This is a genomic window from Micromonospora sp. NBC_01796, from assembly GCF_035917455.1.
GTDB lineage: Bacteria > Actinomycetota > Actinomycetes > Mycobacteriales > Micromonosporaceae > Micromonospora_G.
On record NZ_CP109078.1, the window covers coordinates 2,181,471 to 2,239,141 of the forward strand.

34 protein-coding genes and 3 pseudogenes (2 of these 37 cut by a window edge) are annotated in these 57,671 nt (G+C 66.9%); 20 read left to right on the forward strand and 17 right to left on the reverse strand.

Annotated elements, in window-relative coordinates; genetic code table 11:
• From OIE47_RS10035 to OIE47_RS10045, 3 genes and pseudogenes are all read left to right on the forward strand, one after another.
• On the forward strand, positions 1-1,601 hold the 3' portion of the coding sequence (locus OIE47_RS10035) for a hypothetical protein (protein WP_326561220.1). It extends 1,267 nt beyond the left edge of the window; 1,601 of the gene's 2,868 nt are visible here — the last part of the coding sequence; its start codon lies off the left edge, out of view; the stop codon is at positions 1,599-1,601.
• Positions 1,602-2,687: 1,086 nt separating this feature from the next.
• Positions 2,688-8,246, forward strand: coding sequence for a DEAD/DEAH box helicase (locus OIE47_RS10040; RefSeq protein WP_326561221.1), 5,559 nt, complete (start codon positions 2,688-2,690; stop codon positions 8,244-8,246).
• Positions 8,247-8,834: 588 nt separating this feature from the next.
• Positions 8,835-10,301: pseudogene (locus tag OIE47_RS10045) on the forward strand (ISL3 family transposase); the annotation flags it as partial.
• A 248-nt stretch (positions 10,302-10,549) separates the two neighbouring features.
• Here OIE47_RS10045 and OIE47_RS10050 read toward each other — a convergent pair.
• The 4 genes from OIE47_RS10050 to OIE47_RS10065 all read right to left on the reverse strand — a co-directional run bounded on the left by OIE47_RS10050 (position 10,550) and on the right by OIE47_RS10065 (position 15,760).
• Positions 10,550-10,762, reverse strand: coding sequence for a hypothetical protein (locus OIE47_RS10050; protein ID WP_326561222.1), 213 nt, complete (start codon positions 10,760-10,762; stop codon positions 10,550-10,552).
• Between the two features lie 287 nt (positions 10,763-11,049).
• Complete coding sequence (locus OIE47_RS10055; RefSeq protein WP_326561223.1) at positions 11,050-11,307, reverse strand: hypothetical protein; 258 nt, start codon at positions 11,305-11,307, stop codon at positions 11,050-11,052.
• Between the two features lie 957 nt (positions 11,308-12,264).
• A complete protein-coding gene (locus OIE47_RS10060) occupies positions 12,265-14,232 on the reverse strand; it encodes a Druantia anti-phage system protein DruA (RefSeq protein ID WP_326561224.1) in 1,968 nt (655 codons plus the stop codon).
• A 10-nt stretch (positions 14,233-14,242) separates the two neighbouring features.
• Positions 14,243-15,760, reverse strand: a complete 1,518-nt coding sequence (locus tag OIE47_RS10065; protein WP_326561225.1) for an ATP-binding protein — start codon at positions 15,758-15,760, stop codon at positions 14,243-14,245.
• Positions 15,761-16,296: 536 nt separating this feature from the next.
• Between OIE47_RS10065 and OIE47_RS10070 the strand changes: the two are divergent.
• Positions 16,297-16,535, forward strand: a pseudogene (locus OIE47_RS10070) (integrase core domain-containing protein); the annotation flags it as partial.
• A 72-nt stretch (positions 16,536-16,607) separates the two neighbouring features.
• On the opposite strand, the gene OIE47_RS10075 reads toward OIE47_RS10070, so the two are convergent.
• The 4 genes from OIE47_RS10075 to OIE47_RS37995 form a co-directional block, all read right to left on the reverse strand.
• Positions 16,608-17,225, reverse strand: coding sequence for a site-specific integrase (locus OIE47_RS10075; protein WP_326561226.1), 618 nt, complete (start codon positions 17,223-17,225; stop codon positions 16,608-16,610).
• 217 nt (positions 17,226-17,442) lie between these two features.
• Entirely contained in the window at positions 17,443-18,339 is an 897-nt protein-coding gene (locus OIE47_RS10080; RefSeq protein WP_326556611.1) for an IS3 family transposase, read from the reverse strand.
• Positions 18,336-18,638, reverse strand: coding sequence for a transposase (locus tag OIE47_RS10085; protein WP_185755210.1), 303 nt, complete (start codon positions 18,636-18,638; stop codon positions 18,336-18,338). Before OIE47_RS10085 ends, OIE47_RS10080 begins: the two co-directional genes overlap by 4 nt.
• Positions 18,556-18,975: a hypothetical protein gene (locus OIE47_RS37995; protein ID WP_442792139.1), complete on the reverse strand. Its 420-nt coding sequence runs from the start codon at positions 18,973-18,975 to the stop codon at positions 18,556-18,558. Before OIE47_RS37995 ends, OIE47_RS10085 begins: the two co-directional genes overlap by 83 nt.
• On the opposite strand from OIE47_RS37995, the gene OIE47_RS10090 reads away from it, so the two are divergent.
• On the forward strand, positions 18,889-19,197 hold the full coding sequence (locus tag OIE47_RS10090; protein ID WP_326561227.1) for a hypothetical protein: 309 nt from the start codon (positions 18,889-18,891) through the stop codon (positions 19,195-19,197). The two genes, OIE47_RS37995 and OIE47_RS10090, sit on opposite strands and share 87 nt — an antisense overlap.
• 1,123 nt (positions 19,198-20,320) lie before the next feature.
• Here OIE47_RS10090 and OIE47_RS38000 read toward each other — a convergent pair.
• Together OIE47_RS38000 and OIE47_RS10100 are read right to left on the reverse strand one after the other, a co-directional pair.
• Positions 20,321-20,635 (reverse strand): pentapeptide repeat-containing protein, encoded by a 315-nt coding sequence (locus tag OIE47_RS38000; RefSeq protein ID WP_442792072.1) that lies wholly within the window; start codon positions 20,633-20,635, stop codon positions 20,321-20,323.
• Between the two features lie 25 nt (positions 20,636-20,660).
• Entirely contained in the window at positions 20,661-22,166 is a 1,506-nt protein-coding gene (locus OIE47_RS10100) for an ISL3 family transposase (protein ID WP_326557161.1), read from the reverse strand.
• A 142-nt stretch (positions 22,167-22,308) separates the two neighbouring features.
• Here OIE47_RS10100 and OIE47_RS10105 point away from each other — a divergent pair.
• Positions 22,309-22,990, forward strand: a pseudogene (locus OIE47_RS10105) (IS256 family transposase); the annotation flags it as partial.
• A gap of 109 nt (positions 22,991-23,099) precedes the next feature.
• Here the strand turns inward: OIE47_RS10105 and OIE47_RS10110 are convergent.
• Positions 23,100-24,653 carry a vWA domain-containing protein gene (locus OIE47_RS10110; protein WP_326561229.1) on the reverse strand — a complete coding sequence of 518 codons (1,554 nt, stop codon included), beginning with the start codon at positions 24,651-24,653 and terminating at the stop codon, positions 23,100-23,102.
• Between the two features lie 619 nt (positions 24,654-25,272).
• On the opposite strand from OIE47_RS10110, the gene grpE reads away from it, so the two are divergent.
• From grpE to OIE47_RS10160, 10 genes are all read left to right on the forward strand, one after another.
• Positions 25,273-26,004: a nucleotide exchange factor GrpE gene (gene grpE / locus OIE47_RS10115; RefSeq protein WP_326561230.1), complete on the forward strand. Its 732-nt coding sequence runs from the start codon at positions 25,273-25,275 to the stop codon at positions 26,002-26,004.
• Between the two features lie 10 nt (positions 26,005-26,014).
• Complete coding sequence (locus OIE47_RS10120; protein WP_326561231.1) at positions 26,015-27,697, forward strand: Hsp70 family protein; 1,683 nt, start codon at positions 26,015-26,017, stop codon at positions 27,695-27,697.
• A 3-nt stretch (positions 27,698-27,700) separates the two neighbouring features.
• Complete coding sequence (locus OIE47_RS10125; protein WP_326561232.1) at positions 27,701-30,397, forward strand: hypothetical protein; 2,697 nt, start codon at positions 27,701-27,703, stop codon at positions 30,395-30,397.
• Complete coding sequence (locus OIE47_RS10130; RefSeq protein ID WP_326561233.1) at positions 30,397-31,572, forward strand: hypothetical protein; 1,176 nt, start codon at positions 30,397-30,399, stop codon at positions 31,570-31,572. The genes OIE47_RS10125 and OIE47_RS10130 overlap by 1 nt, the downstream gene beginning before the upstream one ends.
• A complete protein-coding gene (locus OIE47_RS10135; protein ID WP_326561234.1) occupies positions 31,569-33,965 on the forward strand; it encodes a GTPase-associated protein 1-related protein in 2,397 nt (798 codons plus the stop codon). Before OIE47_RS10130 ends, OIE47_RS10135 begins: the two co-directional genes overlap by 4 nt.
• 3 nt (positions 33,966-33,968) lie before the next feature.
• Entirely contained in the window at positions 33,969-35,684 is a 1,716-nt protein-coding gene (locus OIE47_RS10140) for a TRAFAC clade GTPase domain-containing protein (RefSeq protein ID WP_326561235.1), read from the forward strand.
• A complete protein-coding gene (locus tag OIE47_RS10145) occupies positions 35,681-35,848 on the forward strand; it encodes a hypothetical protein (RefSeq protein WP_326561236.1) in 168 nt (55 codons plus the stop codon). The genes OIE47_RS10140 and OIE47_RS10145 overlap by 4 nt, the downstream gene beginning before the upstream one ends.
• Positions 35,849-35,930: 82 nt before the next feature.
• Positions 35,931-37,616, forward strand: a complete 1,686-nt coding sequence (locus OIE47_RS10150; protein ID WP_326561237.1) for an Hsp70 family protein — start codon at positions 35,931-35,933, stop codon at positions 37,614-37,616.
• 24 nt (positions 37,617-37,640) lie between these two features.
• Positions 37,641-38,303 carry a vWA domain-containing protein gene (locus tag OIE47_RS10155; protein ID WP_326561238.1) on the forward strand — a complete coding sequence of 221 codons (663 nt, stop codon included), beginning with the start codon at positions 37,641-37,643 and terminating at the stop codon, positions 38,301-38,303.
• On the forward strand, positions 38,300-42,265 hold the full coding sequence (locus OIE47_RS10160) for a CHAT domain-containing tetratricopeptide repeat protein (protein WP_326561239.1): 3,966 nt from the start codon (positions 38,300-38,302) through the stop codon (positions 42,263-42,265). The genes OIE47_RS10155 and OIE47_RS10160 overlap by 4 nt, the downstream gene beginning before the upstream one ends.
• On the opposite strand, the gene OIE47_RS10165 is transcribed toward OIE47_RS10160, so the two are convergent.
• Complete coding sequence (locus tag OIE47_RS10165) at positions 42,256-44,250, reverse strand: caspase family protein (RefSeq protein WP_326561240.1); 1,995 nt, start codon at positions 44,248-44,250, stop codon at positions 42,256-42,258. The genes OIE47_RS10160 and OIE47_RS10165 overlap by 10 nt on opposite strands.
• A 604-nt stretch (positions 44,251-44,854) precedes the next feature.
• Here OIE47_RS10165 and OIE47_RS10170 point away from each other — a divergent pair.
• From OIE47_RS10170 to OIE47_RS10180, 3 genes are all read left to right on the forward strand, one after another.
• Positions 44,855-48,166, forward strand: coding sequence for a hypothetical protein (locus tag OIE47_RS10170; RefSeq protein WP_326561241.1), 3,312 nt, complete (start codon positions 44,855-44,857; stop codon positions 48,164-48,166).
• 121 nt (positions 48,167-48,287) lie between these two features.
• Positions 48,288-49,139 (forward strand): hypothetical protein, encoded by an 852-nt coding sequence (locus OIE47_RS10175; RefSeq protein ID WP_326561242.1) that lies wholly within the window; start codon positions 48,288-48,290, stop codon positions 49,137-49,139.
• On the forward strand, positions 49,136-50,176 hold the full coding sequence (locus OIE47_RS10180) for a hypothetical protein (protein WP_326561243.1): 1,041 nt from the start codon (positions 49,136-49,138) through the stop codon (positions 50,174-50,176). The genes OIE47_RS10175 and OIE47_RS10180 overlap by 4 nt, the downstream gene beginning before the upstream one ends.
• Positions 50,177-50,248: 72 nt before the next feature.
• Here the strand turns inward: OIE47_RS10180 and OIE47_RS10185 are convergent, their stop codons facing one another.
• Positions 50,249-51,361: a helix-turn-helix domain-containing protein gene (locus OIE47_RS10185; protein ID WP_326561244.1), complete on the reverse strand. Its 1,113-nt coding sequence runs from the start codon at positions 51,359-51,361 to the stop codon at positions 50,249-50,251.
• On the reverse strand, positions 51,358-52,035 hold the full coding sequence (locus OIE47_RS10190) for a hypothetical protein (protein ID WP_326561245.1): 678 nt from the start codon (positions 52,033-52,035) through the stop codon (positions 51,358-51,360). The genes OIE47_RS10185 and OIE47_RS10190 overlap by 4 nt, the downstream gene beginning before the upstream one ends.
• Positions 52,036-52,236: 201 nt before the next feature.
• Here OIE47_RS10190 and OIE47_RS10195 point away from each other — a divergent pair, with 201 nt between their 5' ends.
• Complete coding sequence (locus OIE47_RS10195) at positions 52,237-53,805, forward strand: protein kinase domain-containing protein (protein ID WP_326561246.1); 1,569 nt, start codon at positions 52,237-52,239, stop codon at positions 53,803-53,805.
• A gap of 72 nt (positions 53,806-53,877) precedes the next feature.
• On the opposite strand, the gene OIE47_RS10200 is transcribed toward OIE47_RS10195, so the two are convergent.
• From OIE47_RS10200 to OIE47_RS10210, 3 genes are all read right to left on the reverse strand, one after another.
• The gene (locus tag OIE47_RS10200; RefSeq protein ID WP_326561247.1) at positions 53,878-55,194 is read right to left on the reverse strand and encodes a hypothetical protein; all 1,317 of its coding nucleotides are present in this window, start codon (positions 55,192-55,194) and stop codon (positions 53,878-53,880) included.
• Positions 55,195-55,197: 3 nt separating this feature from the next.
• On the reverse strand, positions 55,198-55,782 hold the full coding sequence (locus OIE47_RS10205) for a SigE family RNA polymerase sigma factor (RefSeq protein ID WP_326561248.1): 585 nt from the start codon (positions 55,780-55,782) through the stop codon (positions 55,198-55,200).
• A gap of 198 nt (positions 55,783-55,980) precedes the next feature.
• Positions 55,981-57,671, reverse strand: the 3' portion of a protein-coding gene (locus OIE47_RS10210) for an adenylyl cyclase (protein ID WP_326561249.1). 133 nt of this gene lie beyond the right edge of the window; 1,691 of the gene's 1,824 nt are visible here — the last part of the coding sequence; the start codon falls outside the window, past its right edge; the stop codon is at positions 55,981-55,983.

The following is a 57,671-nucleotide window of genomic DNA, read 5'->3' on the forward strand; positions in this document are numbered from 1 at the left end:
TTGGCATCGAGACCATAAGCCTCGATACTCCCCCGATACTTGAGACAGTTCACATCAAACAGCTAGAACATCTTGGCTTGACAGTCGTAACAGACGTCGAGGTCCGGCCGGCTGGGATCGTTGCCGCTAGCTGGGACGGAGAGGGCTCGGCACAGTGGTTAGCCGGTGAGGATCCCATCGTCGCGGTGCGCTCCACCAGATCGGTCACAGCGTGCATATTCTCAGTGAACCGCGAGCCGCATCTGGTTACCTGGCCAGCGGGCGCCGAAGAGATATTCGTGACCCTCACCCACCTTGGTATCGGAAGCCACGACGTTCAAGTAACTCTACTTGACGCTGATGTCGAAGGGCCCGTCGCCGAAGGAGCCCTAGCTATCCTAGTTCGGGATCCCCAGTCAGGTCCGTCAAGCGGTACATTCCGGGATGGATTGATGATCGCGGCCAACCCTGCGAACCCGACAATTAGCGAAGTCTGGGATGGCCGTGCAGCACTGCGAGTGATCGGTCCCCCGGGGGTTCAAGTATCAATCGGAGTTGCGTTGCGGGACAAAGCCTCGAAGACTCTAAACAGACATGAATTCCGACTTACGATACCCCACGACGCAACCAATGGGATCCGAATCCCAGTGCCGAAGTTGCGTGAAGACGACATGGCGAGCCACTTCTACGACTACGCCGAATCCTGCATTATCACGGCCGAGCATCGAGCCCTAGGAATCGCGAGCATCCTCTGCGAACGCGAATTCTCGCCCCTGAGGTGGGTAATCAGTAGGGATAGAGTCGGCCCCTTAGCCAAGCTCATCAATAATACGGGTACCCTGCCTGCCCTCGAGCGGTATGACTTCGCAGCGCCAGCTCGCCGAGATAGCATGGATACATGGAAAGGAGAACCGCCTCCGCTTCGCTGGTCATCTGGAGGATTGATCCGAGCAGTAGTCGACGAGTTCACTTGTGCTGCCATACTGCCACCGCTCATACGTGACCATACTGACCTCCGGGCAGCCCGTGTGAACCCTCGTGTCCCCGAAGGAACCCGCACGGTCGAAGGCTTGCTGAGGCTGATCAATCTGGCGCGGATGTGGCAATCAGCAACTCTGCCAGCAGACCCGTTCGCCGTTGTTCTACGACAGACCGTCCTCCGGGCCATGACTGTTCGCCTCATGAACCTTATCGCCGGTCAAAGGTGGGCCCACGTCGAAGAGCTCGTTTCCAGGGGTGACGATTATTTCACCTTCCGGGAGCTAGAGCAGGCAGTGGGGGATGAGGTCCACCAACGTTCCCTCGCACACGCAATTGGGGGAGAACAAGCTTATGCCTGGGTGCGGATAGAAACCGAACGGCGCGGGGAAACGTTTGCCCCCTTACTGGTTCCCTATGTTAGGAATACAGCATTTGGTGCCGAAGGCGAGCATCTGGCACAGATTCTTTTACGTCTCTCAAGCGAACCAGGGACGCTGGACAATACGAACGAATTGCGCTCGGCACTAGAACTAGCGATTGTGTCGCCTGTACTTGTGCGTGCCGCCCGATTTATAGTCCTCGCAGTTCACTCTCTCGCCAAAGACGATGACGGAATCTATCAGGGATGGTCATGGCAGTAACGAGGATTGAACCAGATGAGGTGGCCGAGATTTCGCTCCGTACTCTTGGTCTAGAACACGCTGGCGTTGACCTGTCTTCCCCCGAAGCCCGAGCCACAGCACTGCGAAGGGCTGCCTCATTTCTATGTCCAGCAACGGCCCATCGAATAGTCCAGGCCGTATTTCAGGCCACTCAGGGATTACCTGGTTCATCGGACGAAACCAAGACTGAGTTGGAAGAAGCACTCAACAGATTGATCGGGTGCGGCGATATTCTTGAGCTGCCAACTAACGGCGGCCAGGCATCGGAACGACAGATTTTCCTTGGCCCACCGGCCTTCATTCCCCGGGCCTCAGGCGATTTCATACTAGTAGGCACCCGGCCGGATGGAGGAACACTTCTTGATCACGAATTGTCCGCCCTGATCGAATATGACAATCACCTTCGTCGCCTGATCGGGCAGCCGGACTCCGACGCACTCCAAGAAATACTTCTATTGAACGGGCTCATACATCTAGACCCGAAGCAGTGGCTCAAGGCACCGCGTGTCAAAAGCGCAGACGAGTTTGTGCGTGACCACCTACCATATCTACAAGCAGCCGGGCCGGCGGGCGAGATATTAGGGCTTAAGATAGTCGACTCCTCTACGCCAGTCCACTTCTATCGTGGACGATGGCGGTCACCGACGACGGGCGACGACGGGCTATATGTTGCCCGAAGGCCGCAAGCATACGGCGCTGACTTATGGTGCTTCGCTAGCATATCTAACGGGGTTGTCGATAAACTGATTGACCTTCCGACACACATCGCCGTAACACCGGCCGCGGATGAGGCTTGGCGACTCCAGGCTGCCCTCGATGCCCTCGCTGGACGTCCGCAAATCTACGAGGTCAGGGCTGGGATGCGACCAGGCCTATCAGTAATTGACTTCTTTTCCCCATTGCCAAGTTGGTCCCAGCGACGCCTCGATATTCTTGGTACACCACTACTTCGATCACGGGGAGCTCTACTCTCCTACGCTATACGTGAGGATGAGGTCGACGAGGAACTCCTCTTCCTTCAAGAGATGCTGTGGATGAATCGCCTAACTACCAAAGGACGCGCGGATGACAGATACTAATTTGACCATCTCCCAGACGATCAGTGAAATTCGGGGCGCACTTCAGGACTATATCCAGGCTACCTACCACATTGGTCACCCGGCGCTGATTGCTCAACGACGAGAGTTGCTGGAGCAGGAAGGAGTGCTCTTCCGCGCTCCCTATATCGAGAGCACTCCTCGCTTCAAGACGTCGCGCCGGTTTCGCGACCTTCAAATCCCAGCACCTGCAAGGTCTCTATTCGACACCCTCACGGAGACGACAAACGGTGAGGCACCACTTTTGTACGACCCCCCTTACACCCACCAGGCAACGGCTCTGGAAGCTTCGATCAGAGACGGCAAGAGCCTTGTCGTGACTACCGGCACCGGCTCGGGCAAGACCGAATCGTTTCTCCTTCCGATCCTGGCCAAGCTCGCGACCGAAGCTGAGCGCACCCCGAAGTCCTTCGCCACACCTGCGGTTCGGGCACTGCTTCTCTACCCCATGAACGCGCTCGTCAACGATCAACTAGGGCGGCTACGATCTCTCATCGGTAACCCACGAGTAACGGACCAATTCACCGAGTGGGCCGGCAGGCCGGCCCGTTTTGCCCGTTACACCAGTCGCACGTTGTACCCAGGAGTTCGCACAGCCAAGAAGGATCAAGTTCGACTCCGCCCCATTGAGCGATTTTACGTTTCATTGCTTGAACAAGCTGCTGATCCCATCTCACTTGAGGGAGACCGGGCTCGAGATTTGATCGCCAGCCTACGAGCTCGCGGCAAATGGCCAGCAAAACCTGATTTACGTCGCTGGTTCGGCGAGAGCGGGACGCGGTGGCAACGCCGTGACGGTGAGTTTGTCCGGGCAAACCTGCTTCCTGAGGACCCCGAACTGCTCACCCGACACGAGGTACTGAAGAACCCGCCTGATCTCCTCGTCACTAACTATTCAATGCTTGAGTACATGCTGATGCGTCCCTTAGAAAGGCCAATTTTCGACGCGACTCGCGAATGGCTTACTAATAACCCCAGTGAACGGCTCCTGCTAGTCGTCGATGAGGCGCACCTGTACCGAGGCGCGGCTGGTGCCGAGGTTGGGCTTCTACTGCGGCGGCTACGTGCCCGTTTGGATATCACGGCCGACCGGCTACAGGTGATCTGTACCAGTGCCAGCTTCAGCGATCAGGCGCACGCACGGGTCTTCGCTGCTCAACTTGTTGGTAAGCGCTCCGATGACTTTCAAACCATAAATGGCTCGCTTGCACTCCGCAGTAATCAAACGGAGGGATCGGAGGCCGATGCGCAGTCACTGGCCTCCGTAGACTTGGACCGATTCTATGCATCGGAGGACGACCACGGCCGTCTGGAAGCCGCTCATAGTTTCCTGGCCTACCGTCATGTGGACGACGAAACAGCTGACATCGGACGTGCACTATACGAGGCATTGAATGACTTCCCCCCGATGAGCCTTCTGGTTAACCTCACGATGAACGAGGCCATGCCGCTTGAAGAGCTCGGGTCCAGGATATTCGCCACGTCGGCCGCGGACCTAGCCGACCAAGCCGTCACAGCGCTGATTGCTCTAGGCAGCACCGCACGACGGTCTAGCAACGAATCCGGGCTCCTTCCATGCCGAATCCATGCGTTCTTCCGCGGCCTGCCCGGCCTGTGGGCGTGTGCAGATCAGAACTGTTCTGCCCGAGCAGAGAGACATCGCGGTAGCCCCGTCGGTGCTCTCTACTCCCAACCAAGGGCTGTGTGTTCTTGCGGGGCCTGCGTGTTCGAGCTGTACACATGCCGCAACTGCGGATCGGCTTACGCCCGCGCCTATACGGACGACCTCCAAAGCCCCCGCTTCCTCTGGAACGAGCCGGGCGGAGAATTCGTCTCGGCGGCGAGCCAAGTTAAGGAGCTATTTCCCATAGATCTCCTTTTGGAGGAGCCGACCGGCCTGGTCGAGCCAGCAGAGTTGGACCTCACAACCGGTCGCCTCAATCCAATGACTCTTGGGGACCGAACCCGGCAGGTCTTCATTTCTCGCAGCCGATCCGGAGAAGCCGTGGGAGATAACGACGACGAGCTGATTAGCGCCACAGCGAGCGGCGAGTTCAAACCGTGCGGCGTCTGCGGCACAACCGCCGGCTACGGCCGGTCGTCAGTACAGGACCATCAAACGAAGGGTGACCAGCCCTTCCAAGCTCTCGTCACTCGCCAAATTGAGGTTCAACCGCAGGGAACTCAACCCTATTCCGACTTCGCGCCTCTACGCGGCCGTAAGGTGCTCGCCTTTTCAGACTCGCGCCAAACCGCCGCTCGGCTTGCGCCGAACCTGCAGACCTACTCAATGCGCGGGGTACTCCGGCCGCTGATCCTTAAGGGATGGCACGAGCTTAACAACATTGATATGTTAGCCCCGTCACTAAGTCTCGAACAACTTTACCTCGCGGTGCTCGTCGGTGCCCGCCGATTGAACGTACGGTTGAGGCCGGAGTTGAAAGGAACTGAGTCTCTAGACGTTATACGCGAGGTTGCTGCTGTCCTCGAACGCAATGCACTACATGACCCGTCCGAACTTTTTCAACTGCTCAAGCTCGGTTCTGCACCACCACCTCAATCCTTGCTGCAAGGAATGGTTACTACTCTCACTGATCGTTATTATGGGCTGCAATCCCTCGGTCTCGCGTCGCTTCGCGAACAGCAGACGCTACAAAACCAGATTCAAGGGCTACCAGCCGTCCCTGGATTAGCGACGACCGATTCAGAGAAGTTGGCACTCGCCCGTGCATGGCTGTCTCAATGGGCAAGCCCTACCGCCGGTATCTGGTTCCAGAACATGAATCCTGGCTGGTGGCAGACGGCCAAGGGAGTCAGGCCACACTCCGGCAAGTTCCGCCTTCTAGATAGGTGGGTAGCAGGCCGAGAGGCCAAGAAGGTATTTGAGGCAAAGTGGCTACCAACGCTACTCAACCTCTTTTGCGAGTCTGTCGCCCCCAGGAAGTACCGAATGCGGGCAGGAAGCCTAGCACTCGACTTGTCTCTAGAGTGGGGTTACTGTCAGGCATGTCGGACAACTCAGCGCCCATTTCCCGGGTCACCAAAATGCATCGCGTGTGGACGCGACAGCGTAACCGTGATCGATCCGAATACCGATGCGGCCTTCACCGCACGGAAGGGCTACTATCGTGCTAGTTCCGTGTTGGCACTCGGCGATCGACCACAACCGCCAGTAGCGATCATCGCAGGTGAGCACACAGCCCAATTGAACGCTTCACAGTCCGACGAAGTCTTTTCAAAGGGAGAAGAACACGAACTGCTTTTCCAAGACGTCGATCCTGGCGTACCCAGTCCGGGTGAACAGCCGCGCGCGGCGATTGACGTCCTGTCGTGCACCACGACTATGGAAGTGGGCATCGACATTGGGACGCTCTCCGGGGTCGCCCTACGTAACATGCCGCCATCCCGGGCGAGCTACCAGCAGCGCGCCGGCCGTGCCGGCCGCCGAGGCAACGCTGTTGCAACTGTTATCGCCTTCGGTAGCGCCGACAGCCACGACGAGCATTACTTTGCCGAGCCTGACGCCATGATCCGCGGCGCGGTCGTTGATCCCGTCCTAACCCTCGATAACACCGAGATTACGAGACGACATGTCACGGCCTTCCTGTTTCAGAGGTACCACCAGGCCCGACTTCCCATGATTCAGCCCGAGGATCAACCTCAACTGTTTGAGGTACTCGGCACCGTGGCCGACTTCGCCGACGCCAACTCACTGCTGAATCGCCAAGACTTCGAGGCCTGGCTGCGGCAAAGGGAGCCATTGCTCGTCGATGAGATCGGTCGCTGGTTGCCGATGGAGCTCTCCAGAGATGGGCGCGAGGAGCTACTCGAGAAGCTCGTCGAGGAAACGCTCAGATCAGTGGACGGCGCCATCGGCGATCCCGCCTCTACTCTCAGTGGATCCCGGCCAAGTTCGAATGATGGTCGAGCCGAGGGCGAGCCAGAGGTCGTCGAGGGTCAACCCGAAACAGGTGACGAGCGAGTGGATCCTCGCTCGGCTGTCGAGAATCTCCTTGACCGTCTGCTCTACAAGGGGGTTTTACCACGTTACGCCTTTCCCACTGATGTGGTCTCGTTCCATGTATTTGACCGGGACCGTTCAACGCGATTCCGCGCAGAGTATCGGTACGCCCCGAGCCAAGGCCTGCCGATCGCCCTAACACAATACGCACCTGGCAAGGAGGTATGGATCGACGGAAAGCTGTGGACATCCGGAGCTTTATACTCTCCTCTGTCTAGTGATCGTTTCCGTGCATGGAGGGAACGCCGCCTCTATTTCGAGTGCACCCTTTGCCACTACGCCATGACGGCGAGCTACGATGAGGCAGACCGAAATGAGCGGCGCACGTGCCCAGCATGCGGCTCTGCGGCTACGTTCGAGGCAGCAAAGAACTGGATTCGTCCACCAGGATTCGCGCACTCCCAAGAACTTGAAGAGGGCACCTCGCCGGACGATCAACCGGCCCGCAGCTATGCGACTAGGGCAAAATTGATTGCTCGCGGACCGAGCGATGCTGATAGTTGGGAGCCAATCACTCCACGCATTCGCCAATTTTACGAGCGAAATCACCTACTAGTAACAAACACCGGTCCGAGGCGCGAGGGCTACACCTACTGCACGCTCTGTGGAAGGATCGAACCCACCGCCATTCCAACTGGCAGCGTCACGCGTACTCACCCAAAGCCCTACCCCGACGCCAAAGAGCCAGTCTGTCCAGCTACGGCGTCGACCCGAGGACTGGTTCTTGGCACTGACTTCATATCTGACGTGCTGCTTGTCTCTCTACGAGTTGAAGCTCCACTCACACTGCGTCCCGGTCTGCTCGCGACTGAGGTAGCATTACGAACTGTCTCCGAGGCCATCACGATCGCTGCCACGCAGTGGTTGCAGATTGAATCGGGGGAACTTCAGGCCGAATACAGGCCGGCGCTAAGCCAAGGCGGCCATGCGGGGCTCGAGGCGGAAATCTATCTCTATGACACATTAGCGGGCGGTGCTGGTTTCGCTCGCCGTGTCGGCGGATTAGGAAGGGTGGTCTTCGAAGAAGCGATTCGTCTCCTCGAGGGGTGTCCCGCCAACTGCGAAACGTCCTGCTATCGATGCCTGCGCAGCTTCAAGAACCGTTTCGAACATCGCCTGCTGGATCGGCACCTCGGCGCCATGCTATTGCGGTACGTAGTCCGGGGTCAGGCACCCACACTCGACAAAGCGCGGATAGATTCAGCCGCCGATCGTCTATTCGAAGATCTCTGCCGGCAGGGCCTTGTTGATGTTGATGTCAGGCGTCACGCAACTATCGATCTCACCGGAATCGGTCTGATCGAAGCTCCGATACTCGTCCGGTCGGGCGGGCGTGAGTTGATCGTTGGCATCCATGGTCCACTGACGCCAGGACACGCCGCCGACGATAAGCTACGCAGGCTCAATGAGCACGAAGATCTTTCGAACGTGATCCTGATTGACGAGCTCGTCGTCTATCGCAACCTGCCGCACGCGAGCCGTCAGGTGATGGACGCAATCTCTTGAGAATATTTCGGTTCAGTTGATCTAGCGGCCGGTGCCTCGGCAACGTGGTGGCCGGTGTCCGGCTTGAGTTGGACGATGTAGCCGCGCCCTGAGTGGAGGTAGAGCGGGCATGACCGTTCGGAAGATCATCAAAGTTGTCCCGCCCTGTTGATCTATTCGAAATGAGTTATGCCCGCTCTGCCATCTTCGCTGATTCCATCGTTTTCGAACCCCACCTGCCGGCGTACGGGTCCATTTCCCCAGGTGGGTACCATTACATGGTCAGTTCACGGCCTGCCGGTGAGCTCATCCGCGTCCCATGCATACGGCTTTGCCCGGTATGAACTGGGCGGTGCGTGGCGATGATTCCGCAGCCGGAGCAGTGGTTGGAGTTGCGCTCGTTCCGTGCGCTGCGTGGCGCTGGGCTGAGTCTGTCGCAGAGCGCTAGGGAGACCGGCCTGGACCGGAAGACGGTGCGGGAAATATCTGGCGCATGGTGCGCCGCCCGCCTCCAGGGACTGCAAAAACACGAACACCTCTGTCTCACGTTCCGTGGTGACGAAGCGTGACTGGTGTCGTTGACCTCACGTGTGAGAGGCCAGTGATGTTGTGGCGACGGTGTTCTCGGGTCTGTCGCCGCTGGTGATCGAGGACGTGGTGGACGAGGATGAGTGGATTTTGGCACGGGCCAGGACTCCGATCGCACGGTGTCCTGCCTCGGCTGTGGCGCCGAAACGGGCGGGGTGCACGGCTATCACCACCGTAACCCTCGCTGATGTGCCGATTGACGCACGCCGGGTGGTAGTCCGGGTACGGGCGCGTCGTCTGGTGTGCCCAACCAGAGGCTGCCGCCAGACCTTCCGCGAACAGCTGCCAGGAATCCTCGAGCGTTATCAGCGACGCACGCCTTGGCTTGGCGTGCAGGTCGGTTCGGGTCCAGCAGCTGGCCGGCCGCGCTGGTGTGCGCGTTGTCCGCCCTGGCGGTGGTCGCCTCCCGGCACACCGCGCTGCGTATGTTGCTACGCCTGTCGTTGCCGGTGCGGGAGGTGCCCCGCGTGCTCGGGGTGGACGGGCTTCGCCCGCCGCCGCCACCACCGCAACGCGACCGTGTTCATCGACGCGCGGACCCGCCAGCAGATCGACGTCCTGCCCGACCACAAAGCAGACACCCTCGAGGGATGGCTACGCGCCCACCCCGGCGTCGAGATCGTGTGCAGGGACAGTTCCGGCGCCTACGCCGAGACGGTCCGCCGTGCACTGCCTGGGGCGTTGCAGTTCGCGGACCGGTGGCACATCTGGCACAACCTGGGCGAGCCGTCCTGAAGGAGGTCGCCGGGCGCAGCGCCTGCTGGGCCAAGGCCGCCCGCCGCTTCGACAGGGGAAACGGGCCGCCCACCACTCGCGAGCGGTGGCAGCAAATCCACGACCTGCTCGACAAAAGCATCGGCCTGGTCGAGTGCGCACGCCGTCAACCCTCGGGCTGAACACCGTCAAGCGCTACGCGCGCATCGACGAGCCCGAACGCCTGGTTCGGGCACTGCAGTACCGCGACCCTCTTCGACCGCTACCGCGACCGCCTGCGCCGTCGACGTGAACAGGACCCGCCGGTCCCCGTGACGCGCCTGTTGGAGAAGATTAAACAACTCGGTTACACCGGCACGCTGAATCTGCTCTACCGATACAACCAGCCAGGGCCGCGTCGAAGCCGACCGACCCGCCATCTCAGCTCGCCGCCTCGCCCGATACCTCCTGACCACCCCGACCAGCTCAAAGACCACCAACGGGAACTCCTCGACGCCCTCGTCGCGGCATGTTCGGAAATGACCAGCCTCGCCGAACTCGTGCGTTACTTCGCCATCCTGCTCGCCCCTGGCGACGGCAACGCGCGGCTGGATCGCCGAGGCGCACGCCGTCGACCTGCCCCACCTGCACCTCACCTGCGGACTCGGCCTGGAGCGCGACGCCGTCAACGCCGCTCTGACCTCGCCGTTCCACAACGGCGGCGCGGAAGGAGTCAACACCAAAACCAAGCTCACGAAGCGCCAAATGTATGGACGGGCCGGCTTCCCGCTCCTACCGAATCCTGCTCGTCTGAACGACACCTCCGTCACCACCGAATGTGAGACAGAGCCGTTCGTTTTACAGTCCCACATACGTCTGTTCCCGCGGCAGCGCTCCGTGCGGCTGCTGCTCTTGCGCGTTGAATGGACCTCTCCGGAAGCTGTTGCGGTCCCGCCCGGGCTGTACGACGGCCGCCGCCGCTCGTCGGAGGGCCATGATCGGCAGACTGTTGCAGGCACCTGATCCTGACCAACTCGTCACGGTCATCGGAGTTGGCTCGCCGTGCGGATCCCCGCCGCCTCGTCTGGACCCCGCGGGCGATCGCCGCCTTTCGGGCCATAGATCTTGTCGGCAGGGATGGTGAGCAGGCCAACATTGAGCCACTCAACGTCGATGTCGAGTACACCGATGGCTCGGGCGACGTCGATGTGCGGTTGGACGTTGTGCCGCCAGATGAGCCGGGCCTTGCCGGACACGAACCGGTCCTGATCGGGCCGGCCCGCGATCGGTCTGCGGACACGTTCCTCGGTGGCGCCCAGGGGCGGTGGCCGAGGTGCGCGGCCACGTGAGCGAGAGTGCGTAGCCTGATCCCGCCGCTCACGCGACAGCCGTCCTCCTCATGATCATCGCACCAACCATGATCGAGACAGCCATCATCGATGCTCAAGGACTCGCAACCGTGCACGAGGTCCGCTGGTATGGCGCGCCTCCCGCCGAGAATAGCGGCCTCCTTCTCGCGCCCGCCGGATCCGCCCGAAGGAAGCTATTTCACGCGGACGGAAACCGTGATCCTTTTCGTCTTCGCCGGTTCTCGGAAATCAATACCCGTTCCGTCATCGAAGACAAGCCGGACGGTTGGCATTGCGATGCCATCGGACAGCCGCCAGGGAGCGACATCTTTTCGTAGAGGAATAACCGTCCCTGTCCAGGCAAGGTCAATCTCGATGGTGTGTGCATCCGAAACGATCGTGAGCTGACGCGCATCCGCCTTCACGACTAGGTCAACGATCTGCTCCCCCACCGCGTGGTCCGGTGCAGGCAGGAGTGTTTTCAAGGAGTTTATTCCGCAGATTTGAAAGTGAGCAATCCTCTTTCCTACGACGCTTTCGCGCACCTCTGCGACGTCCCGTGCAATCGGAGCGGGCCGAGTCATGAATCCCCCATCCCGAAACAACGGTCCGCACCAGTCGGGTGCCCCAGTAGCGACGAGGGTAGCGAGATACCGGAGGGCAGGCAGCTACTGGCGGAGGCGAGGTGCGGGCAGGAAAGACCGGGTAGCAGATTCTCGTCAATTCTCACGTTACGATGATCCCAGAAGTAGCCCTCCGGGGGAAGCGAGGAGCCTCCAGGAGGCCTTTACCAGAGCCAAGCGTCTGGAGCCGTCAGCTCACCCACGGTCGGCACTGGCCTTCAGCCGGGCAACGGGCTGCCGGTCGCGAGGCTTTGATACAGCATTCGACCTCCCGACTGCCTAATAGCCGCCATCGACCCTGACTGGCCAACCTTCCAACTGCTGCTCCTACTGACGGCCAGTACACAATCGCGTCGTTGCTGTTGCCAGACTGTCGGCTGCCGATCACCTTCGCGGGGCGAACGCTGGCGTCGATGTAACCTGTGGTTTTCGTCGGATAGCGGTAGTTCGCGAATCAGAGTGACCAGACGTCGTGCGGTGAATGACATCATCCATACGAGCACACTCAGCACCTACGGTAAGTAACAGCAACACCGAAGCCCCGTCGGCACGAGATCGACCCGATGAATTCAGGAGGCCACAGTTGCGATAGCCGAGGCAGGTCGAGCCAGTCGACGGCATGGCTGTTGAGGGCGCTAGCGGAGTTCATCGCTGGCCTTGCATAAGCCCTCGTCAGCGTGGAATCCGGCGTAGATCGTCGCAGGCCACCGAAGTGACTAGAGTCTCAAAGAGGCGCATCGCTATCCTCCGAGAGCCCAAACCCTAATCGGCTGATTCTAGAAAGAATCAATATAGCTCCAATTGCTCATGCTCGCCGGGTACTTGCGGCAGGGTGGGCAGAGTGACGCGCGCACCATGACTGGCTGGTCTATTGCTTCGGTGCACCGCAACCGCCTCCAACACCGCCGGCGACTTGCTGCGCGGGTAGCACCACCGGTGCATCCACCATTCGGAAACGGCGTCCACGTCCCCCGCCCCGGGACGACGGCGGAAGTTGTAGCTTGGCTCCAGGTCAACGCCGAGTAGGTACGGTAACAGGTTGTCCACCAGGCTGATGCCGTAGATGATGCGTTGACGCCCGTGTTGCAACAGAGTGTCCGACGGCCACTCCAAGATGTCGAAGCCGTGACGAACTTTGCGGAACTTTGGGTTCACTCCTTCGCCAAAGATGCTGTTGACACGCGCGCCGCGCGCAGTCTGCTCCGCCAAACGCACCAACGCTCGCACCGATTCCGCCGATAGATGGGACGTACCGAACGACTTCGACCGACCTAGCTGGCGGAACTCGATAGGCGAGGATCCGCCAAGCACCTCTGGCGGGATGCGGATCCGGTTGTACTGGCTGGCGCCCGAGCCGTAGAGCGAGGTCGTGCCAACGAAAACGAGATTTGACCGTCGGCGAATCGGGCGACCAGCCATCGATGATGCGATCTCGCTGGCATATGTCGCATAGCGTTGGCGATATGCCTTCACAATGGTAGGGCTGACCGCGAGCATGCTCACGAGTTTGCCACCCAGCAGCGTATTGTAGGGTGCGACAGCTCCGCAGACCGTGAGATCGGCGATCTCTGTTCCTACTGCGTCAGCTTTGGCCCGCCGCAATACGGACATAATCGCTCGCCGCGCCTTCGGGTCGTCGAGCGCGCGGGACAGCCCCGTGCGTGTCGCCTTCGGATATAGGTAGGGCGCGAGCGCTTGCTGGGCGCTGAGGAGGTCTGCCAGTGCCAGGCAGCGTTTGCTGCGGAAGAGGTCCGACTCGGCACGCCGACGCCATCCTTCGGTATCGTCGGCATCGTGCACCTTCTTGAAGTCCGTCGGTTTGACGAACCGATGATGATCCCGTCGGCGGCTTTCGGCCTCCTTCAGTAGCCGCTGGATCGCTTCCGTAGCAGTGTTCTCCCACAACGAGGGCCAGTACAGGCCGTCCTTGACCAGGTCGTCGACGTACAGCTCGTCAAGCGCGGTCTGCAAGCGGGCCGCAATCCAGCGCGCCATGCGGAGGGTCGGGGCGGCACGCAGCTTCTCTAGGAACACCGTCGGTTGCCAACCAATCCAGTCGTCGCGCTCTGCTAATTGCACGACAGCGCTACCGAGTGCGGCAATACCGATAACTGGGTGAAACGGAGCTGCGCGGTCCCGGATCAGGACCATCATAGTCCGCCCCGGGGTGCTGGTGTATTGATTCGACCAGGTATGACGGAAGTACCGCCAAATGTCCATTAATCTGAACCCGGTCTGCATACAACGCTCGCCTGACGCGATCTGCACGTAAGGGTCGATCATCTTGCGCAGATCTCCAGGGTCCGACGCTTCCCTGTCCATGGCCTGCAGCGCGTTTGCGAGTTCCTTGCCGTCGCGCATAAGGCTGAAGATCGAAACAAACTTCCCGTCGAACTCCCGGGGCTTCTCCATTGTCGCGACAAACCGACGTACCGACGGAGCGGCCAGCTGCTCATCTCGCTTGATAAGCTCCTGCAGCCGTACTCGCTGCTTCTCCTCAACAGGGTCAGCCATCCCTGTCGGCGGGGAGATGGCGACGAGGTCGCCATCAACCTGCACATGCCAGCCCTGGCCGGCAAGATCGAGCAATACGTGTGTAGCGGCTGTCAGGGAGGGGTTCTCGCGAGCAAGGCACCGTTCGCGCGCTATCTGGCGTGCCGAACCGTCACCGCTTGCCAGTGCGCGGCCAAGCTCGGCGAAGGCCCGTCGATCGGCGGCTTGGCACCCTGGCGGAGACGGCAACGGGAACCACACCTGGTTCATGCTAGGCATTCATGAAGGTAGCAAGTACGTCAGACGACGCATGGCGGAGTTTCTGTGCATGCCCGCGCTCAGCACCTCGCTGCAACGCGACCTCAGCGCGGGCAGACGCCAAAACGGTGAGCGCAACTTGGCGCGCAAGATCATGATCTCTACCTGACTCACTCATCGCCAGCGGGCCGTACAGATCCCGATACCACGGATGCTTTGTGTTGAGTAGTACGACTATCTTGCGATCCTGCACCACTACTTCGTATGTCGCCGTTGTGGGCAATTCCGCCGCCGCAATCTGGTACGGGGCCTCATGCCGGCTCAGACCGTCCACCAGATCCTTAAGTTCGTCAGGGATGGGCCGGCGTACGCGCGGCAGGGATGGCAGTGACGGATCGGCGCGAGCTGCCTGCTGTTCCGCCGCGCTCAGTGGTTCCGTGGCCTTCACTAGGAGAAAGCGGTTCCGAACACGACCGTTCAACGCTCGTGCAATCGTCTCAAGATCCGATGAGATGATATCCAACAGTTCGGGCCGCGGCGAGATGGCCTGTTTGGCGTGCGTGATCCCGAACAACTCGTCAAGGGTCGGATCGAACCTGATCTCGCACCGCCACCAGTCATCGTAGTTCTCGCGGCGCTTACCACCCATGAAGAACCACCCACGGTCGACCTCACGCCCAGCACGAACGACGGAGACCGGAGGACCGGCCGTGACGCCCATATCGCGCTTCTCCTCTGTCGACAACGCGTGCCAACGATCGATCGGAAGCTCGCTGAACGTGACGGAGACAGTGCCGGTCACCGAGCCGACTGGGACTTCGTAGAGCAGATTGTTGCCGAACTGGCTTCCACCTGTGATCTTCGATCCGGGTTGAAGGCAAAGCGGGTCGTTTGCCACCACCAGTTGGCCGTTGACCTGCAGGCTCACACCGTTGGCAAGGAAGTGTCGGTAGATCCGTCCTAGATCCTCCCTCAGTCTGCGAGCGAGCGCTGACGGGCGCTTATACTCCACCCTGTCGCAGCGCGTCAGCCGCACCACGGTACCGGACGGAGCGGTGGGCACAAACTCCGGCCGGTCGATCGGTTCAACGGGTGGCAGCGTCACATCGCCCGTGTTGACCAACTCGTCGATGTCTAGCCTCGCCCACAAGACACTGGTACCAGGCCGCCACGTGTAGACCTCGACGCGGCGGCAGCGGCTAAGTGCGCCGTTCGGTAGCCCCATGCCATAGCGCCCCAGCGACGCCCGATCGTTAAACCGGCTTGTCCCACCAAAGGTTAGGGCCTCCGCGAGCAAGCTGGCATCCATACCCTTGCCGTCGTCCAGCACCGTGATCTCAAGCCGCCGATCGGCACCCCGCTCAGCAGAAACCTCCACCGCAACATTCCGCGCCCCGGCCTGTATTGAGTTGTCAATCAGTTCTGCGATCGCAAGTCCGGTCGTCTTGTAGCCAGTGTCACGGGTGGCAAAGAGGAAGTTTGCGGGGTTCACTAGCCTCGGCCGAATGACCGGACCGCTGTGAGTTGCCATCAGTTAACGCCACCTCCTTCCGTCCCGATTGCCGGGACGCGTGATCGTACATCGCCGGATCGGCTTAAGACAGATATGTTTCAAACGCGTGTGTCGGCGTTAGACTACCCCGGTGTCCGGAACAGGTACATGACCACGCGGCGATGAATTGGCACCGCTACGCGCTGCCTCAATGCGCCTCGGTTTGTCCTTGCCCGCCTCATCAGTCAACGCCTCGACGATCTCGTTGCCTCGCCGACAAGCGGGCGAACGAACGAATTGCCAAGAAGTCGTCGCCTCACTTTGTTGGTGCCGCACCGACGGTAGGCGAAGGCATCTCAGTGCTGCTGAACGAGTACCGAGGAGCCAACGCTCGAACTGGACGGCCTGACAGGGACAACGAGGAACCAGCCATCGCGATTCGGTCCCACCGTCCCGAGCATCGCCCGGGCCGCCGTCTCTAACAGCCTTGGAGAGGGCGAGTTGCGCGCGACTTGCGGCTACTCAGCGCGCTCGCGGCCTACGCCGTCAACGATGACCCCAAGGGCAACCGGTGACTCGGCATCACGCCGAAGAAGACCCAACCTTACCGGCCGCAGACCAACGGCAAGCTCGAACGCTTTCCTCGCACCATACCGACGGCTGGGCACTCGCCCGTTTCTACGGATCGGAGAACGCATGTAGGAAGGCCATACCGGCCTTCATACATGACTACAATCGCCACCGACCCCACACCGCCACCGGCGGCCGGCCACCCATTACCAGGTTGACCAGCCTCCCTGGGCAGTACAACTAGCTACCAGTAGCCCCCGGCCGGCCCGCGGCCTAGCGTGTGCCTCGACGCTGGCCCCGCCACGCCGAGTGGCGGCTACACGGATGCCGACATCGTCAGCCGGCGGGGTACAAGCGCGGCTACGGCCTCGGCGGCGGCGTGGCTGAGTTCGGGCAGCACGTTGGTGTACGTATCGGCCGTGAGCGCCAACGTGGAGTGACCGAGGGCCGCCTGGATGACTTTGAGATCGACCCCGGCGGCGAGGGCGAGGGTGGCGGCGCCGTGGCGGAGGTCGTGCAGGCGAACACGTGGTAAGTCAGTCAACGCGACGAGCCTGCGGAATCGGCGACTGACGGCGGCCGGGTGCCAGGCGAACCCATCGGGGCGGGTGAAGAAGAGTCCCTCATTGCGATCACGGGGCCTCCGGCTGCGGTAGGCGCGTAGGACGGCGACGGTCACGGTGTCGAGTCCGATACTCCGATTGCTGGATTCGCTCTTCGGGCGCTTCCGGCGCAGTCTGCGGCCGATGGCGGTGATCTGGTTGGCGATGGTGATCTCGGCGCGATCAAGTGCGGTGTCGAGGTCGCGTAAGCCCACGGCCTCGCCGCGGCGTAGTCCCCGGTACGCGATGAGATGGAACAGCGGGTAGAGGTCCTGGTCGTGCTTGGCGGCGTGGTCGAGAAACGCACCGGTCTGCTGGGGCGTCCACACCATGACCGGACCGGGGACCTGTCCGGTGTCTCGCCAGTAGTCGACCCGCTCGTCGGTCCAGAGCAGTGGTCCGGCCGATCCAGCCCGGCGCATCCGGACGTGTGTGGCCGGGTTCGTTGCGATCAGTCCCTCGGCGATGGCGTCGTTGAGCGCCTTGCGGAGAGTCGCGCGGATTGGGCTTGACCCGTTTCGACGGACAGGGTCGTTGTGTTGATCTTAGTTAGGCGGCTCGGTCGATCGGTAGCGGTTGTGAGCTGGTGGTCTCGAAGGCCGCAGGGCTGAGGTAGCCGAGGGTTGAGTGTCGGCGGCGGGTGTTGTACCAGCCCTCGATGTATTCGAATATGGCCTGGCGGGCGGCTTGGTGGGTGGGCCAGGCCTGGCGGTGCAGGAGTTCGGTTTTGATGGTGGCGAAGAACGACTCGGCGACTGCGTTGTCCCAGCACTGTCCGCGCCGGCCGACGGACAGGCGGATGTCGTGACGGTGTGCCAGGCGGGTGTGCTGGGCGCTGACGTATTGCGTGCCACGGTCGGAATGAAACACCAGCCCGGGCTCGGGTCGGCGGCGTGCGACAGCGTCGGCGAGGGCGGCGTCGACCAGGTCGGTCTTGAGGTTGTCGGCCACGGCCCAGCCGACGACCCGGCGTGATGCGAGATCGATGACAGTGGCCAGGTAGAGCCAGCCCTGCCACGTGTTGATGTAGGTGATGTCGCCGCACCAGCGGGTATCGATTACGCCAGGATCAACACGGAAATCGCGGCCGACCAGGTCAGGTCGGAGCCCGGCGGCCGGATCCGGGATTGTGGTCGTGCGCCAGCGGCGTGGGCTCTTGCCGGCGAGTCCGGCGATGCGCATCAGCCGGGCGACGCGTTTGCGGCCGTGCCGTAGCCCCTGTTCGGTGAGGTCAGCGTGGATCCGCGGCGCCCCGTAGGTGCCCTTGGACCGTTCGTGCAGCACGGTGATCTTGTCGGTGAGCCGGGCATCGACCCGCTCGCGCTGCGACTGGGTGCCGGTTTTCTGCTGGTAGTAGGCGGATCGGGAGACCTCGAGCAGTTCGCAGGCACGTTTAACGTTGTGCTTGCCGGCCTGCTCCGCGGCGATGAACGGGAAGACGTTCACCGGGTCTCCTTCGCGAAGAAAGCCGTTGCCCGTTTGAGCACATCGACGTCTTCGCGCAGCCTGCGGTTCTCTTTGCGCAGCTGTGCGAGTTCGGCCCGTTCGTCGGTGGTCAGCCCATCGGCGCGGACGCCGGTGTCGAGTTCGGCCTGCTTGACCCACTCACGCACTGCCGTCTCGGTCAGGTCGAAGTCCTGGCTGACCTGCCGGAGCGTGCGGTCACCACGCTGACACAACTCGACGATCTCGGCCTTGAACTCCGGCGTGAACGAACGCCGAGGCCGCGGCCGCTTCTTTCCCATGCTCTCCATGATGCTGGACATCCTCCCGGAGACCCCAGGTCCCCTGATCTCGGATGTCCGTCAAAACGGGGCAGGCCCAGATCCGTTGGCAGGTGGAGGGGCCGGCGGGCCTCAGTCCGCGGACCGACGCCCGCACCGCGGCGTCGCGTGAAGCCTGCGACAAACGGATTTTCGCACCGTTGCTCTCGATGGCATCGAACATGATCCTGATGTCGTCGACCCGCAGCTGGTCCAGGGACAACTCGCCCAAATGCGGAATCAGGTGGACCCGGACGTGCCCCTCGTAGGCAAGCAGCGTGTTCGGATCGACCCTGCACCACTGGAGCCAGCGTCGCAGGTAGGTGGCGACCGAGGTGGAACCGTCGAGACTGCGCCGGGCCTCAACTTTGCGGCGTACGGCATCAACGGAGGCGAGCGGCCGCGTCCGACGGCTCGCGACCAGCAGATCCGTGATCTCGCCGAGCAGTGTGGCATCGCCCTGAGCAAGGTCGAGCAGGGCACGGGCATGGTCCCGGGCGGCGAGCGCGTCGCGCTGTATCCGGAACCCACCCCGGCATAGTTGCCGTCGGCGACCACCACTCACCCTGGGTAGTTCCATCTGGTAGTACCAGGTCCCGTGGTCGACGCTCCACGTCCCGCCTACACGGCGCAGTCTCGGGCAGGGGCCCATGGACGATCCCGTCGGGCGGCAGCCGCACCGCTTGAAACAGCCAGTAGTGCCCACCGATGACCTCCATGCTGACAGCAGCGCGACCGCCACGGACTAGGACCGATATCGCCCGCAGTCCATCTGGAGCGGTCCAACCAGCGGGGCGAGCCGTTCAAGCCATTCAACGCAATTCAGCTCAAAAGGTGCGCCACTCGGAGTCAGTAATCTTCAATCGCATGCCCAATGAGCAGGCAATATTGACGACCTGCGATGAGATGTGGATCTTGAGCGACTGAGTCCCGACAACGGCTCCCACGAGGGGCCCACATTTCGCCCCGGACTCACTTGTAATTTGCTAGCCCGCAGGTCAGGGCCTTGATCAAGACTTGACGGAGAGCAAAGCTCTCGGTTTAGGAAACCGATGCTCTATCCCCTGAGCTACGAGGGCGCGAGGCTACAGGGTACCTAGCAGCGGCGGCCGGCGGGCGACAGGGACCCTCAGAATCCATCAGCGCTGGCAGCGCCACCTGCGGATCACGACCCGACCACACATGATCGCCCGTCAGGCCGTCAGGCCGTCAGGCCGTCAGGCCGTCAGGCCGTCAGGCCGTCAGGCCGTCAGGCCGTCAGGCCGTCAGGCCGTCAGGCCGTCAGGCCGTCAGGCCGTCAGGCCGTCAGGCCGTCAGGCCGTCAGGCCGTCAGGCCGTCAGGCCGTCAGGCCGTCAGGCCGTCAGGCCGTCAGGCCGTCAGGCCGTCAACCGTCGCGCGCGATGACTCGGCGCCGCCCACCAACACACAACGAGCGATGAGCACACATCGTGCACACATACGAAGATCATTGATATCTGGACTGAGTGGGTTAATTCGGAGCAGACCAGACGTCGATCGGACTTGCTCCGCGCCCAATCCTCATCTGGTGGGGCCGATGAGTCGGCCAGAGGCGACGCGGCGGTACGAACGGCCCCAGCGCCGTCGTGCGGCAACTCGGCGCGCAATACTGCTGGTTCAGCTGCGTCTTGGGGTAGTAGGCCCATCACGTGGGTGGCGAGGAGACGTGCGGGGACTCTTGGGCGAGCTTTCTGCTCGCCTCGTCAACTCGTACATCCTTGGGCCAGGCATCTCGCGACCGGTCACCCGGCCCCACACCCGCTCCGACGAACCATGTGGCGTTGGCGCTGCTGAACGTCGTCGCGCTGAGTTGGGCGCAGCCGTTGAACGTCGCCTCATGGAACCAGGCGTTGCCGTTGAACGTCGCTCCGGCGAACCCGGCATCGTCGTTGAACGTCACCCCAGGGAACCCGGCGCTGCCGCTGAACGTGGGTCTGTGGATCTGACGGCTCTGTCTCACATTCGGTGGTGACGGAGGGTGCTGGTTAGCCGAGCAGGATTCGATGGCGCAGGAGAGTGAAGCCCGCGCGTCCGTACATCTGTCGCTTGATCAGTTTGGTTTTGGTGTTGACGCCTTCGGTGCCGCCGTTGTGGAAGGGGTATGTCAGGGCGGCGTTGACGGCGTCGCGGTCAAGGCCGAGGCCGCGGGTGAACGTGTGTAGGTGGGGCAGGTCGGTGGCCATGACCTCGGTGATCCACGCGGTGAGACGGTCACCGTTGCCGTCGGCGGGCGTGAGTAGCGCGGCGAACGAGCCGATGAGGCCGGCCAGCGCAGTCATCTGTGGACAGGCCGCGGTGAGAGCGTCAATGAGCGTCCGCTGATGTTCCTTGAGCCGGTCGGGCGCGGTCAGGAGGTAGCGGGTCAGACGCCTGGGAGATAGAGCCGGGCGGTCGGCTTCGACCCGGCCTTGGGTGATATAGCGATAGAGCAGGTTGAGGCTGCCGGTGTAGCCCAGTTCCCTGATCTCCGCCAGGAGTTGGGTGGCGCCGACGGCGGGGTCTTGTTCCCGCCGGCGACGCAGGTGGTCGCGGTAGGGGTCGACGAGGGTGGGCCGGTACTGCGGTGCGCGGACCAGGCGTTCGGGTTCACTGATCCGGGCGTACCGTTTGACGGTGTTGAGGCCGAGGTTGAGCCGGCGGGCACATTCCAGGAGGCCAACGCCCTTGTCGAGCAGGTCGTGGACCTGCTGCCACCGCTGCCGGGTGGTCACAGCCCGCTTGCCCTCCTGTGGCGGCAGCCCGGCTGCGGCCCAGCATGAGCTGTGCGCGGTGACCTCTTTGCGGGCGGCCTCGGCGAGGTTGTGCCACAGATGCCAGCGGTCCGTGACCTGCAACGCCTCGGGCAGGGCGCGGCGGACCGCTTCGGCGTAGGCGCCGGAGGAGTCCCGACACACCACCTCGACACCGGGATGCTCACGCAGCCACGTTTCCAACGTGTTGGCCTTGCGGTCGGGCAGCACATCGATGCGCTCACGCGTGACCGCGTCGATCAGGACGGTGGCGTATCGCTGACGTCGCCGCAACGCGAAGTCGTCCACCCCGAGCACCCGGGGCACAGGCCGCTCGGGCAACGGCAGGCGCAGCAGCGCCCGCAGGGCGGTGTGCCGAGACACGACCACCGCCAACGCCGACAACATCCGCGCGCCAGCGCGGCCGGCCAACTGCCGCACGACCGCACCGACCTGGGAAATCAGCCGAGATGTGCGGCGCTGGTAGCGGTTCAGGACCCCAGGCAGTTGTTCCCGGAACGTACGACGGCAGCCCCGAGTCGGGCACACCAGACGACGTATGCGCACGTGGACCACCACCGGTCGGGCGTCGACCGGCACATCCGCCAGGCTCCGCTGGTGATACCCGTGCACCCGGCCCGTCACGGCCGCGCAACCCGGACAGGCCACCGGTTGCTGCGGAGTCCGAGCCCGCACCAGGATCCGTTCCCCCTCGTCCGTCACGTCGTCGATCACCAGCGGCAGCAGCCCCGAGAAGACCATCTTCGTAAGATCACCGATCTTGCACACATGATCTCAACGACATCGACCACGTTCAGTCACCACCGAATGTGAGACAGAGCCGATCTGACGGTGTTTCCGGCCTGACCCGCCAGGCGTTGTGCCTGGTGAGGAGGGTGCCGTGATGACCGCGACGCTGAATGATCAGACCGGACGGAAGAAGCGGGCGGAGCCGTCGGCGGAGGCGAAGGCCGCCGCTGAGTTGGTCCGGGCGGCCAAGGAAACGATAGGCCCTGTTTGACGGGTCCGGATGGGCTGCTGAAGCAGTTGACCAAGAGGGTCCTGGAGACCGCGTTGAACGAGGAGATGACCGAGCACCTCGGTTACGAGAAACACGAGACCGCTGGGACTGGGTCGGGCAACATCCGCGACGGTAGCCGGCCGAAGACGGTGCTGACCGACGCGTCGGGGCCGGTGCAGATCGACGTGCCGCGGGACCGGGCCGGCAGTTCGAGCCGCGGATCGTCCGTAAGCGGCAGCGCCGCTTGTCGGGGATCGACGAGGTCGTCTTGTCGTTGTGTGCCAAAGGCCTGACGACCGGGGAGATCAGCGCTCACTTCGCGGAGATTTACGGCGCTTCGGTCAGCAGGGAGACCATCTCGCGGATCACCGACAAGGTAATCGAGGAGATGACCGACTGGTCCCACCGCCCGTTGGATGAGGTTTACGCGGCGGTGTTCATCGACGCGATCGTGGTCAAGGTCAGGGATGGGCAGGTCGCGAACCGGCCGTTCTACGCCCCGATCGGGGTCACCCTCGACGGCGACAAGGACATCCTCGGACTGTGGGCCGGGACCGGTGGTCAGCCCTAGAACGCACGCGCCCTGCGCTTCGGCTGGCCGCAGGTAACGCCAAACTCCGCCCGGCACCCGAGCAAGTAATATCGAATGAACTGGATGATTAGTCGATCTGGGGTCAACGATCGGCGGACCGCCATTCGAAGCGCGTCTTGCTGACCGTCGCGGAACCGCCGGGCGGGCAGACTCCGACCTCCCGCGCGTCCACCGAACCATCCCGGCTGTACGCGATTTCCAGCTCGGTAGAGCGGGAGGTGGCTCGGGATCGCAGGCCTCGCACCGTTCCCGCGCCCGGTATCCCGAGGGTCGCCGCACTGATCGTCACCCTTCGGCCGCGCAGCGCAATCGAGTCTCCCGCGATGCCGACCGTCTGCCCCGATTCACCGGATCCACCCACTGACGCGACGCTCAGCACACCATCGAGCATCGGATGCAGACGGTGCCAGCGCACCAGCAGTCCGATCGTCAGCAACAGCACCAGTAGCCCGAATCCGGCCTGCCACCAGCCGAGACTGCCCCGCTGCGTACTGAACGACGCGGTGGTGTCCGTGCCGGCGATCTTCGCGGTCAGCGGGACCCGCAACTCGTCGGCGAGGTACGACGCCCACGGGGTGCCGACCCGCCCGGTGAGGGTCAATCCACACTCTTGACGGACTGTGTTGGATGGTTTCCAGCTTGTTGGACCGGCGTCCCATTCGACAACCAGTTGCACCGGCGCGGCGCCGCCCGGTGGCAACTCCACCGCCCGCCCGTCGACCCGGGGCCGCACCCGGCCCACGCAGGTTGTGGTGACGCCCAGGTCGCTGACGGTCGTCGGCAGGTGCTCGTTTTGGGACTGCAGGGTGACGTCCAGGGTACTGACGCCGACACCCAACCGGCTCACCTCCGCCGGCCAGCTCACAGTGATGTCCCGACCGAGGTCTGCTGCCAGCAGGCCCTGGGCCTTGGCTACCCGTACCCGCTGCTTCGGCTCTGCCAGCCGGGCACTGATCTGGTCGACGTTGGTGGTCGGCAGGATCGAGGTGTTCGGGCCGAACACCTTCGTCAGCAGAGCGGCGCTGGTGTTGCCGGCCAGGGGGATCGCGTAGGCGCTAAAGGTTTCCTTCGTCAACCCGGCTGCGGACTTGGTGAGCTGGTCCCACGCGTAGCCCGACTCGAGCGGGTATCGGCTGCCCGGCTTGGGGTCGTGCACGCCGTCGGTGAGCATGATGAGTGTGCCGATGGACGGGGCGTCCGGCCGTTGCAGCACCTGCACGGCCCGCTCCAGTGCCAGCCCGATGTCGGTGTACGCACCATCGGCGACCGGCGGCAGCTTCGCCACGATCGCGTCCGGCGAGTCGCCCGCGGGGCCCCGCCATACCTGGACCGCACTCTCCGCGAAGGTCACCACGGTGACCTCGTCCTTCGGTGCCAAGGCGGCGAACAGGCCACGCAGGCCGGCCCTCAGCGCGTTGTACAGGTTCCCGGTCCGTAGCGACCCGGAGACGTCCACCAGCACCACATAGTCGCCGCCGACCTCCTGGACCCCGAGTTGCGAGTAGATCTGCTCGCTCGCCGGGTCGGCGCGTGTCGGCACCGGCCCGGCAAGCGCTCCCATGCAGATGCCGACGGCCAGACCCGCCACGATGCTGCGCACCCGCCAAAGGCCCGCTCGCCTGCCCTTTTCACTCATGCTGGCCTCCACTCGCAGATCCGGGTCCCACACGCCCACTCCTTTCGTAGCCGTCGAGCCGCGCAGGCCATTGACCGACCCCTTGCTGCCATTGGCACTTCGGAAACGCGATCTTTGCTTCCCTGCGCCGCCGGAATTTCTGACCGATATCCGACTGAACCGAGGAAACGGAACCCCTTGTCAGCCCGGCCGGCCAAGGTTTCGAGGGCGGCCTCGATCAAGGCGAACGGATCCCCGAATACCCCCGCGCCCCTTGTCTCGACAAAGAGATGACGCGTTCAATTGACGATGGGCGGACCTGGTCTGGCAATCACCCGGTCGTCCACCGATGGTCGGCCAGACGGATCGTCCCGCACCCTAAAATCCGACGTCCCCGCCGATCAGGTGACCCGCTCCGGGCATTCTCGTCATTCCGTGGAATGCGCACCGACCTGGTCACGGCACGATCCAAATGACGTAGGACGGAACGTGAACGACCGACTCCTTGAACCGAATGGGCAGAACTTTGGGTAGATCAGCTAAGACACCGGAATGAGGCTGGACCTATTTCGTACGCGACATCTACGGTTCGGGACGTCCATGGATGCCAGATGCATTTTATGTACGTGGAGGTGCGCGCGTGCCGGAACTCAGTGTCGCCGGGTCGGTCAGCTCCGATCCGGGGCAAACGGAAATCCTGCCGGATGCGACCGAAAATTCGGCGGTGGTTCCGCCACCTCAAGGGGAGTCGCCGGCTCCGGACCCGTCGGCCGCCACCGAGCGGGCCGACCGGCTGGACGCGGTGGTCGACGCGGTGGTCGACGCGGTGCACCGCGAGTTGGCCGCGGGCAACGAACGGGCCGCCGCCCGGGAGCGGGTCATCGATCGCCAGCACGAGGAGATCGAGCGGCTGCGCGCCGGAGAGCGTCAGGCACTGCTCCGACCGATGCTGGTCGAGCTGCGCCGCCTCCGCGACGACCTGCTGCGGCAGGCCGCCGGGCTACCGGAGGACCTGCCATCCCCCCAGGTGGTGAGCCTGCTGGAGTCGTTCGCGTACAGCGCGGAGCTGATTTTGAGCCGGGCCGGCGTGGAGGTGGTGCGTCCCGTACCGGGCAGCCCGTTCGACCCGTCGCGGCAGCGGGCGGCCGGTGTGGTGCCGGCGATAGCGCCCGAGTTGGACGGCACCGTAGCCGAGGTGTTGAGCGACGGGTACCTCGACCTGACCTCGGACCGGGTGCTCGCCACGGCCTCGGTACGCGTACAGCGGTGGCAGGAGCCGACGCCGCCAACCGACGAGGACCACGACGCGGTGGCGCAGCCGCACGACGAGCTATCGAGCAGCCCGGTGCGCCCCGTCGGCGCCGGCACCTGAAGGAGGAGACATGTCGCAGGAGTCCACCACGTATTTCGGCATCGACCTGGGCACCACGTACTCGGTGGTCTCCTACGTTGACCAGTCGGGGCGCCCGACCGTAGTCCGAAACCTGATCACCAGCAGCGAGACCACGCCGTCCGCGGTGTACTTCGAGAACGCCGACAACGTGGTGGTCGGCTCGTCGGCGAAGAACGTGGCCCGGCTGTACCCGGACCGGGTGGTCCAACGGGTGAAGCGGAGCATGGGCCGCGAGCGGCACTGGGAGTTCGACGGTAACGCCCACACACCGGAGTCGATCTCGGCGTTGATCCTGAAGCAGTTGGCCGAGGACGCCGCCGAGGCGACCGGGCACGAGGTGCGCCAGGTGGTGATCACCGTTCCGGCGTACTTCGGGATGCTGGAGCGCGACGCGACCCGCAATGCCGGTCGGATCGCCGGCCTCGACGTGATCGGCATCGTGCCGGAACCGGTGGCCGCGGCGCTGCAGTACGAGGTACGCGACGACGCCCCGGGCGCCGAGCGCACCGTGCTCGTGTACGACCTGGGCGGCGGCACCTTCGACACCACCGTCATCCGGATCGCCGCCGACTCGATCGAGGTGCTCTGCACCGACGGTGAGCAGAAACTCGGCGGCGTCGACTGGGACGAGCGTCTGATCAGGTACCTGGTCGACGAGTTCGTGGCGCAGGCCAAGCCGCTCCAGGACCCCACCTCGGACGAGGTGTTCATGCAGGAGCTCGCGTCCAGCGCCGAAGAGCTGAAGCGCCAGCTCTCGCAGATGGAGTCGCGCAAGATTCCGCTGCGGTTCGCCGGCATGAGCGCCAACATCGAGGTGACCCGGGCGACGTTCGAGCAGATCACCAAGGATCTGCTGGACAGCACCCTGCTGGTCACCGACCGCGTCCTGAAGAAGCTGGGCGACAAGCTCGGCGTGGCCGACCCGGCCCGGCAGATCGACGACGTGCTGCTGGTCGGCGGCTCGACCAAGATGCCGGCGGTCAAGGCGCGGCTGGCCGAGAAGTACGGCTGGCAGCCCCGGCTGCACGACCCCGATCTGGCGGTGGCCAAGGGGGCCGCTCGGTTCGCGTTGAGTCGGGCGCTGTGGGACTGGGACGAGACCGATGCCGCGGCGTCGACCCCGGAGGCCAAGGATGCTCGGGTCAAGGAGTTGGCGCTGCATACCGGGGTGGACGCGGACGCACTGACCGAACTGGCTGCCCTGCGGATCACCACGGTGCTGCCCAAGGCGTTCGGCGTGCGACTGCTGGACACCACGCATCCCAACTGGGAGGAAAACCTGGAGGCGGCGTCTTACGTCGAGCACCTGGTGCACGCCGATGACCCGTTGCCCAGCGACGTGAAGGTGCTCAACGCCAGCACGGTCTCGGCCAACCAGACCGAAATCGAGATCGAGGTGTACGAGCAGGCCGGCGCGACCGAACACCGGGAACTGTCGGCGAACAAGCCGATCGACCAGGGCAAGGGGCTCATCACCGGGCTGCCGCCACTGCCGGCCGGCTCACCGATCAACATCACCCTCCAGGTCAATCCCGAAGGGAAGTTGACCGTGAAGGGCGTCGAGCCCCGCAGCGGGAAGAAGCTGACCATCGAGGTACAGGTCAGCATCCTCAGCGAGACCGAGGTCGTCGAGGCACAGCGGATGGTCGCCGCGATCGCGGTCCGGGCCTGAGTCATGGTCTTCGACGCCGCCCGTTACGAGCAGGAGGTGATCCGGCCGCTGCGCGGCCGGCACGGCCGACTGCCCGTCGGGGATCTGCTGCGGCGATACGCGGTTGAACCGGGCATGGACGAGGTGAGCCTGAGGGAGCACCTCCGTCGGATCCGGATGTACTGGAACCAGAAGGCAGGGGGGCCGGACAACCGCGCCCAGGTGTGCCGGCTGTTGCTGGCCGCGGACGAGGAGTTGCAACGCACCCACGGCGCTGACATGTACCAGCCGGCCTGGTGGCAGCAGCAGTCGCAGCAGTGGCAGCAGAGCAGCCGCGCGACGATCAGTACGCTCGCCGCCGACCTGGCCAAGGCGTACCAACCGTTGGGGCAGGTGACCCGGGCGCAGTTGGCGGCGCTGGTCGCACACGTTCCGGAGCTGTCCCAGGCGCAGATCGACGACGCGGTACGGCAGGCGAAGCTGCGGGTGGTCGAGACCGTGGAGCTGCCGAGGTCCAGCGGACTGGACCGGACCGCGTACCGGCAGCTCAAGGATCAGCTGGGCGAGGTGGACGCGGCGACCGTGGTGCAGTTGGTGCACCCGACGCTGACCCAGCCGTTCACGCTGCTGCGTGCGTTCGGCGTACCGGGCGGACCGTCGCTGAGGTTGGACCTGGCCACGCTCGACGCGGCCATACGAGTTGCCGACTCCACGGCCGACTCGACACAGGTACGGGCTCGCAAGGCGGCGCTGCACGTGTTGCGTACCGGGCTGGAGGCCGGCGCGGAGCCGAGGGTCGTCGCACTGTTCCAGATCGTCGAGCAGGTCGCCCAGGGACGGGCCCAGGGCCTGGCCGACCTGTTGCTGATCCATCAGGCCACCGCGCTGGGCCTGGCTCGGGAGGAGGCCGAAATCCTGGTGGCCAGCCTGGCCACGGGTGCGGAGGCGGCCGGCGGCAGCGCGGTGGGGCGGGTCCGTGAGCTATTGGAGGAAGGGCTGCTGCGCGCGGCCGAGCAGGCGCTGGCCGCGCTTCCCGCCACCGACCCGGACCACGCCGCGGTGCAGTCCCTGGTGCAGGCCCAACACGTCGCCGTGGAACGCCTGGTGAGAGAGGCCGGTGCGGCGGTCGACGCGCATCGGGAACAGGACGCCGAGCGGCAACTGAGAGAGGCGCTACGGATTGCCTCCGACGACGAGGACCTCGTTGCCCGGCTGCGCCGGTTGCCACCGCCCCCGCCCCGCGACGTGTCGGTGGTGCCGGTAGACGCGACCGTACGGTTGGACTGGAAGACGCCGGACACGGCGGCGGAGGAGCTGCGCTACTGCGTGGTGCGTACCGACGGGCGGGCGGCGGCGGCGCCGGCGGACGGTCTCCAGATAGCGGCGACGAAGTCGACCTCGGCGGTCGACCGCCAGCCGCCGGTGGCCCGGACGGTGGAGTACGCCGTCTTTGCCAGCGCCGACGGCACGGTCTGGTCCCGCGCTGCCAGCGGCAGTGCGCAGGTCACGCCACCGCTGACCGAGGTGACGTTGCGGGTGCAGCGGGACCAGGTGGTCGGCGCGTGGAAACGGCATCCATCGCTGGCGGCCGTACGGGTACGCCGTACCGAGGGTTCGCCACCGGACACCGCCGCGGCGGGCGTGTCGATCGACACCGAACTCGACTCGTTCGTCGACCGGGCCATCGGTGAAAACCTCGAGTACTTCTACAGCCTGGTCGCGGTGTACCACGACGCACGACGCCGTGAGGTCGCCGCGCCGATGACGGTTGTCTCCGCCTCGCCGCGGGCACCGGCGAGCGCGGTGGAGACGTTGCAGGTGGTGCCGGTGTCCACCAACGGTGACCTGACCCGGGTGCGGCTGTCCTGGCCGACCACCTCCGACGCCGAGGTGCGCGTCCGGTACGGCGGCACACGCCCGGTGTGGGAGGTCGGTGCGGTCATCGCGGCGCCCGAGATGGAGCGGTACGGGCGCCCGGTGGTCGGGCCCCGGCATGTCGACGGGGCGGACACCGTGCTGGAGGCCGAGGTGGCGTCCGGTCAGCAGGTGTACCTGCCGTTCGCGATCGGAGGCACCGGCGTAGTGGTCGGCCGGCCGGTGGTGGTCGGGGTCTCCGAACCGGTCCGACAACTCGCCGCCCGACGCACCGGTACCCAGGCGGTGCTGTCCTGGGTGTGGCCGGCCGACGTCGGCATGGTGGAGGTCGCCTGGACCACCCCGGAGAACGGTACCCAGCTGCGGCGGATCACCAAGTCGCAGTACATCCACGGCGAGGGCTGCGTGCTGCCGGTCGGACCGGGCGGTGGCACCGCCGAGGTCAGCGCCATCGACGTCGGCTCACTCGGCGAGGCCCGTTCGATGCCGATCCCGGTGACCGTCGACGGTTCCGCGCTGCGCCTGTCGTACGAGGTGAGCCGCCTTCCCGGGTTGAAGGGCCGGCTCTCCCAGCAACGGATTCTGCGGGCCACCGTGGATGCCGATTGTCGTGGGGTCGACCTGGTCGTCGTCGCCTCCACCGGACTGGCCATGCCGCTGCGGCCGGACCAGGGCATGGTCGTCAACCGGTTCACCGGGCTCACCTTCGCCCGAGGTGTGCCGCTGACCTTCCACATCGAGATTCCGGCCCGGATGCGACGGCCGTACTGGGTCCGCTGCTTTGTCGACGGACCGGAAAACGTGAGCGTGACCGACCCCCCGATCGACAGCTTGAAGGTGCCCTGATGAGTCCTCTGCTAGGAAAAATCGCATGCCCGTACTGCTATCACAAGATCGACGGGCGGCGGCTGTCGTACCAGTGCAACGGCCGTGGTTCGCCGGGCAAGAAGGGCTGCGAGCCGCAGCACGACGCGGACCGCGAACGGGAGACCGGGTTCAGCCAACAGGCGCGTCTGGTGTTCGCACCCGCGGGCCGGGGGCCCTTCTCGCCGGCCCAGGCGGACTGCCCGAAGTGCGGTGCGCGTAGCGGCATCCGTGCCTGCCCGTGCTGCCACACTCCGTTGTCGGCGAACTTCGGCGCGGCCGCCAGCCCGTTGATCGCGGTGGTGGGTGCCACCGGTACCGGTAAGACCGTCTACCTGACCGTGCTTCAACACGAATTGATGAACGGCCTGCGCCGTCGCTTCGACGCGGACGTCCGGCGGGTCGGCGGCCCGGCGGCCGACGTGCAGCAGGTGTTCGACGATCAGACCCTGTTCGCGGGGACCCGGCCGGCCACCAACGGGCGGCAGGAGCCCGTCGTCTGGGAGTGGCGGCAGCAGCGAACCCCCTCCATCGGCCCCAGGTTCCGCACCACGTACCTCTCCTTCTACGACACCGCTGGTGAGGATCTCACCAAGCTGGACACCACCCACGATCTGACGTACCTGGGCGCGGCGGAGGCGTTGATCCTCCTGCTCGACCCCTTCATGATCCGGAAGGCGCGGGACCAGATCCGGATTCCGGAGTCGGCCCTGCGGTCGAAGGAGCTGACGATCGACGTGGTCAACCGGGTGACCGAGACGTTGCGCGCGAGCCACGGACTGAGGTCACGGCAGAACATCAAAATACCGGTCGCGGTGGTCTTCGCAAAGATCGACGCTTTTTTCGACGTACTCGGTCGTGACCACGCGCTGTTGCGCAAACCGCCCGGTGGTCCGGGTTACGACGATCTCGCCGGGGAGTCGACGCACGAGCAGATCCGAGCGCTGCTGCACGAGTGGGACGCCGACGACATCGACACCCACCTGCGCTTCAACTACCAGGCCTTCCGTTACTTCGCGGTCTCCGCGCTCGGCGCGGAACCGGACTACGACGGTTCGACGGTGGATCCCCGGGGCGCGCAACCGTTCCGGGTGGACGAGCCGCTGGTCTGGCTACTCAGTCGGTTCGGCGTCGTTCCCAAACTGGTGAAGCGATGACCGAGCCGGCCGGACCACCCGGCTTCGACACGCTCATCTACACCGACTGCCGGGCAGGACAGGGGCTGCGGGGCGCGGTCGGCCTCCAGTTCCAGTCCCGCTCACCCGGCGCCGACGAGACGGCGATGTCGGTGGTGCAGCGCAACCTGTTGTACGAGCCGCCGGCGAGGTGGATGCGGGAACGCCGCCCGGTGTCGGAGTACCCGCCCTCCTTCGCGCACACCTGGGACGGGCACTTGGCCACCGCCTCCGGGATCTATCTCGGCAAGGAGGTCAACGGCAGCCGGGAGGGCAACCAGCTCACCCACAGCGTCGTCACCCGGGACCCGGCCTCGTACGGTCCGATCCGCCCGGCCCAGTTGTTCGGCGCGCCGTTCTGGACCACCGAGCCGGCGCCCACCACCGCCAGCCCGCCGGTCCCATCCGGCTGGGAGCCCGGACCGTTCGGCATCGAGGACGCGCAGAAGTTCGTCCTCGACCAGCCCGACGGGCGGCAGACCCTGCTCGCCCTGGTCTCCGCACTGGAGGAGGTCGGGCAACCACAGGCCCGCCGGGTGTTGTTCATCGCCGACGCGCCTGCCGGGGTACTGCACTGGATCGCCGCGGCAACCCTGCTGTTGCCGCAGGACCGCGCGCTCGCAGTCGGGTTCAAGGTGTTCACCACCAATCCCGCGTACGCCAGCCAGCACGTGGTCGCGGTGCACCCGGAGTGGGACACCACCAAGGCGGCGGTGGAGAACGACCTCGGCTATGCGGTGTTCGACCTGGTCAGGGGCGCCCACAGCGAGGTGGAGGCGACTGCGTACGCCAAGGTGTGGGTACCACTGTTCTGCACCGAGGATCCGTACGACATCGTCGACGCGATCGAGATCGCGGCCGCCTCCGGCCTGGACCGGCACGCGCCGGTGCTCGGGCTGGCCGCGACGCTGCGTCGTCCGCCAACACCGGCGGACGCGACGATCCTGGTGAACTGGCTGCGCGACAGCGACCCGAACCTGCTGGCCGGCTGGCGGGGCATCGTGGTGGACCTGCTGGCCGAGTCCGTGGACGAACTGTCCCAACCGGTGCTGCTGGCCTTCGACGAGGTGGCCCGCTCCGGGCAGGTGCCCGAGGACCGCGTGGCCCCGGTGCGGCTGGCACTGATCACCGCCGAGATCCAACGGGCGTACCGGGACGCCGAGGTCGCCAACCTGAACCTGCCCCCGCTACCCGGGGGCACCTGGCAGCGTGAACACCAGGCAGCCGCCGAGCGGGCGGTGACCGAGGCGCTGCGTACCGCCCCACCGGCCGCGTTCGACGCGGTGCTGCGGGTCGCATACCGCTTCAAGCTGGCGGTCCGTATCGCCGACATCCGGGGGGAAGCCGGACGGTTCGTCGCGTCCTGGGCGCGGAACCGGAACCCCTACGACCCGACCCGTTGGCCCTGCGGCGAGGAACTCGACGCGATGCTGGTCGATGAACTGTGCGACCGGATCCTGCAGGATCCGTCCCGGGCGCATCTGATCGGCGACGGGTGGTGGCGGCAGCGCTGGCGGCACAGTCTCGACGGCGACACACCATTGGCCCGGGAGGTGATCAGCGCCGCGGTCCTGCACCTCGACAGCGGCGATCGGCTCGATCTGGTGGAACGTGTGCTGGACGCCGTACCGCACGCCGACGACCCACGAGCGCTGACCGGTTCGCTGACGAGGATGTTGTGGGCCCGGCACTCGCCGACACACGCGGAACTGCGCATCCTGGTAAAGGTCGTCCCCCGCGACACCGAACTCGACCCGGAGATCTTCCAGTCGCTCTGCGACGAGCTACTCGCCCAGGAGCTGGACCTGCAGGCGGTGGAACTCGGCCACAGCCTGCACAAGCGGGGCGTGTTACGGAGCCGGAACAGCGCCGTGCTCAAACTGCTGATGGCGGACTTCCAGCTGTATGACGTCCTGGACGAGATCGGTCGTTTGAGGATCAACGACAAGACACGACCGCTGGTGGCCCGGTTCGTCAGAATTCCCGCCCCGATCGTACGACTCAGGGCCGAGGCGGTGATCACGTACCTGCTGCAGGCGGACGCGCCGGAGCTCGTGCTGGACGTGCTGGTCGAAAGACCAGAGCTGATCGCACGGTACGTCAAGGCGCTCTGCGCCGAGGCAGCGCGCAGCGGGCACCCGGAACAGATTCGGACGATCTTCTTCCTCGCCTGTCAGGACGACATACCGGACCCGCCCCGGTCGGACTGCGAGGCGGCACTCCGGCGCTGGGTCGGACGCGCGAGCAGCAAGCAGCTCAAGCAGGTCACCCGGATGGTCGACGAACTCGGCCCGAAACTGGCCGAGGTATGGGTCCGGGTCGTGGAGCGATGGCATCGGGGCATCGCCGGCCGAATCATCCGGCGCGGGAGGTAGGCCATGGCCTACGTGTTCATGGCCATGGCCGTCGCCATCGGCGTCGGGATCTACATCTCAGTGTGCATAGCCGCGCTGATCTACGTCACCACCCCACTGGCGCTCGTCGCGCTCGGGGCTGGTGCGCTCACCGGCGTCGGTCTGTCGCTTTACGGCGCGATACAGGTGTTCGCCGGTCTGAGCATGCGCGCACCGATCCTCACCCCAGCGGGGGTGGCATCCGGCCAGCTCGCCGGCAAGGTCAGGCAGGCACAGGTACGCCGTGACCGGGCCTGGCCGCAGTACTACGCCCAGCAGGCACGACTGGACCTGACAGCGATCCTCTGCTCGCTCTACCGCATCGTCGCACGGGTCTGCGCCCGTACGGTCAAGCCCTTCCTACGGCCCGGCCGGCGCAAGCTCCTGCTCGGCTGGCCGTTGCTGCTGGTCGGCGTCGCAGGACTGGTCGGGTTCGTCGGTGGCGCCGCGCTGGGCGCCGCGCTCGTCACCATCGCCGCCGGCTCCCTGGCCGCAGTCGCCTGGCTGATCGGCCTCGCGCTGGTCGCCGTGCTCCGGGCGACCGACCGGATGTGGCAGAAGGTCTTCCGCGCCAGCGGTAGCTGTCCCCGCTGCTACCACCTCACCACGCTGCCCGCGTACCGGTGCCCGGGAACGCACTCGACGCAGGAGCGGCGGGAAGGCGACGACCTGCACCGCGACATCCGGCCCGGCCGGTTGGGGGTGCTGTGGCGGCGGTGTTCGTGCGGCCAGCGGCTGCCGACAACGGTGCTCCGGGCCGCGCGGGTGCTGCAAGCATGCTGCCCGCACTGCTCCGAGCCGCTGCATCAGGGAGCCGCCGTCTCCACCGACATCCGTATCCCCGTCTTCGGCGCCTCCTCCGCCGGCAAGACGCAGCTCATCATGGCGGCGCTGGTATCCATGCTCGGTCCCGGACCGGGTCAGCACGGCGGTTCCGGCACCGACAGCGACCGGGTCACGCTGGCCGACGAGCACAGTCAACGCCGCTACAACGAGTACCTACGACTGGTGCAGGAGGATCGTGCGGCACCCAAGACCGACGCGGCGCAGCAGCCGATCGCGGTCACCCTTGACATCCGCGACGGCCGCCGCTCGGCCCTGGTCCATCTCTTCGACGCCGCTGGCGAGGCCCTCGTCGACCCGCGTGTCAGTGCGACGTACGCGTACCTCGACTACGCCCGGACGCTGCTTTTCGTGCTGGATCCGTTCTCCATACCCGCCGTCCGCGACCTGTCCTCGGATGCCTTCACCGACCTCTTCCTGGAGGCGAACCCGGCGCAGCACGACCCGGAGGACTCCTACCAGTCGACCGTCATGCGGTTGCGTGGCTACGGCGTGCACACCGCCCGGCAGCGGTTGGCCTTCGCGGTGACCAAACGCGACCTGTTGGAGCAGTTACCGGTCGGCGTGGACCTCGGGACCGACTCGGACGCGGTCAGGGACTGGCTTGTCGCGCGTGAGCTGGACAATCTCGTGTCCGCCGCAAACCGCGACTTCGCGGAGGTGCGGTTCTTCCTGGTCTCGTCCAAGGACCTGTCCGGGGCCGGCGCGGTCGCACCGGTGAACTGGCTGCTTTCCATGTACGGAGTGGGGGTCGATCCGTCAACGACGGGCATCGCCGGGGAGGCTCCGCAGCGTCGGAACGGGTCGGCCGACCCGGCCGCCGACCCGCAACCCGAGCCTTCGAGAGGAGCACCATGACCGGCGTCGTACTGCCCCTGGCGCACCGGGTCGCCCGAGGAGTGACCCTCCTGTTGTTACTGCTGATGGCGGGAGTGCTCGGCGGTCTCGCGGTGACCGTGGCGCCCCGCGTCCTCGCCGAGGCCCGATCCGTCGTCGAGCAGATTCGATCGGCGCCACGGTGACGGCACGTCGGGGCGAGCCCGTGACCCGACCCGGCCGCGACGGGTGGCTGTGGGATCTCATCGGAGGTGTGAGAACGAGATGATGACGCTCGGCATTGACCTGGGCACGACCTATTCCGTGGTTGCCACGCTGGACAGCGGCGGACGGCCGATGATCCTGCCGAACCCGTTGGGCGAGGAAACCACCCCATCTGTGGTGTGTTTCGAGTCGCCCGGCTCGGTGCTCGTCGGATCCGCCGCACGCAACGCCGGACCGGCCTTCCCGGACCGTACGGTCTCGCTGATCAAGCGACAGATGGGCACCGACCGGCTGCTCTGCTTCGACGACGTGGAGTACACCCCGGAGGCGGTGTCGGCGTTGATCCTGCGTGCGTTGGTGAGCGGCGTGCTGCCCGGTCACCGGTCGGACCGCACCGTACCAGCGGTGGTGACGGTGCCGGCCTACTTCGGAATCCGGGAACGCGAGGCGACGCAGCAGGCCTGCCTGCTGGCGGGCGTGGACCCGCTGGAACTGGTCAGCGAGCCGGTCGCCGCCGCGGTGCACTACGGCTTTTCCGAAACCGCCGGCATCGGCACCGCGGTCGTGTACGACCTGGGCGGCGGAACGTTCGACGGCACGGTGCTGACCCTGGGCAACGAGATCCAGGTGGCCGCGACCGACGGCGACACCGAACTCGGCGGCGCGGACTGGGACGGCCGTCTGGTGTCGTACCTGTTGGACCAGTTTCTCGCCAAGGCAACGCCGGACACCGACCCGGCCGACGACGAGGTCTTCATGGCCGAACTGCTGCTGACCGCGGAGCGGGTGAAACGAGCACTGTCCAACACATCGGTGTACCGGCTACCGCTGCGGTACGGCGGCTACAGCGCCACTGTCACCGTGAGTCGCAACGATTTCGAAGCCGCCAGCCGCGATCTGGTGGACCGCTCGCTGACCGTGATGCGCCGGCTTCTCGACTCGGCAGGTCGGGCTGGTGCCCCGGACATCGACCACTGTCTGCTGGTCGGCGGGTCGAGCAAGATGCCGATGATCGCCACTGCGCTGGCCGCCGAATTCGGCTGGCGGCCCCGGCTTTTCGACCCCGACCTTGCGGTGGCCAAGGGCGCGGCGTTGCGCGCACACCAGCTACTTCCGCGCGGCGTCGACGAGCGGCCACCGGGCCCGGGGCAGGATCGGGGCGACGGCGATGGTCGGGGCCCGGTCCGGGTCGATTGGCGGCACCCCGGCGGTGGCGTACCGGTGGGCGGTTCAGAGCCGGACGGCTCCCGGCAGCCGGCAATTTCCGATGCCGGTAGCCGGGGTCCGGTCACCGCGCCGGTCGCCTCGGTGGCGGCCCGCAGCCTCGGGCCGCTGGTGCACGACAGCCACGACAAGACCGGTCGGCACCGGTTCATCAACCACGTCATCCATCAGAACGACCAGCTACCAGTGGTGGACCGGGAACTCACCCTCGCCACCATCCTGGACGACCAGCGCAGCGTCCGGATCGAGGTGTACGAGCAGGCGGGCGCGGTGGAGTCCGCGGAGGTGGTGCACAACCGGCCGGTACTAGACGGCGAGTTGTCCGGGCTGCCGGCCCGGCTGCCGGCCGGCTCACCCATCCGGCTGCGCCTCTCCCTGGGCCTGGACGGACGCCTGAGCCTGACCGCCGTAGAGCCGAAAAGCGGCACGGCGCTGACCCTGGAGGCGTGCATCGACGGCGTACTGGATCGGACGGGCCGTGAACAGATAGCCCGCGGTCTCCTGGCGCTGACCGTGCGGCACTGATCGACGAGATTTCCGGAGGTTCTCATGCCCGACTGGATCAGGCGCAGCTACACCGGTGTCGGATTGACCCAGTACCGCCCTGGACGGCACCTCAAGGCACTCCAGGAACCACACCTCGGCACGGTAATCCTCTGCATCGACGTGAGCGGGTCGATGGGGATGATCGACGGAGGGCGTACCCGACTCGCGCACGCGGTTGCGGGCGCCGAGCGGTTCATCGCCGACGCCGTCGCGCACCACTACCGGGTCGGCCTGGTGCTGTGGAACCACGAGGTGCATCAGTTCGTCCCCGTCGCGCAGGGGGAGAGCGCGGTGCGCAGCGCCCTGCAGAGCGCACCGATCAGCGGCGGCAACAACATCGAGCCCACGCTGAGCCTCGGCATCAGGGAGCTCGGGCCGCTGCGCGGTGACCGGGTGCTGGCCATCTTCGGCGACGGCGACATCGGCCCGTCGGAACCGGCGGTGGCGAGGTCCCGGGAGGCCGCCGCCCTCGGTATCCGGATCATCGTGCGTGGCCTCGGCGAGCATTCCGCCGCCCAGCTCAACCTGATCGCGACCGAGGGAACGGACGAGGGTGGTACGGCCGCGGTGGTACGCGATGCGGCCGACCTGGAGCGGGGCATCGCCTCGATGGCGCTGAGCCTGGCTCACCGGGGCCTGGCCCCCGGAAATGGCGGGGGGTCGTGACCGACGCCGCGTATCTCCGCCCGATCCCGGTCGACGCGCCGGCCCCGCAACCCGAGCCGGACCTCGCCGAACTGACCGCCGAGATCGACGAAACACGGGGCGAGCTGGCGACGTTCGACTCGGACCCGCAGTACCGGGAATGCCTGCTGGCCGGATACCGGGCCGAGCGGCTGTACGAGTTGGGTCGGTTGCTCTGGCGACGGTACCTGGTTGTCGTCGAGCCGCCGGACGCCGACCCGGACGCCTGCGCGGAGGCACTGCGGGTGGCGATGGAGGCGCTCGAAGAGGCACGGGACGCGTTGCCCATCGGCACCGGACTCGGCGTTGACATCGCCTGGTGGCTCGGGGGTGGGTGGGCGGACCGGTACCTCACCGACGCCGATCCGGATGCGCTGGACCAGGTCATCGGCCTGAGCATCGAGGTCGCCGAGGCGGGCGGCCTGACATCGCAGGACGAGGCCCAAGCCCGCTACCGGCTGGCCGAGTCGTTGCTGGAGCGGCACGGGTTGCGCCTCGAACCAGCCGACCTGGACCGGGCGGTCGTCGAGGCGGAGTTGGCCGCGGGCCTCGACGCGCCGTCCATCGCCGGGGAGATTTCGCAGTTGTGGCCGGCAGCGGTGCTGGCATCCGGGCTGGCCCGGTGCCGACGCTGGCACCAGAGCCGGGACCGGGACGATCTGGACGCTGCGATCGGGCACCTCGCCCGGCTGGCCCAGTTGGGCGACCCGGCCGGCACCGGGTACGGCTCCGGCGGCGAGTTGACCGCCGCGGCCCTCGGCGACCTGGCCCAGTTGCACCACGACCGGGCGGCGCTGCTGCTGGCGGACGACACCGACCGTACGGCCGCTGGTGAGGAGCTGTCCGCTGGTCGGCACTGGGTGCGGATCGCGCTCGACAGGTGCACGCACGACGACCCGATCCGCCCCCGGATCCTGGCCGCCCGCGCGTTCCTCGGCTGGGCGCACTACCAGTACGGCAGAGAAGTCTCCGAGTTGGACACGGTGGCGCGTGAGCTTATCGAGGTGATCGAGGTGACCGAGGACGACGGGGAGCGCGAAGCGCTAACCACGATGCAGGGCATGGTGACGGCCGAGCGGGCCGCGTGCGGGCTGCCGGTCAGCGAGGACGACCAGGCGGTGCTGCGCCAGGCGTTTTCCGAGCTGAACCAGAGCCTCGTGGACCAGGTGAAATTGGGCAACGCGTACCGCGACCCACGCGCCGATCCCTCGATCTCCCCCAGGGTCGCCGGATTGTTCCCCGCGCAGCGGGGAGTGGAACACCTGGACCGGGCGATCGCCGAATGGAGCGCACTGCCGGTCGGCAGCCCGAAGCGGGCCGAGTTGGCCGGCACGCTCGCCAGTGCGGCGGTACTGGCCCAGCAGTACGGCTACCGGGATCTGGACCACGACCTGACCATCGAAATGATCATCCTGGCACGCACCGAACGCCCTGACGATCCCCAGTGGCAGATGAACATGCTCGTCCTCCGGGGCACGGTCGGCACACTCGCCGCGGACCGGGGCCGGGCCGACCAGATCGGCCCGGCGCTCGAGGCCTTGACCGAAGCCCGACGGCTGGCCACCGAGAATGGTCGGGAGAGCGCCGAGATCGACCTGCTCATCGCGACCGCGAAGCGGGTCCAGGCGAACCTGAACGACGACCTGAGCGCAACGGCCGACCTGATCAGGGACCATGAGAGTCTCGCCGGCCGCGCCGACCTCAACGAGCAGCAGCGGCTGCTGCTGCGCCTGCAGGACGCCAGCACCCGGGCGCAGCGCGCCTTCCAGCGTCGCGACCGGACGACGCTGGACGCCGCGGTGGCCGAGCTGCGCGCGGGACTCGCGCTGCTGCCCGTAGGGGACGTCCGGCGTGGCCTGGCCGCCGCGAACCTGACAACCGCGGAGTTGTGGCGCAGCCAGCTCGGTGACGATGACTCCGACACGTTCACCATCATGCGCCGAGCCGCCGACCAGTTCGCGGCGGCGGCGGCCGAGCCGGGCGTCGGCGGCGGCAACCGCTCCGACATGGTCACCCAATCCATACTGCTCCGAGCCGGTGCCGCGGTTGCCGACCGCGACGCGGTCACGCTCGCACAGCAGATCACCCTGCTGCAGGAGCGGCTCGACGCGATGCCGACCGGCGATCCGGGTGCGCTCAGGCTGCGGGTCCAGTTGGGCAGCCTGTATCTCGTCCGGTTGGAGGGGTGGCGCGACTTCGCCGACGCCGACCGGGCGGTCGCGCAACTCGAACCGGCGCGACCGTACGTCGACCCGACCCATCCCCTGTGGTCGGCCACCATGTCCTGGCTCAGTCGCGCGTACCGGGCCAGGGACGACCGAACCCGGGACGACCGAGGACACAGCCGTGACACCGGCCTGCAGGCATTGCGCGGCTACGTGTGGCGGACCCTGGTGCAGTCCGGCACCGAGGAGGCGGCCCTGGCCGGGCGTTCGGTGATCGAGGATGCCGCCGAGGTAGCGAACTGGTGTGTACTGGACAACGAGCCGAGCCAGGCCGTCCGGGCCCTGGACGCCTGCCGCGGGTTGGTGCTCCAGGCCGCGTCACGCGGCCGGGACGTACCGGCCCTGCTGACCGCCGCGCAGCAGCCGGACCTGGCCGCGCAGTGGCGGGCCGGCGGCAGCAACGGTGGGCCGGTCCCGGCCGGGACGCGCCAGCGGGTGATGCGTGTGCTGCTCGACCACGAGCGGTCTCTCCAGACCGGGGCGCGGATCGAGCTGCTCGACCCACCCGACCTAGCGGAGATCACCGCCTCGCTCCGGTCCAGCGGTACCGACGCGCTCGTCTACCTGGTGCCGGCCTCGGACGGTCAGCGCCCGGTTGCCGTGGTGGTGCCGGCCGCCGGAGACCCGGAGATCCTGGCCCTGCCGACGCTCGCGGCCCGGTTCACCGCACTGGACGGCTACCTTGCCACCCGCCTCGGCGGCCGGCGGGTGGCGTCCGGTACGCGGGACGCGGGACCGGTCGACCCGACGGAGCCGACGACGTCGGACCCCGAGTCGGGGCAGACCCTACAGAAGCTGTCCGACTGGGCGTGGTACGCCGCGATGGAACAGATCCTCCAGTACTGCGCGGGTCACGGGTTCTCCCGACCGTACCGGCTGGTGCTGGTGCCGATGGACGCGTTCGGGCTGGTGCCGTGGCATGCGGCCCGAGCACCCGGTGGCCGGTACGTCATCGAGGACGCGACCCTCTCGTACGCGGTCTCGGCCCGGATGTTCTGCGCGACCACGGCACGCGACCCGATACCGTCCAGCGCGGACAGCCTGATCGTCGGCAATCCCACCGGGGATCTCAGGCACGCCGGTCTGGAGGCCGTCGCCATCCGCGACACCATCTACCGCTCCAGCCCGTACCTGGGTAGACGCGACGACAACGGTGCCACCGGTCGCGGCAGCCCAGGTGAGGTGCTGGAGTGGTTGCGGACCTCGTTGGGCGCGGACCGTGGGGTGTTGCATCTGGCCTGTCACGGTGTGATCGTGCCGAGCCGCCCGGAGAGTTCATATCTGGTGCTCAACGCGCGGAGCGGACCCGCACCGCTGACCGCGGAGCGGCTCGCCGACGAGGCGCATCGGTCGGAGGGCGGCTTCCGGCTCTCCGCGGTGGTGCTGGCCGCGTGCTCCAGCGGCGTGCCCGGACGTACCTACGACGAGGCGTTCTCATTGGCCACGGTGTTCCTGATGGCCGGCGCGCGGTCGGTGATCGGATCGCTGTGGCCGGTGCCCGACGAGGCAACCTCGCTGCTTATGTACATGCTGCACCATTACCTCATCGTGGACCGCATGGGCTCGGCGCAGGCACTGCGGATGGCGCAGTTGTGGATGCTGGACCCCGAACGTCGCACCCCGCCCGAGATGCCGCTTGAATTGCGGGACCAGGTGGGTCTGATCAGGGAGGGCGACCTGGAAGGCTGGGCCGGCTTCAGCCACCTGGGTCAATGGTGACCGTGCTTCGCCGTCTGTGGTACCTCGGTCACCACCGGCAGGGTGGTCACCGCCCAGTCGTGGGCGGCGGCCGCTCCCGGGCCGGCGTCGCGGCGCACCACCCGGTGGCCGAGCCGGTCGATCACACCCAGCAGTGCCATCGGCGCGCGGGAGGTCGCCGGCCACGGATCGTGGAGTCGAGGCATCGCGAACGGCACCGCGCTGAATTGCTCCTCGGCGACCAGCAGCTTGAGCCAGTCCCTGGCAGTGGCACCCGGCACGGGTTTCCGGTTGTCCGGCAGGGTGAATCCGACCGGGGCGCCCCGCAGGGCGGCGGCTGTGCCGCCTGCGGCGATCACCTGCACGCTGAACAGATCGGAGTGCACCCGGAACCGGTCCGTCAGATCGAGCAGTGTGCAGTACAACGGGCGGTCGCTGGCGTTGTGGATCCGGACGAAGACGGTCGGGGCCGACCACCGGCCCTGGACGAGGCGGTACCGCAGCCGAACCGCACCGTCGGGGGCCGCGGGCAGACCGGGCCGGTGCATCGGTACGACGACGTCGCCGGGTCGGGTGGGTACGAGTTCCATGCTGACCGCGCCGGCCAGCCCGGACAACGGGTTCGTCAGCGACCGTAGCTGGCGCCAGCGCGCGATGTGCTCCAGCGCCTGGACGGCCCGTTCGACCGGATCGCCGTCGCTGTCGTCGATGTCACCGGTGATCGGTACGCCGTCATCGCCCAGGATCCGGATCCTCCCGGGGCCGGGGACCCGCACCCGTAGCTGGGGTTCCAGGCCAGGGGTGAGCGGATCGACCGCGCGCAGGTACGCCGAGGGCCCGCCGGCCGGTCCCGCCGTGTCCAGGGCGGACAGCAGCCGGTCCACCGTCGCCGGGTCGTCGGGCACACCACCGACCGCCACCGTGGTCTGTGGCAGCGGGACCGAGCTGACCACGATCGGATACTGGCGGGCCGGATCCGGCTGCCAACCGATCGGTATGACGAGACTGCGCTCGGTCAACACCTGCGTCACCCCCGCCTCCCGCGCCGGATCCGTACCGTGTACCGCGAGTCGCAGGGACCTGTCCGGGTCGACGGTCGGGAGACCGTGGCACGCACCGGCGTCCACCTCCCAGTTGCCGCGTACCCAACGCATGGTCATGCCCGCGCCGGGCGGGCGGATCGTGCCGCCGAGGAACGGTTGGTCGGCGAATGTGCCGTTGGCCGGGTCGAGTTGCGGCACCTGGCGTGTCACCAGGTTCTCCACCTCGCACCGGGTCGCGGTGTGCAGTTCCCGATAGGTGGCACCGGGGCCGAGTTGACCGGCCGCTGCCAGCAGCGCCCCGGTGAACAATCCGTGCACCGGGCCGTAGCGCAGGGTCTCGGTGGCCGACTCGTCGCTGCGGCAGGCCGCCAGTGCGACATGGTCGGCACCGCCGACGTAGAAGCCGGTCGGGTCACCCTCGGGCGTACGGATGATCAGCTCCGGCAGCAGGAGGTCCGTCGGCGGCGGCTGGGCGGGCGGGGGTGTCCATCGGGTGGCCAACGCGTCCCGGTTCGCGCCGCCGGAGTGGCAGGAGTCGAAGACCAGCACCACGTGGGCGCCGGATGCGGCCACCTCGTCGGTGAGCACCGCGATTTCCTTGTCGTACAGGTCGGGCACCGGGCCGTGCCTGCTGTCCACACACATGAGGGTCTGCATGTGGCCGCTGGGCTCCAGATACGACAACGGCTCCCACACGGGGGCGAAGGATCCGTGCCCACTGAACCAGAACAGGGCGGTGTCCCGCTTGCCGGCCCTGCCGAGGTGCGACCGGAAGCCGTCAATCACCGCGGCCCGGGTGGCCTGCTCGTCGCACAATTCCTTGATGACAACCGAGGTATCGGAATCGATCCGATTGGAAAGGAAAGCCGCAACGGCGGAGACGTCGTTCCGGCATCCGGACAGCGGCGTCGCCACGTCCCGATATGCGTTGACGCCCACCAGCAGCGCGTAGATCACAGGCACGGTCGTCCCCCTCAGCCTGTCAGACCGGATATCGTCCGCACCGGCCCACGGCCCGGTGGACCAGCATCGGTACGTCCGCAGCCGAGCCTGGCACAGGCAGCACGGCTCCAGCAACACTCGATCGGGCGACCCCATCACCAGTACGGCCGACCCAGTCCATTTATCGGTGCCATTCCGAAGAATTCGGCCAGTACGCAGAACACACCAGACCATGCGCCGTACGCCGCCGGAGCATTGTTTTCGCCACACCGGATGCGGTATACCAATTCCGTCTCCTATCCATGCCCGTCCCCTCCCGGGCACCACCCGGCCCCGATCACCGGTAGCAATTCGGAAAGGGCAGTCGATGAAGACCTCTCCCGGTGCCGACGACCGCATCGCCCTGTTGCGTTCCACTCTGGAGCGTGTGACCGGCTCCGGCCGGGTGGGACCGCTCATCGAACTGGGACGCGCCTACTCGGAGCGCTACCAAGTGAGGATCCAACGGGGTCTTCCGAGCGCCGCCGACGACCTGGACGGCGCGGTGGCGGCTCTACGGGAGGCGCACGATCTGATGTCCGAACGCGATCCGTGGCGCCCTCAGATCGCTACCAACCTCGCCCGCATGATCGGGACCCGATTCCTGACCGGGCACGGCTCCGATGCCGAGCGGGACACCGCGATCGACCTGTTCGAGGAGTCGCTCGCCCATCCTGACCTGTCCGCGGCGGACGTCGAGATGGGCCGGTACATGTGCGGTTCCCTGCTGATGCTGCGCGCGCTACCCGGCCACCAGGAGATGCTCAGCACCGGCACCCTCGACGTCAACAGCGCCTTCGCCATGCTGACCCACCTACAGGGCGCCGCATCCGCGCAGGCACAGCGTGACCTCGACCTGGCCGCGACCAGGATCCAGCAGTTGATCGACTCGCCGGTGGTCCAGCCGCAGATCCACCAGGTCGCACCGGCGATCCTGTCCAATATCAACCAGGTATCCAGTCTTTTGGGATTCGGCGGATCGGGCGGGGATCTCGACCTCAACGCCACCATGCAGGTGCTCAACCAGGCCATGGATGCCGTACCGCCGGGTGCGCCGGGACACGACGAGATGCTCGCCATGCGGACCGGGATGTTGGCGCAGCGGTTCGGCACGCCCAGCGGCGGCGGACCGATAGTCAACGCCATGAACGGCCTGATCGAGCGCCAGTCCGGCGTCCAACTGGTACTCCCTGCGCTGGTGCAGGAGTTCGCCCGACTCACCGGCGAGATCAGCGACACCGGTACCAGCGAGGACCTGGCCCGGGTGGCCCGGCTGACGGAACGCGACGCCGATGGTGGCCTACCGGACAGCACCATGTTGCTGCTCATCGACGCCACGCTGGCGGCGTTGGCCTACCGGCCTGCCGCCCCGACGGATCGGCTGGTAGAGCTGGCCAACACCGTACTGGGTAGCGTGGCCCGTGACGATGCCGTCTCCAAGGGCAAGGACCATCTGCTGGTCGCACTGGCCCTGGCGATGCGTGGCTACTGGGCCCGGCAGCCCGACGATCTTCGCAACGCCGTCGGCCACCTCCGGGAGTCGGTCCTGCTCCTGCCATCCGGTCACCCGGTGACGCCGGCCGCACTCAGCCTGCTCGGTGTTCTGCTCGACGACCGGTACGTGCTGGGCGGACCAGCCGCCGAGCGGACCACCGCCCGGCAGCTCGTCGAGTTGACCGGTTCGGTCCTCGACGCCCACCGGGCCACGGCGGCCACGGACCGGCAGCGGCTGGCGGTGGTCCGGGCACTGTGGTGCTTGGGCCAGGTCGCCCAGGCCATCCAGAGCGCCGACCGTGCCGGGCTCTCCACCGCGGTCGCTGCTCTGCATGAGGCACTCGGCTGGGTGCCCGAGGTGTACCCGTGGCGCGCCCGGCTGGCCGGCGGGCTCGGCCTGGCATATCTGGTGCTGGGCGCCACCGGGGGCGGCAGTGAGCTGGCACGCGGCACGGGCATCCTGGTCGACGCCGTACGGGCGTTGCCGGTCCACCACAGTGCTCGGTCCGGTCTTACCGCGCTGGCCGGTCTCGCTGCGCTGCTACCCGCCCGGACGGGCGACCTGGCGGCGGCCGCCCGCGCCGTGGAGTTGTTGGACGGGAACACGGATGTCGGCCACCACGTGCTGATCGACCGTACGGTGCTGCTGGCCGCCCGCGGTTGCGCGCACCTGATCCTGGCGGCCGGGAACGGCGCCGGGGCGGCGGCAGACCTTGGCATCCGGTATCTGGCCGAGGCCCGCGACCGGTCGGCGGCCCGGCCCGTGTACCTGGCCTACCCGGTGCTCCGAGAGCTGGCGACGGCGTACCGGCAGCGCGCCGACGCCGGCTACGGCGATCACCAACAGGCTGTCCGTACCGGGCTGGCCGCGCTGCGATCCGCCGCGACGGCCGTACCGATGGAAGCCGGCGCCGACCGGCGGGCCGCCCTGGCGCGTACGGCATCGGCGTTCGCGTTGACGGTGGTCGACTGGTGCGTGGCCGACCAGTGGCTCGACGGTGCGGCCGAGGCGGTGGAACTGGCACGTGCCCTGACGGTGCTCGGAGCGACCACGGTCACCGACGTGGTGGAGCGACTGTACGACGCTGGGCAACCGGATCTCGCCGGGGAGTGGAGGAGGGCTACACCCGGCCCGCTCGTGCCGTCCGCGTTGCGCGAGCTGTTCGACCTGTCCCCGCCGACCGCCCTGTACCGGCGGGTCCGGGAGGCCCTCGGCACCCCCGTGCTCCGGGTGCCGGAGGTGCCGGACGTCGCCGCCGCACTGCGTACCGTCGGCGCGGACCTGCTGTGTTACCTGCTGCCCGGTGTGCACGGCCAGCCCGGCCGGCTGATATCGGTCAGTGCGGCCGAACAGGTCACCGTCACGTCGGCGCCCGGCCTGACGACCACACCGGATGCCCTCGTCGGTCGCTGGCTCAGCGGCGCCTCCTCCGCATCCGGTACCGAGCAGGGGCTGCGTGCGGTGTGTGACTGGGCCTGGCCGGCCGTAATCGAGCCGTTGCTGGCCGGCACGACGTCGCTGGTCGGCGGGACGACGTCAGTGGAGCGGAACAAACCGGGCCGGGTGGTCCTGGTGCCGCACGGCACGCTGGGCCGGGTGCCGTGGCACGCCGCCCGTACCGGCGCCGCGCCGACGGGCGGCTACCGGTACGCGTGCGCCGAACTTGTCCTTTCCTACGCCTCCTCTGCCGGACACCTGGTCAAGGTCGCCCAACGCGAGCCGCTACCGGTGACGCGGAGCCCGGTCTTCCTGGTCAACCCGATGGGTGATGACAGCAGAGCCGCGTACGCCGTGCTGACCCTGCGCCGGCTGCTATACCCCCGCTCGACCGGGCTGGGCCGTACGGGCGACTCGGGCGACCGGCCGGGTACCGCCGACACTGTGGCCGCGGTACTACCCAACCGGGACAGCACCGGCGTCTCGATGCTGCACCTCGCTTGCCGTGCGGTACTTGCCGGGCCGCCGAGCGGGCCCTGGTGGGAACTGGCTGGCCGGCAGCCGGGAGACCCGCCGACGACGCTGCCGGCGAGCCTTCTGCTCAGGCATCCGAGTGCCAGTCGTACGGGCGGATTGGTCATACTCTACGTCGACTCGACCGACACCCTCGGCGAGGGGTACGACATAGCGCTGACGCCCCCCACCGTCCTGCTGGCTGCCGGTGCCACCGGTGTGGTCGGGTCAGGCTGGGTCGGCGGGTATCCGGCGCACCCGGCGCTGGTGGTGATGGTCCACCACTTCCTCGCCGACCAGCGGATGTCGCCGACGGACGCGGTGGCCTCGGCGCACCGGTGGATGCTCGATCCGCGACGGCAGATCCCCCCGTATCTGAAATCGTCCATCTCAGTCGACGCGGATCTGACCGACGTGGTGCACTGGGCCACCTTCCGGTACCAGGGACGGTGAACAGGTAGGTGTCGGCAATCCGACCGGGCCGATCCCGGATTGACCGACCAAATTCCTTATTACGACGTGATCTGTCTGTCCGCACCCTGCCAGGCTCGGCTCGAGCCGAGAGGAGGGTCGCATGCAACTGTCGATTACACCGCTGTCGGACGGACTCGCGGACACGGTCAGCACGCGCTGGCGTCGCCGGCTGGCCGGTGACGGCACCGACGAGCGCGCCCACTGGCACACCAGGACGCTGTACTACCGCGCGGTCGCTGATCTGCTGGCCCAGCCACGACGGGATCCGCCGACCTGGCGGGAGATCGTCGCCACGGTCCGGCCCAAGGGCAGCCGGAGCACCTTCTACGACGTCACCGGCCGGAGTTCGAAACACACCCTGCTCCAGGACGTGCTCGGCATCGGGACGGCGCCGGCCCATCAGCTCGCGCTGTCCTACCTGCGGGCCGCCGCGGTCGACCAACTGATCGACGAGACCAAGGTCTGGTCCTACTGGCCCTATCGCCAGGGCTGGCTGGACCAGCTTCACCCTGGCATCGGCGATACCGCCGCCGAATCACTGGTATGCGTGCTCGCCGAGTGGGCACGACGCAACCCCGGCCTGGCCGAGGCGGTCGACCACGCACCGCCGCTGTGCACGGTCGAGGACCTCGTGCTGATCCGTAACGGCCGGATCAGCACGAACCGCGCGTTCGTCACCCTGGGCAACACCATCCGCGTCGCGATGGGTCCGATGGCCGAGGTCGCTGGGGGGGTGCTGGCCACCGTACGCGACGACCTCGGCGGTGAGCCCACACGTACCGCCGACTCGGACGCCCTGCTGACCGGCCTGGCCGAGCAGATCTTCGGGCTGTGCGAGGAACTGCGTACCCTGCGACCGGCGCAGGCATCCCAGGTACGTGACCTGGCGGCGGCGCTGGTCCGGGACGCGGATGGACTGTTGGCTGCGCAGTCGGCGCGGTGGCCGGGATGACCCCCTCGACCGGGACACGCGTCACGCCGGAGGGGGCACCCGCCGCCCGGCTCAACGCCCGACTACATACCATCCTGAGCCAGGGTGCCGATCCAACCCAGCTCGCCGCGCTGCATCGCGACGCCGCCGATCTGCTCGGCGACTCCGACGAGATCATGCTGCTGGTGGAATGCAGCCTCGAGTACGCGTTGAGCCCCGAGCGCGCGGTTGCTGATTCCCTCGCCGCCTGGCTGGATTTGCGTGGCCGTGCCCTGACCGCACTGCCGGAGCACCACCCGACCATGCTGGCAATCAGGGGTTACTACATCCGCTGGCTACGCCGCCGCGGCGAGCCCGGTGACCTGGACCTGGTGGTGCAGCTCTGGCAGGACGAGGTCGACCTGCGCCGCTCCCCGCTCGTCGGCCGGCACCGACTCGGTGTCGCCACCGCCGACCTTGCCGGCGCCCTGCTGGACCGGGCCCGTTGGGGCCATCTCGACCCGCACCTCAAGCGGCATGAGCCGGGCACAGACCTGGCCGAGGCACACCGGCTCGTCACTACCGAGATGGGTCGGCGGGCCGGCAGCTACGGAGTCGGGCACGCCTGCGTGTGGCAGGCGCGGTTGATCCTCGCCGACATACTTTGCGCACAGGTACAGCAGGGGGCACCGACACCCGACCCCGCCCACGTCGAAGCGGCGTTCACCGAGGCTGACGCGATCCTGCGACATCACTGGCAGCGGCATCGACGTCACGGACGGGCCGCGCTCCGGGCCCAGCTCGTACGTGCCGAGATGCTCACCTTGCTCGGCCGGAACCGGGCGGCGGAACGCGAGGCGCGGCTCGCCGCCGTACTGGCCCGCGGATACCGGGATCTCGACCTTGGCGGGCCACTGCTGGCACTGGCGAGGGCACAGTCGCACCGGGACCGCGCGGAGGCCCTGCGCACCGCGCTCGAGGCACTGCGGGAGCGCCGCCTGCGGTATCCGCCGACGGGACACCGGGTTGCGGAGGCGGAGCAGCTCGTGCAGGCACTCTCGTCGTCCCCGGACCGATGACACCCGACATCCGACGGGTTCGGCGGCGACCCGATCCCGATCACTCCGCACCGCCCCCGGGCGGACCACGGCTCAGGTGGTGACGAGGCGCAGTTCGGGAACGCGTTCGGTCGCGGCGTTGATGACGGTCCGGGCGAGGCCCGGAGGCAGTCCGGCCTGGACGGCAAGACTCCGGCCTGTGATCGGTTCCTGATCGAGAAGCTCGACCGCTCTGCCGAGCAGCGACGGCTGTTCGCGAGGTCCCAGGTCACCGGGTTCTGGGTAGCCCCACTGGGCGAGCAGACTCATCCCGCGCCGGTACGTGTGCTCCCGGTAGACCCCCAGCTCGTGTCCCCGGTACACCAACGCCTTGAGGCTGATCCCCCACCGGCGTTTGAGTTCGTGCAGCCGGTCGAAGTCGAGCCGGGGCGGCAGTTCGTCGCGCAGCACCGCACTGGGTACGAGGAACTCGGACGCGAACGCGGTGGCCTCCCGTTCGAGGATCTGGCTGCCCGGTTCGGCGTCGTGGTGCATCAGCAGGTGGCCGAGTTCGTGTGCGGTGTCCATTCGGGAGCGCGCCTTGTCGTCCTTGGCCGGGCTCAGGAAGACGAACGGGCGCTGCCCGTACCAGTGGGAGAAGGCGTCGACCCGTTCGGAGACGTCGGGCAGGGCCAGCACGATCACCCCGTACGACTCCAGCAGCCGCACCATGTGCGCCACCGGACCCGGCCCGAGGCCGAAGGCCTCCCGGGCGGTTACCGCGGCTGCCCGTACGTCGTCGGGGCTGGCCGGCTCGGCCAGGTCCAGGTGCGGCAGCCGCAGCTCGGGCAGCCGCAGGTGCCGTTCGACCACTTCGACCATGCGCCAGGCGATTTCACCGAACGCCTCCGCCTGATCCCGCTCGGCCTGCGTGGCCGTACGGAGACTACGGAAGTGGGCATGCCCCGGAGTGACCGGAACCGGGAACCCGCCGGCGAAGAACTCCACCGGCATCGACAGCGCCAACGCCAACCGGGCCAGCACCGACGCCGACGGGCGTACCTGGCCCAGTTCGTACTGGCTGACCGCTGCGGCGGTCACCCCGACCTGCCGGGCGAGTTCGTTCTTGCGCATCCGTCGCCACCGGCGGGCGAGCGCCAGGGCGTGGGGCTCGAACGCCGCGGCGGCGACGGCAGCGGGAACCGGCGGTCGTAGCGCCCGCGTCACGCCGACCGGCCGGAGACCCGGCCCGGCCGCAGGGTCAGCAGGTCAAGCTCTGGCAGCGGCAGTTCGTCGTGCCGCGACTGCGACACCACCGTCGCACCGTCCGCCACCGGCAACGGCGTGCCCGGCAGAGCCGCCTCACCGAACCACAGTGTCACCTCGAACCAGGGTGAACCGCCGTCGCGGTTGTCCCTCGGCAGGCCGATGTACGCGACCGCCTCACCCGTGGCGATGTCACCGGTGTGCGCGATCCGGACGTGCCGCTTCGGCGGCACCACCCCGGCGAACACCTCCGGGAACTGGCCCTCGTCGTCGAACGCCAACTGCCGGTCGCGGCTGTTCTCCACCGCCCCACCGAGCCGGGCCTCGCTGCCCTCCCACCGGATCGACTCGATCCCGCCCTGCAACGAGTACAGCCGCACCACGTACCCCGCGCAGAGGATTTCCAGCGAGTTGTCGTCGAGCCGGGCCCGGACCCCGTCGACGCCGTTGAACTCGGCCTGCCCCAGGTGAACCAGGTTTCGCCAGACGGTGGTCCCGAAGCTCATCGCGTCGTCGCCGAGTTCCGGCTCGTGCCGGTCCGCCGCGCGCCGGTACACCTGCTGGATCAGCCGACCCAGGCGGTCCAGCACTCCGCGCTCGTCCAGCACTGCCACCGCGTCACCCAGCAAGCCCATCGGGAAAACTTAGCCGATCCCCCAGTTGATATTGCCGAAATCAAGTGCCCGACACGCCACAGACCCGAGCACGGCTCACCACCGCTGCCGGCCCGCCGCCGGCTTCGGCGGCGCCGGCTTCGGGATGAGCCACCGGGATGAACATGAGGGCGTACGACGCCCAGGCAGCGGGCTGCCCGGTTGATGTGTCAGGGTGGGCCCGTGGCCGGGCGTGTGATAGCTGACCGTTACGAACTACAGACGATGCTGGGCCGGGGCGGGATGGCGGTGGTCTGGCGCGGCGTCGATCTCCGGTTGGGCAGGTCGGTCGCGGTCAAGCTGCTCAATCCGGCCGGGATGGCGGACCCGAGCATGCTGGAGCGGTTCGACCGCGAGGCCCGTACGGCCGCCCGCCTGGGTCACCCCAACATCGTGGCGGTGCATGACGTGGGCAGCGACGGTGGTGAGCCGTACTTGGTCATGGAGTTGGTCGACGGGCCCAACCTGGCGACGCTGCTCGGCGACGGCCCGCTCGGGCTCGACCGGGCGCTGGAGATCGCGGGTCAGGTCTGCGGCGCACTCGCCACGGCACACGCGGCGGGCGTGGTGCACCGCGACATCAAGCCGGCGAACATCCTGCTCGATCCGGCGGGCACGGTGAAGGTGTGCGACTTCGGCATCGCCCGCCTCCTGCACGCCGGCCAGGCGACGTTGACCGCACCGGCCACCACCGTCGGCACCAGCCAGTACATGGCGCCCGAGCAGGCCGCCGGCGACCCGGTGGACGCGCGAACCGACCTGTACGCGCTCGGCTGCCTGCTGTACGCGATGCTGACCGGCCAGCCTCCGTTCACCGGGGACAACCCGCTCCGGGTGCTGTGGCAGCACCTGCACGAACCCGCCCCGGCGCTCGCATCGGTCCGGCCGGGGATTCCGGCCGGTCTCGATCGCCTGGTCGGTCAACTGTTGGCCAAGAATCCCGCCGACCGCCCCACCAGCGCCACCGAGGTACGCGACCGCCTGGCAGCGCTGTCGTCGGCCGGACCGTCCTCCGGTGAGCAGAGGACGGTCGTGGTCGACACAGCCCCCCAGCCGCACTCACCCGAGCCCGAATCGGCCGCGCCGGTACGCGCCGCCGCCTCGGTGATGTCCCCTACCCGAACCATGCCGACCCTCACCGACAGCAACAGCGACAGCAGCGGCAGCGGCAGCGGCAGCGGCAGGACGACGGTCGGATCGCGCGGTGACGGCTCCCGTCGGGTGGTGATGGTGACAATCGGGGCGATCCTGCTCGCCGTCATCGTGGTCGGCACACTGCTGGCAACCCGTACCGGTGACGGGAACACCGGCCTGGAAGCCGGCGCGGCGTCCCCCAGCGGGTCCTCCGACGCGTCCGCCTCGGCTGCCGCGCCCACCCCCGCCGCCGGTAACCCGGCAAGCGGTCCGACCAGCCCGAGCAGCCCGACCAGCCGTCCGGGCGGGGGCACCACCGCGCGTCTGGTCGCCCTGCAGACGTCGCTCGACCTTCAGGTACAGGCCGGAGAGGTGGACGCCGACGCGGCCGAGGACCTGAACGACAAGCTGGACGAGGTCGCCCGGAAGCTGACCGAGGGCGACGCCGAGGATGCCGCGAAGAAGCTCGCCGACGTACGCGACCGGCTCACCGATCTTCGCGAGGACAACCAGGTCAGCTCCGGGGCGTACGACGTTCTGCGGGCGAACCTCGACAGCCTCGCCGAAAGCCTGCCCCCGGCCGGAAAGAGGCGGGGCAACGGGGATGACGAGAACTGATCAGCCGCCGGGTCCCGAGCCTGTCCCGTGGCGGACGGGACAGGCTCGGGAGTCGTAACAGAGAAACTCCGGTCAGCGGCAGTTCCAGACGACCGCCTGGATGACGTTGTCGGCGTCCTCGCTCTGGCCGGCGACGATCCGTCCGTCGTCGCTCATCGTCAGGGCACGGTCCCCGTTCTCCAGCTTGTGCGGCTCGATGAAGGGCAGCTCGACCGTCATGGTGTCGGTGAGCAGCGCCAGGCGTCGGTCAGGCAAAAAGCCGCTGGCCCATCCCTGTCCGTTGCCGTTTTCCGGATCGAACGCGCGGGTCGGGAAGTCGACGAACTCGTTCGTCGGCAGGTAGAAGCGGGCGGCGGTCATGGTCTGGTCGCCGTTCTCCGTGTAGCTGACCGCGTTTCCGATGATCCAGCCGTTGCGGATGCTCCTCGGCAGGAACGCGTCCGCCGGCTGGCCCTGCACGGTCGGCTTCGGCAGTTCCCGTACCGAACCGTCGGGCAGCCACAGGTAACCCGCCGAGCGGGCCATGCCCGACCGGGGGTTCTTCGGCGTACCGGGATCCTGCGACTCGGTCCGCCCGGGGTTTCGGGGGATCTCCCACACCACGCCGGCAACGGTCCCGTCCTCGTCGATCCCCGCGACCTGGCCCACCCAGCCGGGACCGGGCAGTGGCAGGTCGACCGGCTGGGCCGACGCGTTCGGCCAGAGGATCGGTTGCGACCCCACCACGGCCTCTCCCCGGACCCCGACGATCTGCCCGGCGTCGTTGATCGCCCGCGCCTCCGCGCTGCCCTTCGCGGGCAGCGGACTGACCTTTCCGTCCCGGTAGACGTACGCGTGCGGTCCGTCGTCGAGCCAACCCGAGCCGACGGCGACGCCGGAGGTGTTGATGTCGTCCAGGGCCTGGTCGGCGCCGGGCAGGACGATCCGGTGCGGTACCCCGTTGTCCCAGATCAGGATCGGATAGCCGTCCTGCCGCTTGTCCGGGTAGGTCCGGCCGGCGATGAACCGTCCGGTCGGGTCGGCGCCGGTGACCAGGCTCATCGGTTCCTTGTCCGGCAGCGGCAGCCGTTGCACGGAGCAGCCGGTGGGCGCCGCCACGGTCGGCGCGGGCCGGGTCGCGGCGGGCTTCCCGGTGGCCGGGGCGGTGGCCTCGGCGGCCTGGTTCTTCGGCCCGGACGGATCCGGGCGCAGGGCGGTGAGCGCGACCGGCACCGTCGCCACCATGACCGCCACCAGTACGACCGCGCCCCCTCCGCCGAGCGCGCGTCGGGTCCGGCGGCGCCGTCCCCCCTCGATGATCGCCCTACCGAGGTCCACCCGACTCGGGGTGCTCGGCTCGTCGTCGAGCCGGCGCAGCAGGGCGATCGCGTACTCGTCTTCGTTGTCCATCTCTCATCCTTCCCGTGTCGTTGCGACTGCTCCGCGTGGCAAGGTGCCGGCTCCGCGTGGCGACGTGACTGCTTCGCGTGATCCGCCGACCGCGCCGGCAAGGTCCTGGTCGCCCAGGAGTCGGCGGAGCGCCTTCAGCCCGTGGGAGGTCTGGCTCTTGACCGTGCCGGCGGAACAGCCGAGCACCTCGGCCACCTCGTTCACCGGCAGGTCGTGCAGGTAGCGCAGGACCAGGACGGCTCGCTGCCTCGGTGGCACCCTGGCCAACGCGGCGTGCAGCACGGTCCGGTCCTCGGTGGGCTGGTCGACGCTGGCGCGTACGTCGGGTGCCATCCCGAACAGGCGGACCTTCCACCAGCCCTTGCGCTGACTGTCGAGGAAGACGCGTACGAGGATCACCCGCACCCAGGCGTCGAGCGAATTGGCCCTGGACGACTTCGCCCAGCTCAGGTAGAGCTTGGTGACCGCCTCCTGGACCAGGTCGTCGGCCTGGTGCTCGTCCCCGCAGAGCGAGTACGCCAGCCGGCGCAGTGCGGGCAGTCGTGCGGTGACGTACTCGACGTATTCCCGTTCCGATCCATCGCGCATCCGGCGCTACCTCCCTGGGATCCCCTCTTCTGACGGGCGCCACCGGGATTCGGTTGTACGTGTTCGCGGGGCGTCGGCGTTCAGCGGAAACGGACGGCGCATTCCATGCAGGAAGACGAACGGGAAGAAAAGGCCGGCGGCGGCCGACCCGGTTGGTTCCGGGCCGGCCGCCGCCGGTTGTGCTGACCGCTGTCCCGGTCAGCCCTCGGGGTAGCTCACGATGGTGCTGGTGCCGTACGAGCCGACGACCGGGGTGCCGGCGTCGTTGATGGTCCGCTCGATCCCGCCACTGCCGTCGAGGAAGACGGTGACCATGTTGTGGAACTTCACCTTCGGGGTACGGGGGACCTCGATCCCCCGGTCCGCCCGGATGTCGACCTCCTGGTTGAAGTACGAGTAGACGCCGAGACCCCACGCTTCGTGCTCGCGTACGTGCCGGCCGACCTTGTACGAGGCGTACCCCTTGCCGGTGGGGCTGGTCCACGCGGCCTGGCTCGGCGGGTCGTAGGGCAGTTCGCTCTGGTAGAAGATGGTCCGGCCGTCCTCGCCGTTCCAGACGGTCTGGTACTTCTGGTAGTGCTCGACGAAGAGCCCGTACGCGGTGACGTCGTCGCCGTTGACCACGACGCCGGTGTCGGCGGTGTTCTGCGACCAGCCGATGCCGTTGCCGTGGTCGCCGCGCCAGGCCCAGATGTTGTCGATGATGGTGTCGTCGCTGTTCACCACGAGGCTGGTCTTGGCCTTGCCGACCCAGGGTCCGCCGATGCGGAAGAAGACGTCCTGCAACGAGATCGGGTTGCGGGAGTGGTCCTTGCGGCTGTGCTTGTCACCGACCTCGACCAGTACGTCGGACTCGCGGGCACCGGCGTCGACCAGCACACCGGCGATCCGTACGCCGTCGACGTCGTCGACCCGCAGGGCGGCGTCACCCCGGTCCGGGGCGAGGCTCGGCATGCCGAGGCCGAGCACGATGGTGTTCTTGTGCTTGACCCGCAGGGCCCGGTCGAGGTGGTAGACGCCGGGGGTGAGCAGGAGGTGCTTGCCCCGGGCCAGGGCCTTGTTGATGGTGTGTTCGCTGTCGGAGGGCTTGGCGATGTAGAAGTCGCCGATCGGGAGCGAGTAGCCCTCCTGCCGCTGCCCGTCGCCCCAGGTGGTGCCGGAGGTGTTGTGCCGCAGGGTCGGTACGAAGACCCGGTAGTCGCCTCGTGCGTCGACGTACAGGTAGGGCTTCTCGCGGGTGACCGGGCTGGTCGGAAGCGTGGTGTACGGCGGGTTCGGGAAGCCCGTCTCGGGTGCTCCGACGACGCCGGAGAAGACCTGGTTCCAGACCCCGTTGGTCCAGACGTCGCCGAGCTGGCTGTCCCGGGTGATCCACTGCTGCTGGGAGCCGTTGATGGTGACCCCGTCGACCTTCGAGTCGGCGATGTAGCCGCCGCTGGAGAAGCCGGCGTTGCCGGGTTCGAGCCAGAGCACGCCCTTGATGTGCACCCGGCGCATCGGGGACGCCTGGGAGACCGCCCACTGGTTGGACCAGTCGGTCGGTGTCACGGACAGGTTCTCCGCCGAGCGCCAGAAGTTGGTGAGGGCGGAGATCCCGGCGGCCGAGCCGGGGTCGGGCTGGCCGATGACGCGTACGGCACCCCGGATGTCGACGTCGTCCGGTGACTGGCCGAGGCCGGCGACGGTGGTGTAGTAGCCGAGTTTGCCGTTGACGTCGTACTGGCCGGGCTTGAACAGGATGGCGTACCTGTTCGTACCCATCTCGTTCTCTTCCTGCTGGGCGAAGAGTTCGTCGAACTTGGCCTGGATCTGGGTGACCGGTGTCGACGGGTCGTAGACGAAGACGTTGGGTCCGAAGTCGGGGCGTCCGCCCCCGTGTGCGGCGGCGG

Coding starts and splice junctions, on each gene's coding strand:
- OIE47_RS10040 (WP_326561221.1), top strand. CDS start 2,688: ATGACAGATACTAATTTGACCATCTCCCAGACGATCAGTGAAATTCGG.
- OIE47_RS10065 (WP_326561225.1), bottom strand. CDS start 15,760: ATGGCAACTCACAGCGGTCCGGTCATTCGGCCGAGGCTAGTGAACCCC.
- OIE47_RS10075 (WP_326561226.1), bottom strand. CDS start 17,225: ATGGTGTGGACGCCCCAGCAGACCGGTGCGTTTCTCGACCACGCCGCC.
- OIE47_RS10085 (WP_185755210.1), bottom strand. CDS start 18,638: ATGGGAAAGAAGCGGCCGCGGCCTCGGCGTTCGTTCACGCCGGAGTTC.
- OIE47_RS10090 (WP_326561227.1), top strand. CDS start 18,889: ATGCGGAATCAGGTGGACCCGGACGTGCCCCTCGTAGGCAAGCAGCGT.
- OIE47_RS10100 (WP_326557161.1), bottom strand. CDS start 22,166: ATGGTCTTCTCGGGGCTGCTGCCGCTGGTGATCGACGACGTGACGGAC.
- OIE47_RS10110 (WP_326561229.1), bottom strand. CDS start 24,653: ATGAGTGAAAAGGGCAGGCGAGCGGGCCTTTGGCGGGTGCGCAGCATC.
- OIE47_RS10120 (WP_326561231.1), top strand. CDS start 26,015: ATGTCGCAGGAGTCCACCACGTATTTCGGCATCGACCTGGGCACCACG.
- OIE47_RS10125 (WP_326561232.1), top strand. CDS start 27,701: ATGGTCTTCGACGCCGCCCGTTACGAGCAGGAGGTGATCCGGCCGCTG.
- OIE47_RS10130 (WP_326561233.1), top strand. CDS start 30,397: ATGAGTCCTCTGCTAGGAAAAATCGCATGCCCGTACTGCTATCACAAG.
- OIE47_RS10135 (WP_326561234.1), top strand. CDS start 31,569: ATGACCGAGCCGGCCGGACCACCCGGCTTCGACACGCTCATCTACACC.
- OIE47_RS10140 (WP_326561235.1), top strand. CDS start 33,969: ATGGCCTACGTGTTCATGGCCATGGCCGTCGCCATCGGCGTCGGGATC.
- OIE47_RS10145 (WP_326561236.1), top strand. CDS start 35,681: ATGACCGGCGTCGTACTGCCCCTGGCGCACCGGGTCGCCCGAGGAGTG.
- OIE47_RS10150 (WP_326561237.1), top strand. CDS start 35,931: ATGACGCTCGGCATTGACCTGGGCACGACCTATTCCGTGGTTGCCACG.
- OIE47_RS10155 (WP_326561238.1), top strand. CDS start 37,641: ATGCCCGACTGGATCAGGCGCAGCTACACCGGTGTCGGATTGACCCAG.
- OIE47_RS10170 (WP_326561241.1), top strand. CDS start 44,855: ATGATCGGGACCCGATTCCTGACCGGGCACGGCTCCGATGCCGAGCGG.
- OIE47_RS10175 (WP_326561242.1), top strand. CDS start 48,288: ATGCAACTGTCGATTACACCGCTGTCGGACGGACTCGCGGACACGGTC.
- OIE47_RS10180 (WP_326561243.1), top strand. CDS start 49,136: ATGACCCCCTCGACCGGGACACGCGTCACGCCGGAGGGGGCACCCGCC.
- OIE47_RS10190 (WP_326561245.1), bottom strand. CDS start 52,035: ATGGGCTTGCTGGGTGACGCGGTGGCAGTGCTGGACGAGCGCGGAGTG.
- OIE47_RS10200 (WP_326561247.1), bottom strand. CDS start 55,194: ATGGACAACGAAGACGAGTACGCGATCGCCCTGCTGCGCCGGCTCGAC.
- OIE47_RS10205 (WP_326561248.1), bottom strand. CDS start 55,782: ATGCGCGATGGATCGGAACGGGAATACGTCGAGTACGTCACCGCACGA.